At 69.0% G+C, this 57,009-nt stretch carries 49 protein-coding genes and 1 tRNA gene (1 of these 50 only partly in view); 18 read left to right on the top strand and 32 right to left on the bottom strand.

Annotated features, from left to right (window positions below):
- From JX005_RS12440 to JX005_RS12450, 3 genes are all read left to right on the top strand, one after another.
- On the top strand, positions 1–204 hold the 3' portion of the coding sequence (locus JX005_RS12440; RefSeq protein WP_214467870.1) for a hypothetical protein. 75 nt of this gene lie to the left of the window's left edge; 204 of the gene's 279 nt are visible here — the last part of the coding sequence; the start codon falls outside the window, past its left edge; the stop codon is at positions 202–204.
- A 34-nt stretch (positions 205–238) separates the two neighbouring features.
- Positions 239–1,126 carry a metalloregulator ArsR/SmtB family transcription factor gene (locus tag JX005_RS12445; protein ID WP_214467871.1) on the top strand — a complete coding sequence of 296 codons (888 nt, stop codon included), beginning with the start codon at positions 239–241 and terminating at the stop codon, positions 1,124–1,126.
- A 67-nt stretch (positions 1,127–1,193) separates the two neighbouring features.
- On the top strand, positions 1,194–1,607 hold the full coding sequence (locus tag JX005_RS12450) for an arsenate reductase ArsC (protein ID WP_214467872.1): 414 nt from the start codon (positions 1,194–1,196) through the stop codon (positions 1,605–1,607).
- A gap of 273 nt (positions 1,608–1,880) precedes the next feature.
- Here the strand turns inward: JX005_RS12450 and JX005_RS12455 are convergent, their stop codons facing one another.
- A complete protein-coding gene (locus JX005_RS12455) occupies positions 1,881–2,282 on the bottom strand; it encodes a VOC family protein (RefSeq protein ID WP_214467873.1) in 402 nt (133 codons plus the stop codon).
- A 33-nt stretch (positions 2,283–2,315) separates the two neighbouring features.
- A complete protein-coding gene (locus JX005_RS12460) occupies positions 2,316–3,053 on the bottom strand; it encodes a TetR/AcrR family transcriptional regulator C-terminal domain-containing protein (RefSeq protein WP_281422073.1) in 738 nt (245 codons plus the stop codon).
- 14 nt (positions 3,054–3,067) lie between these two features.
- Here JX005_RS12460 and JX005_RS12465 point away from each other — a divergent pair, with 14 nt between their 5' ends.
- From JX005_RS12465 to JX005_RS12475, 3 genes are read left to right on the top strand one after another with little or no spacing between them, the layout of a single operon-like run.
- Positions 3,068–3,538, top strand: a complete 471-nt coding sequence (locus JX005_RS12465) for a GNAT family N-acetyltransferase (protein ID WP_214467875.1) — start codon at positions 3,068–3,070, stop codon at positions 3,536–3,538.
- A gap of 19 nt (positions 3,539–3,557) precedes the next feature.
- Positions 3,558–4,310 (top strand): ABC transporter ATP-binding protein, encoded by a 753-nt coding sequence (locus JX005_RS12470; protein ID WP_214467876.1) that lies wholly within the window; start codon positions 3,558–3,560, stop codon positions 4,308–4,310.
- Entirely contained in the window at positions 4,307–6,820 is a 2,514-nt protein-coding gene (locus tag JX005_RS12475) for an ABC transporter permease (RefSeq protein ID WP_214467877.1), read from the top strand. Before JX005_RS12470 ends, JX005_RS12475 begins: the two co-directional genes overlap by 4 nt.
- Positions 6,821–7,730: 910 nt before the next feature.
- Here the strand turns inward: JX005_RS12475 and JX005_RS12480 are convergent.
- Positions 7,731–14,792: a DUF5979 domain-containing protein gene (locus tag JX005_RS12480; protein WP_214467878.1), complete on the bottom strand. Its 7,062-nt coding sequence runs from the start codon at positions 14,790–14,792 to the stop codon at positions 7,731–7,733.
- 143 nt (positions 14,793–14,935) lie between these two features.
- Here JX005_RS12480 and JX005_RS12485 point away from each other — a divergent pair, with 143 nt between their 5' ends.
- Together JX005_RS12485 and JX005_RS12490 are read left to right on the top strand one after the other, a co-directional pair.
- Entirely contained in the window at positions 14,936–16,804 is a 1,869-nt protein-coding gene (locus JX005_RS12485; RefSeq protein ID WP_214467879.1) for an alkyl/aryl-sulfatase, read from the top strand.
- Positions 16,805–16,835: 31 nt separating this feature from the next.
- Positions 16,836–18,506: a SulP family inorganic anion transporter gene (locus JX005_RS12490; RefSeq protein WP_246533935.1), complete on the top strand. Its 1,671-nt coding sequence runs from the start codon at positions 16,836–16,838 to the stop codon at positions 18,504–18,506.
- A gap of 37 nt (positions 18,507–18,543) precedes the next feature.
- Here JX005_RS12490 and JX005_RS12495 read toward each other — a convergent pair whose 3' ends face one another.
- Positions 18,544–19,107, bottom strand: a complete 564-nt coding sequence (locus JX005_RS12495; protein ID WP_307858578.1) for a hypothetical protein — start codon at positions 19,105–19,107, stop codon at positions 18,544–18,546.
- Between the two features lie 368 nt (positions 19,108–19,475).
- Positions 19,476–19,566 (bottom strand) — tRNA-Ser (locus JX005_RS12500).
- 115 nt (positions 19,567–19,681) lie between these two features.
- Between JX005_RS12500 and JX005_RS12505 the strand changes: the two genes are divergently transcribed.
- Genes JX005_RS12505 through JX005_RS12520 form a run of 4 tightly spaced genes read left to right on the top strand, consistent with a single transcriptional unit; the run spans position 19,682 to position 23,487 of the window.
- Positions 19,682–21,076, top strand: a complete 1,395-nt coding sequence (locus JX005_RS12505; RefSeq protein WP_214467881.1) for an MFS transporter — start codon at positions 19,682–19,684, stop codon at positions 21,074–21,076.
- Between the two features lie 47 nt (positions 21,077–21,123).
- The gene (locus JX005_RS12510) at positions 21,124–21,708 is read left to right on the top strand and encodes a hypothetical protein (protein ID WP_214467882.1); all 585 of its coding nucleotides are present in this window, start codon (positions 21,124–21,126) and stop codon (positions 21,706–21,708) included.
- Between the two features lie 49 nt (positions 21,709–21,757).
- Positions 21,758–22,711: an L-lactate dehydrogenase gene (locus tag JX005_RS12515; RefSeq protein ID WP_214467883.1), complete on the top strand. Its 954-nt coding sequence runs from the start codon at positions 21,758–21,760 to the stop codon at positions 22,709–22,711.
- Between the two features lie 5 nt (positions 22,712–22,716).
- Positions 22,717–23,487: a hypothetical protein gene (locus JX005_RS12520; RefSeq protein WP_214467884.1), complete on the top strand. Its 771-nt coding sequence runs from the start codon at positions 22,717–22,719 to the stop codon at positions 23,485–23,487.
- 20 nt (positions 23,488–23,507) lie between these two features.
- Here JX005_RS12520 and JX005_RS12525 read toward each other — a convergent pair whose 3' ends face one another.
- Positions 23,508–23,978, bottom strand: coding sequence for an SRPBCC domain-containing protein (locus tag JX005_RS12525; protein ID WP_214467885.1), 471 nt, complete (start codon positions 23,976–23,978; stop codon positions 23,508–23,510).
- Between the two features lie 59 nt (positions 23,979–24,037).
- Here JX005_RS12525 and radA point away from each other — a divergent pair, with 59 nt between their 5' ends.
- Positions 24,038–25,408: a DNA repair protein RadA gene (gene radA / locus JX005_RS12530; RefSeq protein ID WP_214467886.1), complete on the top strand. Its 1,371-nt coding sequence runs from the start codon at positions 24,038–24,040 to the stop codon at positions 25,406–25,408.
- Here the strand turns inward: radA and JX005_RS12535 are convergent.
- The 6 genes from JX005_RS12535 to JX005_RS12560 form a co-directional block, all read right to left on the bottom strand.
- On the bottom strand, positions 25,405–25,812 hold the full coding sequence (locus JX005_RS12535; protein WP_214467887.1) for a dehydrogenase: 408 nt from the start codon (positions 25,810–25,812) through the stop codon (positions 25,405–25,407). The genes radA and JX005_RS12535 overlap by 4 nt on opposite strands.
- A 194-nt stretch (positions 25,813–26,006) precedes the next feature.
- Entirely contained in the window at positions 26,007–26,723 is a 717-nt protein-coding gene (locus JX005_RS12540) for a FadR/GntR family transcriptional regulator (RefSeq protein ID WP_214467888.1), read from the bottom strand.
- A 124-nt stretch (positions 26,724–26,847) separates the two neighbouring features.
- Positions 26,848–27,627: a 3-oxoacyl-ACP reductase gene (locus tag JX005_RS12545; protein ID WP_214467889.1), complete on the bottom strand. Its 780-nt coding sequence runs from the start codon at positions 27,625–27,627 to the stop codon at positions 26,848–26,850.
- Positions 27,628–27,688: 61 nt separating this feature from the next.
- Positions 27,689–29,053 (bottom strand): aldehyde dehydrogenase family protein, encoded by a 1,365-nt coding sequence (locus tag JX005_RS12550; RefSeq protein ID WP_214467890.1) that lies wholly within the window; start codon positions 29,051–29,053, stop codon positions 27,689–27,691.
- A complete protein-coding gene (locus JX005_RS12555) occupies positions 29,050–29,775 on the bottom strand; it encodes a gamma-glutamyl-gamma-aminobutyrate hydrolase family protein (RefSeq protein ID WP_307858592.1) in 726 nt (241 codons plus the stop codon). The genes JX005_RS12550 and JX005_RS12555 overlap by 4 nt, the downstream gene beginning before the upstream one ends.
- A 142-nt stretch (positions 29,776–29,917) precedes the next feature.
- Complete coding sequence (locus tag JX005_RS12560) at positions 29,918–31,273, bottom strand: glutamine synthetase family protein (protein WP_214467891.1); 1,356 nt, start codon at positions 31,271–31,273, stop codon at positions 29,918–29,920.
- A gap of 165 nt (positions 31,274–31,438) precedes the next feature.
- Between JX005_RS12560 and JX005_RS12565 the strand changes: the two genes are divergently transcribed.
- Positions 31,439–32,986: an amino acid permease gene (locus tag JX005_RS12565; RefSeq protein WP_214467892.1), complete on the top strand. Its 1,548-nt coding sequence runs from the start codon at positions 31,439–31,441 to the stop codon at positions 32,984–32,986.
- Positions 32,987–33,555: 569 nt separating this feature from the next.
- On the opposite strand, the gene JX005_RS12570 is transcribed toward JX005_RS12565, so the two are convergent.
- The 3 genes from JX005_RS12570 to JX005_RS12580 form a co-directional block, all read right to left on the bottom strand.
- A complete protein-coding gene (locus JX005_RS12570) occupies positions 33,556–34,269 on the bottom strand; it encodes a hypothetical protein (RefSeq protein WP_214467893.1) in 714 nt (237 codons plus the stop codon).
- Between the two features lie 108 nt (positions 34,270–34,377).
- Entirely contained in the window at positions 34,378–34,881 is a 504-nt protein-coding gene (locus JX005_RS12575) for an amino-acid N-acetyltransferase (RefSeq protein ID WP_214467894.1), read from the bottom strand.
- Between the two features lie 164 nt (positions 34,882–35,045).
- Positions 35,046–37,568: an ATP-dependent Clp protease ATP-binding subunit gene (locus tag JX005_RS12580; RefSeq protein ID WP_214467895.1), complete on the bottom strand. Its 2,523-nt coding sequence runs from the start codon at positions 37,566–37,568 to the stop codon at positions 35,046–35,048.
- Between the two features lie 219 nt (positions 37,569–37,787).
- On the opposite strand from JX005_RS12580, the gene JX005_RS12585 reads away from it, so the two are divergent.
- Genes JX005_RS12585 through JX005_RS12595 form a run of 3 tightly spaced genes read left to right on the top strand, consistent with a single transcriptional unit; the run spans position 37,788 to position 39,512 of the window.
- On the top strand, positions 37,788–38,525 hold the full coding sequence (locus JX005_RS12585; protein ID WP_214467896.1) for a hypothetical protein: 738 nt from the start codon (positions 37,788–37,790) through the stop codon (positions 38,523–38,525).
- Positions 38,526–38,550: 25 nt separating this feature from the next.
- A complete protein-coding gene (locus JX005_RS12590) occupies positions 38,551–39,285 on the top strand; it encodes a hypothetical protein (RefSeq protein WP_214467897.1) in 735 nt (244 codons plus the stop codon).
- Positions 39,282–39,512 carry a helix-turn-helix domain-containing protein gene (locus JX005_RS12595; protein ID WP_214467898.1) on the top strand — a complete coding sequence of 77 codons (231 nt, stop codon included), beginning with the start codon at positions 39,282–39,284 and terminating at the stop codon, positions 39,510–39,512. Before JX005_RS12590 ends, JX005_RS12595 begins: the two co-directional genes overlap by 4 nt.
- A 112-nt stretch (positions 39,513–39,624) precedes the next feature.
- Here the strand turns inward: JX005_RS12595 and JX005_RS12600 are convergent, their stop codons facing one another.
- From JX005_RS12600 to JX005_RS12615, 4 genes are all read right to left on the bottom strand, one after another.
- Positions 39,625–40,590, bottom strand: coding sequence for an endonuclease domain-containing protein (locus JX005_RS12600; RefSeq protein WP_214467899.1), 966 nt, complete (start codon positions 40,588–40,590; stop codon positions 39,625–39,627).
- Between the two features lie 256 nt (positions 40,591–40,846).
- A complete protein-coding gene (locus tag JX005_RS12605) occupies positions 40,847–41,587 on the bottom strand; it encodes a hypothetical protein (RefSeq protein WP_214467900.1) in 741 nt (246 codons plus the stop codon).
- Between the two features lie 129 nt (positions 41,588–41,716).
- Entirely contained in the window at positions 41,717–43,183 is a 1,467-nt protein-coding gene (gene cls / locus JX005_RS12610) for a cardiolipin synthase (protein ID WP_214467901.1), read from the bottom strand.
- Positions 43,184–43,237: 54 nt separating this feature from the next.
- The gene (locus JX005_RS12615; RefSeq protein WP_214467902.1) at positions 43,238–43,444 is read right to left on the bottom strand and encodes a hypothetical protein; all 207 of its coding nucleotides are present in this window, start codon (positions 43,442–43,444) and stop codon (positions 43,238–43,240) included.
- A 130-nt stretch (positions 43,445–43,574) separates the two neighbouring features.
- Between JX005_RS12615 and JX005_RS12620 the strand changes: the two genes are divergently transcribed.
- Positions 43,575–44,771, top strand: coding sequence for a DUF4192 family protein (locus JX005_RS12620; RefSeq protein WP_214467903.1), 1,197 nt, complete (start codon positions 43,575–43,577; stop codon positions 44,769–44,771).
- A gap of 52 nt (positions 44,772–44,823) precedes the next feature.
- Here the strand turns inward: JX005_RS12620 and lysS are convergent, their stop codons facing one another.
- The 13 genes from lysS to tilS form a co-directional block, all read right to left on the bottom strand.
- Positions 44,824–46,353, bottom strand: a complete 1,530-nt coding sequence (gene lysS, locus JX005_RS12625) for a lysine--tRNA ligase (protein ID WP_214467904.1) — start codon at positions 46,351–46,353, stop codon at positions 44,824–44,826.
- 144 nt (positions 46,354–46,497) lie between these two features.
- Positions 46,498–47,346, bottom strand: a complete 849-nt coding sequence (gene panC, locus JX005_RS12630) for a pantoate--beta-alanine ligase (protein ID WP_214467905.1) — start codon at positions 47,344–47,346, stop codon at positions 46,498–46,500.
- Positions 47,343–48,056, bottom strand: coding sequence for a DUF2520 domain-containing protein (locus JX005_RS12635; RefSeq protein WP_214467906.1), 714 nt, complete (start codon positions 48,054–48,056; stop codon positions 47,343–47,345). The genes panC and JX005_RS12635 overlap by 4 nt, the downstream gene beginning before the upstream one ends.
- Positions 48,046–49,704 (bottom strand): PH domain-containing protein, encoded by a 1,659-nt coding sequence (locus JX005_RS12640; RefSeq protein WP_214467907.1) that lies wholly within the window; start codon positions 49,702–49,704, stop codon positions 48,046–48,048. The genes JX005_RS12635 and JX005_RS12640 overlap by 11 nt, the downstream gene beginning before the upstream one ends.
- Complete coding sequence (locus JX005_RS12645; RefSeq protein WP_214467908.1) at positions 49,701–50,282, bottom strand: PH domain-containing protein; 582 nt, start codon at positions 50,280–50,282, stop codon at positions 49,701–49,703. Before JX005_RS12645 ends, JX005_RS12640 begins: the two co-directional genes overlap by 4 nt.
- Entirely contained in the window at positions 50,227–50,721 is a 495-nt protein-coding gene (locus JX005_RS12650; RefSeq protein WP_214467909.1) for a DUF3180 domain-containing protein, read from the bottom strand. The genes JX005_RS12645 and JX005_RS12650 overlap by 56 nt, the downstream gene beginning before the upstream one ends.
- Entirely contained in the window at positions 50,718–51,251 is a 534-nt protein-coding gene (gene folK, locus JX005_RS12655) for a 2-amino-4-hydroxy-6-hydroxymethyldihydropteridine diphosphokinase (RefSeq protein WP_214467910.1), read from the bottom strand. The genes JX005_RS12650 and folK overlap by 4 nt, the downstream gene beginning before the upstream one ends.
- A complete protein-coding gene (folB, locus tag JX005_RS12660) occupies positions 51,248–51,622 on the bottom strand; it encodes a dihydroneopterin aldolase (protein ID WP_214467911.1) in 375 nt (124 codons plus the stop codon). The genes folK and folB overlap by 4 nt, the downstream gene beginning before the upstream one ends.
- Positions 51,595–52,437 (bottom strand): dihydropteroate synthase, encoded by an 843-nt coding sequence (gene folP, locus JX005_RS12665; RefSeq protein ID WP_214467912.1) that lies wholly within the window; start codon positions 52,435–52,437, stop codon positions 51,595–51,597. Before folP ends, folB begins: the two co-directional genes overlap by 28 nt.
- Positions 52,434–53,021, bottom strand: coding sequence for a GTP cyclohydrolase I (folE, locus tag JX005_RS12670; protein WP_214467913.1), 588 nt, complete (start codon positions 53,019–53,021; stop codon positions 52,434–52,436). The genes folP and folE overlap by 4 nt, the downstream gene beginning before the upstream one ends.
- Before the next feature lie 9 nt (positions 53,022–53,030).
- The gene (ftsH, locus tag JX005_RS12675) at positions 53,031–55,037 is read right to left on the bottom strand and encodes an ATP-dependent zinc metalloprotease FtsH (RefSeq protein ID WP_214467914.1); all 2,007 of its coding nucleotides are present in this window, start codon (positions 55,035–55,037) and stop codon (positions 53,031–53,033) included.
- Between the two features lie 324 nt (positions 55,038–55,361).
- Positions 55,362–55,913, bottom strand: a complete 552-nt coding sequence (gene hpt, locus JX005_RS12680; protein ID WP_214467915.1) for a hypoxanthine phosphoribosyltransferase — start codon at positions 55,911–55,913, stop codon at positions 55,362–55,364.
- A 9-nt stretch (positions 55,914–55,922) separates the two neighbouring features.
- Positions 55,923–56,924 (bottom strand): tRNA lysidine(34) synthetase TilS, encoded by a 1,002-nt coding sequence (tilS, locus tag JX005_RS12685; protein ID WP_214467916.1) that lies wholly within the window; start codon positions 56,922–56,924, stop codon positions 55,923–55,925.
- Positions 56,925–57,009: the final 85 nt, after the last annotated feature.

Below are 57,009 nucleotides of genomic sequence, written 5' to 3' on the forward strand. Positions count from 1 at the left end.
ACACCCGATCGCGAGCAGCTCGTTCTGCGCTGGCTGAAGAGGCGACCGGCGGTGTCGGAGCGCGTCGCTGCTCGCGTCCCACAGATGATCGATCAGCTGCTGTGGGAGGTGGAGAACCTCGAATGGGTGAAACGCGTCGGAGCGCGGTACAGCCTGACTGCCTTGGGTGAGCGAGCGCGAGGATTCGCACGCGCCGATCGCTGACCCGACGGTCTCGCGCATAGATAGGCTGGTATCTATGAATCGGCCCACGGATGCCGGAGACCTCACCACACTCGGGGATCCGACGCGTGCGCGCATTCTCCGGCTCATCCGAGAGTCGGAGGACGGCCGAGCACTCGTCGGGCGACTGGCTGAATCGCTGAACCTCCGCCAACCGACCGTCAGCCATCACATGAAGGCGCTGCATCAGGACGGCGTCGTCGTGCGCGAGCCCGATGGCCGACGCGTCTGGTACTCGGTCGCCTCCGAGCACGCAGATCGCGTCGACGCCCTCCTCGGCGACGGACCGCGATCATCCCCACCGCCAGACCTGGACCGCATCACGAGCAACCTCGCCAGTCGGTTCCGCGGTGTCTTCAGCCCCGAGACGGTCCGGGCCACCGTCATGGAGAGCTACGAGCTCCTGGCCCGCGGTTCGAAGTCTCCGCTGCTCGCAAGCCGCACGGCCGCCTTCGCTGCGACGCGGCTGGAAGCGCTGAGCCGAGCGCAGTCCGCCATCTCGGCTGTGCCCACCGTTCTTTTCGTCTGCGTGCAGAACGCAGGACGCTCTCAGCTCGCCGCCGGCATTCTTCGACAGCTCGCCGGCGACGAGGTCGTCGTCCACACGGCGGGATCCGCTCCGGCATCGGATGTGCGCCAGACCGTGGTCACCGCGCTCGACGAGATCGGCGTGCCTCTGGGTGGCGAATTTCCCAAACCGCTCACTGATGAGGCTGTGCGCGCCGCCGATGTCGTCGTCACCATGGGCTGCGGTGACGCTTGTCCGGTGTATCCCGGTCGTCGGTACCTCGACTGGGACATCGAGGATCCAGTAGGCAAACCCCTCGACCAGGTGCGAGCGATCCGGAACGACATCGAAGAGCGGGTGCGCGCCCTCCTGGCCGAGCTGCTCCCGGCGACGTAGAAGACGGTCTCAGTAATTCAATAGATCGTGGTCTATGCTTTCGTTGGAGAGAGAAAGCGAGACCGCCATGGCTGACAAGCCCACCGTTCTTTTCGTCTGCGTCCACAACGCCGGCCGTTCGCAGATGGCGGCCGGATACCTTCGAGCATTGGGCGGCGACGATGTCGAGGTGCTGTCTGCCGGCTCGGCGCCGAAGGACACGATCAACCCGGTCGCCGTCGAGGCGATGGCCGAAGAGGGCATCGACATCAGTCAGAACACTCCCAAGATCCTGACGGTCGACGCGGTCCGCGAGTCCGATGTCGTCATCACCATGGGCTGCGGCGACGCGTGCCCTATCTTCCCGGGCAAGCGCTACGAGGATTGGGAGCTCGACGACCCGGCCGGCCAGGGAATCGACGCGGTGCGCTCGATCCGAGACGACATCCGCACCCGCATCGAGACGCTCCTCGCGGAGCTCGTCCCGACCCGAGGGGCGTGATGGCGCCTCCGTCGGCGGGAACAAGGCACATCGTCGCCATCGGCGGCAGCGACGCGGGGATCTCGGCAGCGCTTCGCGCTCGCGAACTGGACCCCTCGGTCGACGTCACGGTGGTCGTCGCCGACAGCTACCCGAACTATTCGATCTGCGGCATCCCGTACTACTGGCTCTGTCCGCGATCTTTCCCGCGAGCCTGCGGATCGACACTCCTGTTCCGACGGCTGTCCCAGCCGGCTCATGGGGTGCTTCATCGAGCCGCTGTTGATGACCCCGCTACTCGTGAGCCGGAGGGTTGTGCATGAACTCGATGCGGATGCCGTTCTCGTCCTCAACGAAGGCGGCGTAATACCGATCGCTGAAACGCGGGTAGGGTTTCGGCTCGCGCACGACAGTCCAGCCCGCAGCAACAGCGACGCGATGTAAGCGGTCAACGTCGTCGCGTGATTCCGTCGAAAACGCGAGATGTTGCCATCCGACGTGTCCGTGCCGATGTGGCCCCGTTTTCTCTTGGCGGGCGGGGTAGAGGATGACTTCCGTCTCGCCAGGAGCGAGCCACGCGACGGAGTCGGCCGAATCGTAGCGGCGCATTCCGAGTGCGGTCAGCACCGGATCGAACTGCGCGGCTGCTCTGTGCGGGTCTTCGACGGTGATACCGATGTGGTCGAAAAGGGGCATGTGCGTCTTCCGGATCTCCCAGCCTGGCGGGGCTCAGGCTGTCCGGCCGGCCCGGGACATCGCGTCAGCGAAGCCGTCGAGCAGGAGTTCGAGGCCGTACTCGAACTCCGCTGCGTCGTCCTGCGCTAGGAGCGTTGGGGTGATCTCGGTGACAAGCGGAAGGATCTTGGCCGCCGTGGGTGTATCCATGCCGTCTCGGATGTCGGATGTAATGGTGCGCGTCTCGGGCGAGAAGTATCCGCCCAGCTCGATATCGAGTGTTCCGAGTGAGTACGCGGCCAGGGCGCGGTAGCAGCGCGCAGTGCTGAGTTCGTCGAAGCCCGCACGGCGAAAGCTGCGGAACCCCGCCTCGACGAACGCGAGAGCGTCGGGAGTGTGAGGCGGGAAGCGGTTGATGAGCCGTGAGGCGTTTGCATGGCGCATGGCCACCTGCCGTACAGATCGCATGATGAATCGCATGGCGTCACGCCAGTGGATGTCTTCCGGCGGCGTGTCGACTTCGGCGAGCAGGAGTTGAGCGACCCCGTCCAGTAGCGCGTCCTTGTCCGGGAAGTACGTGTACACCGACATGGGCGAGGATCCGAGGCTCTGCGCGAGTTTCCGCATGCTGAGTCCCTCGATGCCTTCGGCGTCGATAGCCGCGAGAGCCGCTTCTGCGATCCCTCGCTGTGTGAGCTTTTCTGCCAATTCGGAACCTCCTGCTTGACAGTGTACATCGTACGGTGCAATATGTACGCCGTATCCGTACACTGTACAGAGATATCTCGACATCGTAAGGAGAAGTCATGGTACACATTCGACAGGCCACTACCGCCGACGCTGCGGCACTCGACGACATGGTGCGAGAGCTCGCCGCTCACGAGGGAGATCTCGACCACGTCCTCGTTGACGCAAACAGGTGGGGACAACTGCTCGCCCGGCCAGACGTGCGGGTCCTGATTGCCCAGGACGAATCCGGTCCCATCGGCTTCACGAGCATCGTTCGCCGGATCCACCTGTGGACCGGCGGCGACCTGCTCGCTCTCGACGACCTCTACGTTCGACCCGGCCACCGCGACAAGGGAATCGGCAGCCAGCTGATGACTGCCGTGGCCCGGCTCGCCGCCGAGGACAACCTGCTCGTGCAGTGGGGCGTCCGCCTGGACAACCACGCCGGCCAGCGCTTCTACGCCCGTCTCGGCGCCTCTCTCAACACCAAGATGACCGCCTCGTGGGCCCCGGCGCAGTACCGCCGTCACCTCGCCGCGGTCCGCTGATCAACCGAAGGACACACTCATGAGCACCACGTTCGCCATCGAAGCGACTGACCTGATCAAGACCTACGGCACCGGCGACACCGCCGTGCGTGCCCTAAACCACGCCAGCCTCAACATCCGTCGCGGCCGATTCACCGCGATCATGGGGCCGTCCGGATCCGGCAAGTCCACGCTGATGCACGCGATGGCAGGGCTGGATACCGTCGACTCGGGCAGCATCCTGCTCGGCGGTGCCGAACTGGTCGGTTTGAGCGAGAAGCAGCGCACCCTCCTGCGTCGGACGAAGGTCGGGTTCATCTTCCAGCAGTACAACCTGGTTCCTGCCCTTACCGCAGAGGAGAACATTGCACTGCCCCTCCGGCTGGCGGGGCAGAAAGTCGAAAGGGACTGGATGCTGGAGCTCGCCGCGACGCTCGGCATCGTCGACCGGCTCACACACCGGCCCGCGGAACTCTCCGGTGGCCAGCAGCAGCGTGTCGCTGTCGCCCGTGCCCTCATCTCTCGCCCCGAGGTCGTCTTCGCCGACGAGCCCACCGGCGCACTCGACTCACGCTCCAGCCAAGCCCTCCTGGCCTTCCTCGGCCGCGCCGCGAGTGAGCTCTGGCAGACCATCGTGATGGTCACCCACGACCCGTCTGCGGCCGCCTATGCCGACAGGGTCGAGTTCCTCGCCGACGGCGAGGTCATCGACGGTCACGACGACCCGACCGCCGCAACCGTCCTGGCTCGCATGGAACGCTTCGACGCTGACCGTACGGAGGTGGCGGCATGATCCGGTTCGCCTTCGCGCAAGTCATCGCTCACCGGCTGCGCCTGGCCTTGACGGTCGCCGCCGTCACGCTCGGAGTCGCGTTCGTCTCCGGCAGCCTTGTGCTCAACGACACCGCACAGAAGCTGTTCGACGACCAGTTCGCCACTGCTGCCGCCGGCGCCGACCTCACCGTCCGCACCGCCACCGCCTTCGACTCCGGAATGGGTGTCGAGGTGGAGCGCGACCCGCTTCCCGCTGGGACCCTCGACACCGTCCGCGACGTGGCTGCGGTCACCAAAGCGGTCCCGGTCGCGAAGGGCGCGGCACACCTCGAGCAGGGTGCCACTGACCTGGGTAGCGTGCAGCTGAGCACGTGGGTCGACCAGCCCATCGGAGCGTACCCGCTCCTTGACGGCGTGTCGCCCACCCGGGCCGGTGAGGTCGTCCTCGACAAGAACGCCGCTGAGGAGCTGGGCATCGGCATCGGTGACTCGGTCACTCTCGTCGCAGACGCAACAGTTGAGCTGCGCGTCGTCGGCCTGGTCGGGTTCGGCGAGAGCGACGGTCCTCCCGTCGGGTCGGTCGCGCTGACCAGTCTCGCCACCGCTCAGAGCACGCTCGACCTCGGCGACGGGCTCTCCGAGATCCTCGTCACATCCGACCTGACCGCAGCGGAACTCCAACCGCTCGTCGCTGACGCCCTCGACGAAAGCGTTCAGGTCGCCACTGCTCAGGACCTCGCGGCGGCCGGCGCCGAGCAGGCCGCGTCGAACCTCGAGATGCTCCAGGTCGTGCTCGTCGTGATGAGCGTTGCCGCCCTCATCATCGGTGCATTCCTCATCGCCAACACGTTCAGCATCGTCATCTCGCAACGAACCCGCGAACTCGCGGTGATCCGCGCGACCGGAGCCACCGGACAACAGGTCCTCGCCTCCGTCCTCATCGAAGCGTTGCTCGTCGGCGTGACTGCCTCGGCAGCCGGTGTATTGATCGGCATCGCCAGCGCCTACGGACTTCGCGCGCTGGCACAGGTGTTCGGTGTCAGCATCCCGTCCGGTGACCTCATTATCGAAGCCCGAACCGTCGTCGTCGCCGTGATTGTTGGGGTCGTCGTCACGCTCATCTCGGCTGTTGGACCCGCCCGTCGTGCCGCGGCCGTGTCACCGCTCGCGGCGATGCGCGCCAGCGCAGCGGAGACGCGGAATCTCGGGCGCGGTCGCCTCATCACCGGGAGCGTGCTGGTGATCGTCGGCGCGGCAGTGGCCGCTCTGCCGGCGGTCGGCGGACCGACGCTCCTCCTCGGGGTGGGGCTGGTTTCAGCGCTAGTCGGTATCGTCATGGTCGCGCCGATCGCACTGCGACCCCTCGTCGTGCTTGTCAGCGCCAGCGCGAGGGCGAGCGTGCCCGGACAGCTTGCGGGTGAAGCCGCGCTGCGCGCACCGCGCCGAACAGCGGCGACAGTGATGGCACTGGCGTTCGGGCTCGCCCTCATGAGCTTCGTTTCGGTGGTCGGCGCGTCTGTCAAGACCGCCACCGGCGAGCAGTACCGGGAGGTCATCGCCGCAGACGTCGTCATCGAAAGCGCCGGCCAGGAGATGCTCGGCGGCGTCCATGCAGCCGTCTACGACGAAGTGCGCGAAGTCGCAGAGGTCGGTGCGGCAACCCGGCTGAAGTACGGCCATTGGAAGGACGGTGAGAGCACCAGCGCGCTTACCGGCTTCGACCCCGTCGCCATCAGTGAGGTCGCAAGCGTCCGCATGGTCGAAGGCAAACTCGTCGCTCTACAAGACGGTGGCGTCGTCATCGCAGAACGCGTCGCCGTCGAGAGAGAGCTCACCGTCGGAGATGAATTGCCGATGACCTTCGCCCGCACTGGCGAGATGACGCTCCCCATCGTGGGAGTCATCGCGGACGGGTCAGCCCAGGCGCTGCAGACCGACTTCTTCGTCTCCCTTGGGACTTACGCTGACCTCTACACGGAGGACATGGACGCGAGCATCTTCGTCCTGGCAGCCGACGGGACAACGCCTTCGAAGCTCACCTCGGCGCTCAAGGCCGCACTCGAGGACCACCCCACCGTTCAAGTGCGCGATCAGGCGGCTGTCATCGCCGGTCGCACGCAATCGGTGGACCAGATCTTCGGGCTGGTCACCGTCCTCCTCGCCTTCGCCATGGTCATTGCCGTGCTCGGAATCGCTAACACCCTGGCGCTGTCCATCACAGAGCGCACCCGTGAGATCGGGATGCTCCGTGCCGTCGGCATGTCCCTCCGCTCCGTCGCCTTCATGGTGCAGGCCGAAGCGGCCATCGTCTCGGTTGCCGCCGTTGCCTCCGGGCTGCTGCTGGGCACCGCAGCTAGCTTTGCGGCTGTAGGCGCCCTGTCAACCATCGCGCCGCTGGCCATCGAATTCCCTGTACTGCAGTTGGCGACCCTCGCAGGCATCGTCGCCGTCGCGGGTCTTCTTGCCGGTATCGCGCCCGCGATCCGTGCGGCGAAGCTTCCCGTACTGGAGGCGATAGCCCATGCGTGAGCGCAACATGCCGCCTGCGCTCCCCATGGTGGCCGCGCAACCCGTGGTGATGCTCGACCCCTACATTCCGTCGATCGCGGAGGACCTCGACCTCACATCGCCAGCCTCGCACCGAGGCGCTCCACCACGCCGAGGCCTCCACCACGGAAGCGCTTAGCGGCGGGTTCTCGGTCCCGTTCCTCGCAATCGTCGCCACCGTCTCACTGACCGTAGCCGTCGTGGCGGGGTCCGCCCGAAGTGGAATCGGCACGGCCGATGTCACTATAAACGGACGGCCAACGAGCCGCAGCGTCCGGACCGAGAGGTCCGGACGCTGGGGCGTTCGTGGCGATGTCCGCACAACCACTTCGCGGGCGCAGGCTGCATCGCATTGAGTGGCGAACCCCCACTGACATTGGGATTGATCCCACGGTAGGTAGCCCGGGCGAACCGCGGAATCACGCGGATGCCGCGGTCATTCCAGAGTCGCGAGCGTCGTTGTGGGAAAGAATTGGGCAACCGACACCCCGGCCGGTCATTCCCAAATCGGTGCCCAAACGCAGATCAGCGCCACAAAATGTGACGCTGATCTGGGATGAAAGTGGCGGTGACGGTGGGATTTGAACCCTTATCCGACCACCTTTCATGGATGCGCGAGGGGGGACTTTCCGCGTCATTCCGCGGAACCCGATCTTTCGAGGCTGTGTAGCGATGCGCCACTTCTTTCACCGGCTTTTCCCACGAGCACTTGCCGATGCGGCTCACCTGTTCGAGCACAACCGCGCGTCGGCACCCGAGCGGAGCAACTCGGACCAACCCGAGTGGATCGCAGCCCCGACAATGGCAGCCCGGGTCGGTCCGTGGCCCGGTTGATCTTCGCAGAGCCTCGCTCACGAGGATCCCGCTGGGCGTCGCACACAGGTGACGCCGCTCAGCTACGCCGCCTCCGCCTCACGTTCAGCGCGATCATCCCTGCGGCGAAGAGGAGAACCGCGACCAAGGTCAGCAGCGTGAAGCGTCCTCCGTCCACTCCCGTCGGCGGCAGGTCCGGATCGAATCGATTGTCGATCGAGACGGATGCCGCGGCCCCGGCGCTCACCGTGACCACGGCGGCATCGGTGCCGTCGGCTGCGGCGGGGCTGTATGTCACAACCGACGCATCGCCGTCATCGGTCTCCCGGATCGTGCACTCCGCCCCGACGGGAAGATCGCGATATGTCACCGGCTGCGCCGGAGCGAGAACGCGGACGCCCCCGCTGGGGACGTCGATCTCCGATCCGTTCCACGCGCACGTCGTCGTGACTTCGAACGCGTCATCGGCGTGGTCTGCCGCAGCATCCCCCGACAGCGTCTTCGACACGACGAGCTGACCGAGTTCGAAGATGTTCGTGACGACCAGATCTGTCGCGCTCTCGGTGACCTCCACGAGCTCGACGGGTTCACCCGTCTCGGCGTCGGTGATCGTCGTTGATGTGGCTCCGCCCGCGTCGGTCTCTGTGAGCGTGCATTGCAGTCCGACGAGCAGCGGCTCGTAGGTCGTGGTGTAGTCGTTGTCGACGGACAGCTCGCGAGTGGCCCCGCCCGGAATCCCGACGGCGTCACCGATGCCGTCGACGCACTCGAGCGTGACCTCGAACGGTCCCGCGCCCCAGAGCTCGGCACCGTCGCCGTCGATCTGCTTCGTCACCGTGAGGGAGCCGGCGGCGAACGTGTTCGTGACGACCACTTCCACGGTGGTGCCGTCGCCGATGGTGACCGAGCCTGGCTCGACGGCGACGCTGGTCGCTCCGCCGGTCGACACCTCGGTGACCGTGCAGGTCGCGCCGGTCGCGATGTCGTCGATCTCGGCCTCCCATCCGTCGTCGGCGCCGAGCGTCACGAAACCGGCCCAGACGCGCGCGGGCCCGCTCCCGGTGTCCAGTACGCAATCGACGGCGAGACGGAACGGTCCTTGGCCGAAGTCCTCGGCGGCGGGGCCGGTCACCTCCTTCTCGAGAAGCAGCGCCCCCGCGGCGAAGGTGTTGACCGCGGCCACCTCGACCACCGTGCCCTCGACCACCGTCACAGCGACCTCGGTCCCGTCGACCGGCTCCTGCGGTTCGCCGGCCACGCTCACGACGAAGGAGGTGGAGGTCGCGTCGAGCGTGTCATCCTCGGTTACCGTGCACTCGGTTCCGACGGGCAGCCCGCCGAGCGCCCACGTCTCATCGGTCGTGAGCGACTCCGCCATGGGATTCTCGGCGTCGTAGCCGTCGGCCCAGACCTCGGCCCCTTCGAACGTGCACGAGACGCTGAAGGGGAAGGGGCCGTACTCGACGGGGTTCCCGCGTGCGTTGACGCCGGCGGCGTCGACGATCTTGCGGATGGTGAGCGCTGCGACGTCGTAGACGTTCTCGATCGTGACCAGACCGATCTCGTCGTCCGGTCCGCCGACGGTGGCGGTTCCGATGACGGTCGTCGTCTGCCCGAACTGGCCCTCGGTGGCGGCGCACTCGGCGCCCCACGGCACCCTGTCCACCTCGACGGGGTCGGCGCCGGGGACCAGGATCAGCTCGGGAAGCGAGAGCACTTCGATGCCGCCGCTGACGCAGGTCAACTGCACGGGAAATGTGTCCGGGGCGAACTCGGCCGCCGGTCCCGAGACGATCTTCTGTAGCTGGATGGGCCCGGTCGGGTGGCTGACGCCCACCCGCCGGCCCTCGGTGGCGGGCACGACCGTCGGCGTGGCGCCGATCGCCGAGCCGCCTGTCGACACCGTGTTGTAGGCGATGGGGAAGTCCGACGCGGCGCGCGCGTCGGGTGTGGTCCGGGTCTGGAATTGGATGTCGAGGGTCTCGGCCGGTTGGAGCGGATCGGCGTCGGGGAACTCAACGACGAACTTCAGGCTGCGCACGACCGCCGGGTCGACGGAACCGTCGAGCGGCATCCACGCTCCCGCCCCGCACGGCGTGCCGAGCGGGTTGAGATCGGCCGTGCACGGGACGGATGCGGTCGAGTAGTAGGTCGTGAGCACCGCACCCGCGGGGGTCGTCGCCGTGGGAACCAGCACGACGCCGCCGACGAACGTCGGCTCCCACTCGCTCTCGCGGGGCAGCTGCACGATGAGTCCCTGGTCGCCCGGGGTGGGGAGGTTGTCGATCGAGACCACCTGGTCGAGCGGAAGCGTGCCGGCGTTGACGACGCGGAACCGCCAGGTCTCAGTGCCGCCCGGGAGCGTGACGGGGATGCAGGGGGCGCGGTAGAAGCGGCCGGCGACGGCGGTGCCCTCGCACTCGAAGCCCTCGACCGTCGAGAACACCTCCGGGATGCCGGGCTGGTTGTGATCGACATCCGACCGGACGTACTTGATGGTGCTGAGCGCGGGCACCGCGAGCGGCGAGACGATCGCGTCATCCATGCACTCGCCGTTCGGCCCGAGGGTGGGCACGCAGTCGTCGAGCGGCTCATCGACGCTCACGACGGCCCAGTTCTGCACCTGGGTCCCCGCGGGAAGTCCCGGCCGCAGCATGAGCTGGATCGTGATCGTGTACGTCTGGCCCGGCTCGAGGACGCTGCCCCCGGGCATCCGGAAGAAGATCATGTCGTCGAGGACATCGACGTCGACGACATCCGGATCGGTGGGAAGCGCCGTGCCGTTCGGCGGATCAGGCGCCGTGCCGGTCAGTGCGAACGTGTACGGCGAGACAGTCGGGTCACGGTCGGGATCGAGCACGAGCATGATGCCGTCCGCGTCCGTGGGAAGCCGGTCTTCGAACAGCGGGTTGTGCAGCGGCGCCTCGCCGGTGTTCGTGAAGGACAGCGTGAACGGGACGACCGCGCCGGGTCGAATGTCGCCGTTCGGCGACTTCGTCACCGAGATCGCCGCCTCGAGATGGAGGTAGCGGTACTCCGCTTCAGCGGTGTCGCTGTCTGTCAGCGGACCCGAGCCGACGTTGGCCGACTCGCCGTCCACCTCGACGGTGTTCCAGAAGGTGCCCGCGTCCGCTTCGCCGGGTGAGGGAACCTGATCGGCGCGGGTCGTGGGCACGGGGCCGCCGGTGCGAAGGTCTGCGCGTCGCTCGAGGAGGACGGGCACGTTGACGACCGGGTTGGATGGGTTCTGCCAGCCGAGGTCGTTGGCCTGCGCGAAGGTGAACCGCAGGCCGTGGAGGTCGTCGGGTGCGGCGTCGAGGAACGCGCTCGCGGTCGCGACCGTCATCGAGCCCGGGGTGATCGGCTGGCACGTCCACGTGCCGCCGACGGTGTCGGCCACGACGTTCGCCGCGCTGAAGTCACCGCCCGAGAGGTAGCACGCACGCACCTGGCCGACCGGCACCGGCAGCGCCCACGACGGAGACATCCCCGCGAAGTCCATCGCGTTCCAGAACGTCGGATCGTCGTCCGTGATCGTCAGGAACCGGGCCCGGGCCGACCCGCCGGGCTGGCCCGCGAGGGTCATGGTGATCTGACCGGTGTCTCCGTCCTTCTGGGACGCCGGAGAGAACGACTTGCCCGCCGTGACGGAGAAGGTCGGCTCCTCGAGCTGGATGAAGGCGGTCTGCTGGTCGCACGCGTAGCGGGAGTCCGCCGGCGGGGGGCAGGGGCCGGTCGGCTCGATGTCGGCCACGACGCCCTGGGCGGTGTTCGCGATCGGCGAGTCGGCAACCGAGACGCGTTCGGTCGTGCCTCGCCAGTACGGGCGCAGCCGCACGTCGAACGCGACCACACCGGCGCCGTTTGCGGCGATCCGGCCGTCGAAGCTCACCTGGATGCCCGTCACGTCGCACGGGAGCGCGGCCGGGACGAGCGCGAGTGCCTGGGCGACGGTGTAGTCCTCGGGCGCCTGTCCGCCCGGGCAGAAGAGTCGCACCACCGTCGACGTGGTGCCGGACGGAACCGTGATCGCCGAGAAGTTGTTGAAGGTGAAGGCCTGGAACGGATCCTGGCGGCGGTCGACGATCGTCGTCGGCGCGGGGTCGGCGATGACGAGCTGATCGACGCGCGCCGGCGTCGTGTTGCGGGTCGTCACGGTGAGGCGGCTCAGCGGATACTGGCCGATCGGGATGTCCGCGTCGGTGGGAACGGCGAGCGGACCGCCCTGCCAGTTCTTGTCGGTCGTCGTCGTGATCGGGACGTCGATGATGAGGACGTCATCGGATGCGTCGGAGCTGAGCGGCGTCCCGCCGTCGGCGGGGAAGCCCGCGGCGCGAGCCGTGTTGCGGACGACGCCCGGGTCATCGAGGTTGTAGAGGATGTCACCGAGTGCGGGGACCCCGTCGGAGCGGCGTTCATCGCGAACCTGCCACACCAGCGTGACCGGGCGGGTGTTGCCGAACGAGCGGGCGACACCGGAGCCGACGGGGGGCGCGTCCGGCACGCCCGCCGATGCCTCCGCACGGTCGGGACTCTCGGCGAGCACCAGCCGAACGCCGGTGGTGCTCGCCTGCTCCGCCGCGGTGAGGCTCATGCCGGGGAACTGGCCGATACAGGCCGCGGGACAGGGATCGTTGGCTGCGCCGACCCACGCCGTGCCGTTCCAGAGGAGCACTTCGACCACCTGGTCGTAGGCGATCAGCGGGTCCGTCGCCGTCGAGATGGGCTGCACGCGCGTCAGGTTGAACGCGTCGAACATGCTGAACGCGACCGCGATGTCGTCCGGGGCCGCCACGTCGGTGATCTGCACGGTCTCCAGGCCGGAGTAGCCGCCGGTCGACCAGGACAGCGTCGAGGGAATGGTGTCACCCGACCGCGCGATGACCGTCTTCACCCCGCCGGAGCTCGAGGTGCCGAAGGTCTTGTCGATGAGGTCCGCGGTGCCGGGGTCGGCGGGGATCAGCTCGACTTCGGGGCACTCGTCTGCCGGCATCGTCGCCGAGCCGTCGGGCACTCCATCGGTGGATGCCTCGGCCGACGACTGCGCACAGTTGGGGACGAAGGTGGACTCGACGTCGGAGAACGGCGGAGTTCCGGTGTAACGCCCGTCAGCTCGGAGTTCGCTCGTGAAGTTCGGTGCGAGATCTGTTCCGGGCGGGAATCCGAGGCCGTCGTCGCCCGTGTAGGTATACGTGAAGCGGATGCCTCCCGCCACGGCGGAGATCGCGGGGTCGATCGGTGCGGAGTAGATCTGCGCACCCTCGATGTCTGCGGTGAGGACCTTCCACTGCCCGTCCGTCGTGTCGTAGTACTCGATCGTCAGCGAGGACTGCCCCGGAACAGGCGTCTGGGTGATCGCGGTGATGTCGAACGCGTTCCACCATGCGTCGCCGTCGATCGGGTCCTGCGGATCCTGGATGACGATGACGTCCGCGTTGCCGGTGGACCCCGTCGGGGTGTCCGGCGGACTCGGCCGGTCGGTGAGACCGCCCTCGAGCGAGACCGTGACGATCTGACCGGGGACGGCGAGGATCTGCGATGGCCGGACCTGCTTGGTGATGTAGGGTTCGACGACTTCGTCGTAGATGTAGAGGTCGGCCGGGGCATCCGCGTCACCGGTGACTCCCTGGTTGTGGCCCTCGACGCCGACCACGTTCGTCACCAAGAGAGGAAGCCCCGTGAGGTCGGGATCGGTGTCGACCTCGAGGACGACGGATGTCTCGGCACCTGGCTGGATCGGGCCTTCGAAGACGACTTCGAACCATCCGACGAGCGCCGGGTCTCCTTCGGTGGCGGGCGGCACCGCACCGTCCGCGAAGGGCTCGGACTGTTCGCCGCCGCCGATGAGGTGGTAGATCACGGTGCCGGATGTCGCGCCCGCGGGGTACTCGATCGGCTCAGTGATCCCGGCGAACGTGTACTCGGCGGGAAACTCCCCCGCCGAGGGTTCGCGGATCGTGAGCTGCTCGAGCGGGATGGTCGACGCGTTGGTTGCGCCGAGCGTCACGGTGCTGGGCTCGCCCGCGATCACGAGGCTCGGGTCGAAGGACTTCGTCGCGGTGACCTGCACATCGTTGGCGAGGATTGTGAAGTCGGCGCTCGTCGGGGTTGTGACCGTCTCGTCGCCGAGCGCGACCTCCGACGACACCGTGTTCTCGACGACCGTGCCGTCGGGCTGAGTCGCTGCGAGGTCGGTCGTGGCGAGGTCGAGTTCGACGGATGCGGTGGCTCCCGCGGGAATCGCGCCGGTGAAGGTGACGCGTGTGCCGCGGACGTCTTCGGCGGCCACGCCTGCGGGCAGCGCCCCGCCGGGGGCTTCCACCCATGTGGGCGGGACATAGACCTCATACGTCGTGGCCGTGGATCCCGCAGGCGCGGTGACGCTGCCGAAGCCCGTGAACCCGAGCATCTCGAACGGGTTCGGAGCGGCGGTCTCGTCGGCCGGATCCTGGATGATGAGCGTATCGACGGTCGCGTTCGAGTCGTTGCGCCCGCCGAGAGCTGCGGTGACCGAGGTACCCGGCACCGCGATGGCCGATGCCGGCGTGATCGACTTCGTCGGCGTCGTGGCCAGTTCGAGCGGAATGACCGGGGTCACTCCCGCCGAGCCGGGTTCGTCGACGAAGTTCGAGCCTTCGATATATGCCTCGTTGAACACCTCGACGTCGTTGGTGTCATACGAGGCGTCCTCGGGGAGACGCGCGGTGATCTCGACCACGCCGGTGGTTGCATCCAGGATGCCGACGGCGTCGCCGGCATCGCCGTCGAGATCGGTCACCCACGTGACGGTGACGGTATTGCCGGAGATGGTCGGCTCGAGGGCGGAGTTCACTCCGGCGCCGACCACGGCATCGATGACTTCGAACGGCGCGGGGACCACGTCGGTGAGGACGGCGTCGCGGCAGCCCAGGTCGGTGATCGACGAGCAGCCGACGGTCAACGTGTACGTGAAGGTCTGGTCCGGCCCCACCTCGGCTACGCTCGCCTCCTTTGTGAGGGAGGCGACGGCGGTGACATCGACCGGAGCTGGATCGGGGATGACCGGCGCGGCCGCTGCGGTCGGAGCGGCGATGAGAGATATCGCAAGGGCAAGGACGGCGGTCGCGGCTCCCGCTCGCGAACGGGTGGCGGACAGTGACACGTCTTTTCCCCCGAATCGGTGTGGCGCCGGCCGAGTCGGTGCGTGGTGGTGAGAGGCCGCCGCGGGGTCAGCCTAGCCATAGGGACCGTTTCGCCGACAGTATGGGCTGGAGAAAAGATCGAGTCGATCGGAGTGGCACGCCCATGGATCACAAGCCCGCCTCGTCGTTCATCCGCGCACAGCAGCAGTCGGCGTTGTCCGCATTGCCGTTCGACGACACCCGAGATTTCGACGACACATCGCGCGGCCTGATCGCCGAGCTGAGCCCGAACCGTCTCCACAACGGCGAGGGCGTCGTCGTCTGGGATAACGACAGTTATGCGTTCCTCGAGGGCGTGGCACCCGACACGGTCAATCCGAGCCTGTGGCGTCAGTCGACACTCGCTGCACGGGCGGGACTGTTCGAGGTGGTCGAGGGCATCTACCAACTGCGGGGGATCGACCTGTCGAACATGACGATCGTCGAAGGCGACACCGGGATCATCGTCATCGACACGCTGCTGTCGACCGAGCCCGCCGCAGCAGCGCTCGCCCTGTACCGCCAGCACCGTGGCGACCGCAAAGTCGTCGCGGTCATCCATACCCACAGCCATGCCGATCACTTCGGCGGCATCTTCGGCGTGACCTCTCAGGCGGAGGTCGACGCCGGAGACGTCCAGATCATCGCGCCATCCGGCTTCCTGGAGCACGCCGTTTCAGAGAACGTCTATGCCGGCGTGGCCATGAACCGGCGTGCCGCCTACATGTACGGTGCGGCACTGGAGAGGGGTCCGCAGGGACAGGTCGGCGCGGGCCTCGGACAGACGATCTCGACCGGTGAGGTGGGGCTCATCGCGCCGACGCTCCTGATCGAGTCGACCGGAGAGACACACACCATCGACGGTGTGGAGATCGAATTCCAGATGGCGCCGGGTACTGAGGCGCCCTCCGAGATGCACTTCTACTTCCCGGGTTTCCGCGCGCTGTGCATGGCCGAGAATGCCACCCACACTCTGCACAACCTGCTCACGCTCCGCGGCGCGATCGTCCGCGACCCGCACGGATGGTCGCAGTATCTCACCGAGGCGATCGCCCGCTACGGCGACAGAACGGACGTGGTGTTCGCGTCGCATCACTGGCCGACGTGGGGCCGAGAGCAGATCGTCGAGTTCCTCTCGACTCAGCGTGATCTCTACGCGTATCTGCACGATCAGACTCTCCGCCTCATCAATCGCGGCTACACGGGCGTCGAAGCGGCGGAGGTGTTCGTCCTGCCGCCGGCGCTGGAGCGAGCGTGGCATGCCCGTGGCTATTACGGGTCGGTCAGTCATAACGTGAAAGCGATCGTGCAGCGCTACCTCGGGTGGTTCGACGGCAACCCGGCACGGTTGTGGCCACACCCGCCGACCGAGCTCGCACAGCGCTACGTCGATGCCCTCGGCGGCGTCGACCGTACAGTCCAGATCGCGCAGCAGGCCTTCGACGCGGGCGACTACCGGTGGGCGGCGACACTGCTGGACCACGCGGTGTTCGTCGACGAGAGTCACGCCGCCGCCAGGGCGCTCCTGGCCGACACATTCGAGCAGCTCGCATATGGATCTGAGAACGGGACTTGGCGCAACTTCTTCCTCTCAGGCGCGACCGAACTCCGCGGCAGTAATTTCGGCACACCGACGAAGACGAACGCGCCCTCGCTGCTCGCACAGCTCACCCCGGAGATGCTGTTCGACGCGATCGCCATCAAGGTGGACGGGCCGGCAGCGTGGGATCTCGATCTCGCGCTGGTCATCGAACTCACCGACCTCCAACGCCGGTTCCTGCTCACGCTCCGCAACGGCGTGCTCATCTACCTCGAGGACGGTGAAGGTGATGTCGAACTGACACTGAAGCTGACGAAGATGCGCCTCCTCGCCCTCCTGGGCGGCGACCTGGAGTCCGATGACATCGAAACCGACGGCGACCCTGCGGTGCTCTCCAGCCTGCTGGGCGTCCTCGATCCCGGTGATGAGGCATTCCCGATCGTTACTCCATGACGTCACCGCTGAGAACCCTGCTCTGGAACGGATGACGATGGCTCGGCCGCTGTCCGGGTTGACCCGTCGCAACGTGATGACGGAGCTGTTGGCGGGTGTCACGCTGCTCGCCATCGCGATCCCGTTGAACATCGGCTACGCGCAGATCGCCGGGCTGCCGGCCACCGCCGGCCTGTACGCGTTGATCGTGCCGACGGTCGTGTACGTCCTGGTGGTGTCCTCCCGGCAAGTGGTGGCGTCGCCGGATGCCGCAGCCGCCGCCCTCGTCGCGTCGTCGATCGGCGGGCTCGCGGCGGCCGGGAGGGCCGACTACGCGACGCTCGCGCTGGCTCAGGCGATCATCTGCGGAGTGATGTTCGTGCTGCTGTCGGTCTTCAAGCTGGGCTTTCTCGCGAACTTCCTCTCCAAGCCGATCCTCGTCGGATTCGTGGGAGGGCTCGCGTTCGACATCCTGATCAGCCAGATCGCCAAGATGCTCGGTGTGAGCATCGACTCGGGCAGCGAATTCGTCGACAAGACGATCGGTCTGGTCACCGGGCTCGGCACCGCCAACGTGTGGTCGCTGCTCATCTCGGTGGGATCGATTGTCATCCTGCTCGTCGGTCGACGCTGGCTTCCGGCCGTGCCGTGGGCGCTCGTCGTGCTGATCGTCAGCACGATCCTCGTGATGGTCGTCCACCTGGACGAGTTCGGCGTCGCGGTGCTCGGAGCGGTGCCCGCCGGCCCGCCCGTCTTCACGTGGCCGATCATCGACTGGACGCTGTGGCTCGCACTCATTCCGTCGGCGATCGCCCTCACGCTCGTGACCACGGCCGAGGGTCTTCTCGTGTCCCGCTCATACTCTGAGCGCCGCCGCTACCCGTTCCGCGCCAATCGCGACCTCTTCGCCTTCGGCGTCGCCAACATCGCCGCGGGCGCACAGGGCAGCTTCGCCGTCGGAGCATCGACCTCCCGGACGGCCGCCATGGACCAGGCGGGCTCGCGCACACAGCTGCCCTCACTCGTCCTGGCCGTCGGCACCCTGCTGCTCCTGCTGTTCGGCACGGCTCTCCTCGCCGACATCCCCTCGCCCGCCATCGGCGCTGTCGTGGCCGTCGCGATCATCCCGCTACTCGGCATCCGCGATTTCATCGAGCTGTGGAAGAAGGACCGGTTCGAGTGCGCCGTGGGCGCCACGTGCTTCCTCGTCACGCTGTTCTTCGGCGCCATCCCCGGCATCGTCGTCGCATTCGTGCTCGCCCTCATCAACCTCGCCAAGCGTGCCGCGAACCCCGCCATCGACGTCCTGCAGTCCGACGGCGACCCGGGCGAATCGCTCCTCGAAGAGGCTCCCGCGGGAACGACGACCGCACCCGGAGTGGTCGTGATCCGTCTGGCAGCGCCGTTGTTCTTCGCGAATGCGAGCGTCTTCACCGCCGCCGTGCAGAGCGCCATCACGTCGGTCGACGGCCCGCCCGTGCGTCACCTCGTCCTCGACATGGAGGCGGTGACCGACATCGACGTCACCGGCGCCGAATCCTTCGAGACCCTGCAGCACTGGCTCATCGACAATGATGTCGCGCTCGCGTTCAGCCGCATGCGACCTGCGGTCCGCAGCCGGCTCGCCGAGCTCGGACTGCTCGACCGGCAACCCATCTTCGACACCAACCGCACCGCCCTGGCCGCACTCGTCGAGGCAGCCGGCCGAGAGGACCAGCCGTGACCGAAGTCGTCGGGGATCACGATCTTCACCCTGCCGGTCAGAGTTTGATGGGGAAGGTCAGCATGACGATGACACAGGTCACTCCGACAGCGATTCCCATCCCGAGGAGCACGCGCCGCATCCACGGTGTGAGTTCCCGTTGGGACATCGCGGTCAGGAACAGCACCAGTGCGAAGAGCACGGTGAGAAGTGAGTAGTTGTCACCGCGCTGATTGTTGTCCAACGCTTCCTGGAACTTCGCATCCGCGCGTTCGCTGAAGTCGGCCGCTTCCACGGTGCCGGGCGGCACATACTCGGGCATCGCCAACGGTCCCTGCTCGACACGGCCACCGGCATCCCAGGCATCAAAAGCAGTGCGGAACTCCGGGGAGAAACGTTCCTCGATGAAAGAGACGAGCTCGTCTCGCCCGTCGGCCTCGGCAAGAACCCACTCGGTGTAGATGCTGAGGTCGTACAGTCGCGCGTCGCGTGCCCTCCCCTCCGCCGACTCCCCCTGAATTCTCGCGCTCGATGCCTGGCTGAACGCGATCGACATCTCGCCGCCCCACTTGGATGCCTCGAACCCGCACCACGCCGTCAGCACCGCCGTGATCGAGAGCACGAACACGGTCATGATGTCGAGGACTCGCCGCTCCCCACTTCCGCTCCGGCTGTCGTTCATCTGTATCCCCTCATCGCGGTCACCCTCGACCTATCATCCGGCGTCGATCTTGCGACTCCTAGGGGTCGACGGGACGCGCTCTACGCGGTACCTGGCCTGCGTCACCGGGGGCTACTGACCGTGAGTCACATTCCCACCGCAAGTAGCCGCCGGATCCGCGGAATCACGCGGATGCGGCGGTCATTCCAGGGTGGCTAGCGCCGTTGTGGGAAAGAAGGGGGGTAACCGACACGCCGACCGGCCTTTCCCAGATCCTTTCCCAAACGCAGATCAGCGCCACGAAATGTGACGCTGATCTGGGATAAAAGTGGCGGTGACGGTGGGATTTGAACCCACGGTAGGGGGTTACCCTACACAACTTTTCGAGAGTTGCACCTTCGGCCGCTCGGACACGTCACCGCCGACGAGTTTACGTCACGCGGCGCTGAGCCGCCAATCGGCGCAGAACCGCCCCCGCACGCCCGATCCCACCGCCTCAGCCCCGCACGTCCGCCCCCGGGGATAGGTTGGCCGCATGCCTCAGACCATGACCGGCCGCGAGCGCGCCATCCTCGCGATCGCGGTGCTGGCGTCGTTCGTCGCCTTCCTCGACGGCACCGTGGTCAACGTTGCGCTGCCCGCCATCAGCGACGAACTCGGAGGCGGGCTCACCACGCAGCAGTGGGTCGTCGACGCCTACCTAATCACGCTCGGCGCCCTCATCCTCGTGGCCGGCTCGGTCAGCGACGCCTACGGCCGCGCCTTCGTCATGCGCATCGGCCTGATCGGCTTCGGCATCACCAGCGTCGCGATCGCCTTCGCGCCGACCGCCGAGTTCCTCATCATCGCCCGGGCGCTGCAGGGGGCTGCGGGTGCCTTCCTCGTCCCGAGCTCGCTCGCCCTCATCACGTCGACGTTCCGCGGCGCCGCGCAGGGCCGCGCCATCGGCATCTGGACGGCGATGACCACGACTGCGATGATCGCCGGCCCCATCCTCGGCGGGCTCTTCGTCGACTTCCTCTCGTGGCGTCTCGTGTTCCTCATCAACGTCGTCCCCATCGCAGTCACCCTGTGGCTGCTCACGCGGGCTGGCGTGAAAGACACCAGACGAGCGGATGCCTCGATCGACTGGCTCAGCGCAGCCCTGTGCACCTTCGGCCTGGGCCTCATGGTGTTCGCGCTCATCGAGCAGCCCAGGCTGGGGTGGACCTCTCCGGCCATCTGGCTGCCGCTCGTCGTCGGCGCCGGACTCTTCGCGACCTTCATCATCCGGCAGCGCTTCACGAGGCATCCGGTGCTTCCCCTCGATCTCTTCCGCGTGCGCAACTTCTGGACCGGCAACGTCGCGACCACCTTCATCTACGGTGCGCTCGCGCTGAACGGCTTCGTCGTCGTGGTCTACCTGCAGCAGGGCGCCGGCCTTCCGGCCACGCTCGCCGGGCTCGCGAGCCTGCCGGTGACGATCCTGCTGATCCTGCTCAGCTCGCGGGTCGGCGGGCTCGCCGGCAAATGGGGTCCGCGCATCTTCATGACCGTCGGTCCCATCACCATGGGCGCCGGCGCGCTGCTGCTGCTCACGGTGACGGAGGCCTTCGACTACTGGTGGCAGGTGCTGCCCAGCATGATCCTGATGGGCCTCGGGCTCGCGCTCACGGTCTCGCCGCTCACCACGGCGATCCTCGGTGCAATCGACACCGATCGCTCCGGTATCGCCTCGGCGGTGAACAACGCCGTCGCCCGCGTCGCCGGTCTCGTGACCATCGCCATGCTCGCCGCGATCGTCGGCGGCGAGCTCGACCTCGAAGGCTTCCATCGGGCAGCCATCGTGACCGCGGCCATGATGATCGCGGGCGGCCTGGTGTCATGGGCGGGAATCCGCAACCCCGAAATCGTCGCCGAAGACGATCAGGCGGCCACGAACGCCACCTGACGGCCGAGCATCTTCCCTTCGCTACCGGGCGGTGCCATGCTGTGCGCATGAACCGCCCGATTGCACGGCGGCTCGCACTCGCGATGCTTCTGGGGACGTCGCTCCTGGTTGCCGGCTGCAGTGCCGGCGCCTCGGCTGAACCCGACACCGCGCAGACCGAGTCGAGTCCCTCGACGCCCTCCACGCCGGCCGCGGACTGCCTCGCGCCTCCGGCCGACGCCCCCACCGGTGCCGTCGACGATCCCTTCTCGCTGGGCGATCCCGTCGTGGTGGAGTGCTTCACCGTCGTGGTGGATGCGGTGAGCAAAGACGCGACGGATGCCGTCATGGCCGCGAATCCCGACGCCGTGCCGGCGGCGGGCAACGTCTACATGACCGCGACCGTGACCATCACCCGCTCGGCGGGAGGCCCGGGCGAGGCATCCGATGTGCACGTCGTTCTCGGCGGCTCGCAGACGACCAACGGAGACCCCTCTCCCGAACTGGGCGTCGACCCGGCCCCTCCGACCGGCGCGCTCGACGAGGGTGAGAGCATCACCGGCACGTACGTGTACGAGATGTCGGGAGGTGCGTCGACGTCCGTCGAGATCGCCGTCGGCCAGATGACGCCGCTCAACGTGCTGCCGTATTGACACGGCCGGCGGCTGGTACGCGGCATCCCGCCCCTGCAAGACTGGCGGCATGGCCGTCATCGAGAACTCGAAAGTCACCATCGTCGGCGCCGGCAGCGTCGGCTCGAGCGCCGCGTATGCGGCGCTCATCCGCGGATCGGCGCGGCACGTCGCGCTCTACGACATCGCGACGGAGAAGGCGGAAGCCGAGGTACTCGATCTCGCCCACGGCACCCAGTTCACCGGATCGAGCGACATCATCGGCGGAAGCGACCTCTCGGTCGTCGAGGGCTCCCATGTCGTCGTGATCACCGCCGGCGCGAAGCAGAACCCCGGCCAGACGCGCATCGAGCTCGCGGGGGTCAACGCCCGGATCATGAAGTCGATGATGCCGCAGCTGCTCGAGGCGGCCCCCGAGGCGATCTACGTCATCGTCACCAATCCGTGCGACGTGCTCACCGTCCTCGCACAGGAGCAGACCGGGCTGCCGCCCGAGCGCATCTTCGCCTCCGGAACGGTACTCGACACCTCGCGCCTGCGCTGGAAGCTTGCCGAGCGCGCCGGCGTCTCGACCGGCAGCGTGCACGCCTACATCGTCGGCGAGCACGGCGACACGGAGTTCCCGCTGTGGTCGCGGGCGACCATCGGCACCGTCCCGATCCTCGACTGGGTCACGCCGGCGGGCGACCGCATGACCGCCGAGGAGCTCGACCAGATCGCCGTCGACGTGCGCGACGCGGCCTACAAGGTCATCCAGGGCAAGGGCGCGACCAACTACGCCATCGGCCTGTCGAGCGCGCGGATCATCGAGGCGATCCTCCACGACGAGCACGCGGTCATGCCGGTCTCACCGGTTCTGCAGGACTTCCACGGCGTCGACGGCGTCGCGCTCTCCGTGCCGTCCGTCGTCAGCGCGGCGGGGGCCGTGCCGGTGCGCGAGACGCAGTTCGCACCGAACGAGCTCGACCTGTTCCACCGCTCCGCCGCCGCACTGCGCGAGGTGGCCGACTCGCTTCGGAGCTGAGGCCGATGATCGACCACATCACCGTTCCGGCTCTCGACGAGACCGGCTTCGTCGTGCTCGACCCCTACGACCAGTCGCGCGACCCCGAGGAGTGGCTCGACCTCGAGTACACCGTCTGGCGCTCATCGGGCGTCACCCGCTTCGCACCCCTCACGAGCTACGCCGGCGAGATCGAGTGCAACGGCTTCTGGAATCACACGCCGCCGCGTCCAGACAAGGACGGTGTGTGGATCGCCTCGCAGGTCGAGCGGGCTGCGCACCTCGTGCGTCGCGCACAGGAGCCCGGCGCCGGAGTGGGGCGCTGCCGGGTGGTCGAGCTGCAGCGCAACGAGTACGCCGATGCCGTGTACAACCTCCATCAGGACGACAACAACCGCCTCAACCCCGAAGGCACCGGGTGGGTCGTGCGCGCGTTCTTCAATCTGACCGACGACTCCGACTCACTGCTGCTCCTGCGCCGCGACCGCTTCGATCCGTCGACCGAGCTGCGGATCCCGCTGCCCGCCGGCTCGCGCGTGATCGTCGACACGCAGCGCTTCTGGCACGCCGTGTGGCACCGCGGCGATGCCCCGCGCTACAGCCTCATCACGTCGTGGGAGTCGGGTCCCGCGCTCGAGGCGTACATCCGCGACCACCACGGCGTCCCGCACACCGCTCGCGTGCCCCTGGATGCGGCCATGGTGGAGCATGCACAGCGCGAGCTCCACCGCCGGCTCGAGGAGCGCCGGCAGACGATGGCCGCCCTCGGTGCGGCATTCGTGTCACCCGAGCGCTGAGTCGGGCGATTTCGCCAAGATCAGCGGATGCCGCGGCCCCCGCCCTCGACGAGCCGCGCCAGGTTGCTCAGCGACGATGCCAGGCCGACGGCGTGGTCGTCGGGGTCGATCCCGGACGGCGCGCCGGACGCCTCGACCTGGACGTGGGTTCCGCCGTCGCCCTCGGTGAAGGTCCACGTCATGGTCATGGTGCCGCGATACGCCGGATCGTCGGAGGGGAAGTCGATCTCCTCGACGATGAGCGCGCAGGCGTCGACGGCGATGCGGCGCACGTCCGCGACATCCGACTCCTCCGTCGCCTTGCCGCCGCCCTCGGGCGGCTCGTCGTACGTCAGCACCATCCGGTAGCCGGTCTGCGCGTCGAAGTGCTCGAACCTTCCGGTCATGCCGTCCGGCGGCAGCCACGCGAGCATGGCGCCGGGGTCGACGAACGCACGGAAGACGTCGTCGGGCTCGGCCGCGATGAACCGGGATGCCGCATCCACCCGCATGCGGTCACCCTACGCCGCGCCTGGGAGCGATGTCGCGACCCCGACGTACGCTGAAGCCCATGGCCGCCACCCGACGACCCACGCAGACCGCGCCGTATCGCTGCACCGAGTGCGGGTGGACGACGATCAAGTGGGTCGGCCGCTGCGGCGAGTGCCAGCAGTGGGGCACCGTGGTCGAGGCATCCGAGCCCACCGGACTCCTGCGCTCGGTCACGCCGGTCGCGCCCGGTGCAGGCCGGGCGGCGCGGCCCATCACGCACATCGACACCGCCGACGCCCCCCGGCGCACGAGCGGAGTCGGCGAGTTCGACCGCGTCCTCGGCGGCGGGGTCGTGCCCGGCGCGGCCATCCTGCTGTCGGGCGAGCCCGGTGTCGGCAAGTCCACGCTGCTGCTCGAGGTCGCGGCGCAGTCGGCGAAGGCCGGGCGCCGGGTGCTCTACGCCTCGGCGGAAGAGTCCACGGCGCAGGTGCGGCTGCGGGCCGAGCGCACCGGCGCGCTGCACGACGAGCTCTACCTCGCGAGCGAGACCGATCTCGCCACGATCCTCGGACACGTCGACGAGGTGCGTCCCGAGCTCCTGATCGTCGACTCGGTGCAGACTGTCGCGTCGTCGCTGTCCGAAGGCATGGCCGGCCACCCCTCGCAGGTGCGCGAGGTCGCGTCGACGCTCATCCGCGTCGCCAAAGAGCGCGGGCTGCCGGTGATCATCGTCGGGCACGTGACGAAAGACGGGTCCATCGCGGGTCCGCGCATCCTCGAGCACCTGGTCGACGTCGTGTGCCACTTCGAGGGCGATCGGCAGACTTCCCTGCGGTTCGTGCGGGCGCTCAAGAACCGCTTCGGGCCGACGGACGAGGTCGGATGCTTCGACATGACCGGCGCTGGCATCGCCGAGGTGCCCGACCCGAGCGCGCTGTTCCTCGGCCACGGCTCGCCCGAGCCCGGCACGTGCGTCGCGATCGCCCTTGAGGGGCGCCGCGCGATGCCCGTCGAGGTGCAGGCGCTGACGATCACCGCGACGAGCCCCAACCCGCGGCGCATCGTGAACGGCGTCGACGCCGCCCGCGTGGCGATGGTGCTCGCCGTCCTCGAGAAGCGGGGCGGCGTCAAGACGAGCGACAAGGACGTGTACGTCTCCACCGTCGGCGGCGTGCGCTTCACCGAGCCGGCGGCCGACCTCGCGATCGCGGTCGCCGTCGCGGGCGCCGTGAACAACGAGTCCGCGCCGAAGACGCTCGCCGCCGTCGGCGAGCTCAGCCTCGCGGGCGAGGTGCGTCCCGTGACCCAGGCCGCGCAGCGGCGGTCCGAGGCCGCACGACTCGGCTACACCGACGTCATCGACAACCGGTCCGGCACGCTGCGCGGTGCTCTGAACGACGTCCGCACCCGGCTGCGCCCGGTGCGCGGGGCGGACGTCCCCGAGTTCTAGGCGTCGAGCGCGGCGAGGAGGTCCGTCGGCGATGCCTGAAGCGGGTGCGGCCCCGCGATGTCGAAGAACACCGTGGTGATCTCCGCCTCGTACGTGCCGAGGAAGGCGCGCAGCCAGGCGGGGGACTGCAGCGCGACATTCGGCGGCAGGGTCTCGGGCTTGTTCGCCGCGTCGCTGAAGAGCAGGAGCGCGATGTCGCCGGTCCGCGGGTCGCGGTAGGTCCAGACCTCGCCGACGTCGAGCGGGTTGTCGCGCTGGCCCGGACGCATGAGCGGCACCACCGTGGGCCCGTGCCGCAGCGCGAAGGCGACGGCGGCCATGTCCTGGGTCTGCAGCGCGTCGCTCAGCTGGGTGTTCCGGAACTCGAGGGGCTCCGTCTTCTTCGCGCGCTTCTTTCCTGCCACCCGTCCAGCGTAGACGGCGCCATGCGCGCCCTCCTTCCCCGCTCCCCTGTCACGAAACGTCGATGCGACCCACCTAATACGACAGGGGAACCCTGTGGCCTGACCCCGCACCGGGCACCGCAACCCCGCTCGCCTGTCACGAAACGTCGATGCGACCCACCGAATGCGACAGGCGAGCCCCGCACGAGACCGGCTCAGGCGAGGAAGCCGCGCAGCAGGGCCTCGGTGCCGGCGAGATGGTCGAGGACTGCGGCCTCCGCGGCATCCGCTCGCCCTGCCAGGATCGCGGTGACGATGTGCTCGTGCTGGGCGTTGGCGTGCTCGATGTTGCGCGGCAGGAGCGGGAACGTGTCGAGCCAGCCGTTCACCTGGGCCCGGTTCTCAGCGGCGAGCGCCACGAGCGACGGGATGCCGGCGACTTCGGCGATCACCAGATGAAGCAGCGTGTCGAGCCGACGGTAGTCGGTGGCGGATGCGCCCGAGACCGCCTCGTACCGCGCCCACAGCTCGTCGCGCTGCGCGGCATCGAGGGAGCGGGATGCCGCGGCCCGCGCCGCGCCCGCCTCGAGAACGCGCCGGAGCCCGAGCACGTCGTCGAGCTGTGCGGGGTCGACGACTCCGGGATGCGGCGGCTGGGGCAGGGGGTCGGCGACGAAGGTGCCGCCGTAGCGCCCGCGACGCCGGACGAGGTATCCGGTGTCGGCGAGCTCGCGGATGGCCTCGCGCACGGTGTCGCGGCTCACCGCATACAGCGTCGCGAGCTCGCGTTCGGCCGGGAGTGACTCACCCGGCGCGACGACGCCGAGACGGATGGTCTGCACCAGGCGCGCGACGGTGTCCTCGAGGGCGTTGCCCTCGCGCACCGGCCGGTAGACGGCCCGTCGCACCTCCCGCAGCGGCGTCTCGGTCATGGCCGGCCCCACCCCGTTGCCCGTTCGTTGAGCGAGGGAGCGCAGTGACCGAGACGAAAGTCCCCGGCCCGACGAGGAAGCCGGGGGCGTCTCGTCTCGCTGCGCTCGCTCAACGACCTCTCCCTCACAGCGGCGTCACGTACGCGTTGGTGATGCCCCCGTCGACGACGAAGGCAGTGGCGGTGATGAAGGACGCGTCGTCCGAGGCGAGGAAGGCGACCGAGGCCGCGAGTTCCTCGGGCTCGGCGAACCGGCCCATGGGCACGTGCACGAGCCGGCGCTGCGCGCGCTCGGGATCCTTGGCGAAGAGCTCCTGCAGCAAAGGCGTGTTCACCGGCCCGGGGCACAGGGCGTTCACGCGCACGCCCTGCCGCGCGAACTGCACGCCGAGCTCGCGCGTCATCGCGAGCACGCCGCCCTTCGACGCGGTGTACGAGATCTGCGAGGTCGCCGACCCGAGCAGCGCGACGAACGACGCGGTGTTGATGATCGAGCCCTTCCCCGCGGGCACCATGTGCCGCAGCGCCGCCCGCGAGCAGAGGTACACGCTCTTGAGGTTGACGTCCTGCACGCGATCCCACGCCGGCAGCTCCGTCGTCTCGATCGAGTCGTCGTCGGCGGGCGAGATCCCGGCGTTGTTGAAGGCGATGTCGAGCCTGCCGAAGTCGGCCGCGACGCCGTCGAAAAGCTCGTTGACGGATGCCTCGTCCGCCACATTCACGTGTCGATACGCGCCCCCGACCTCGGCCGCCGCGGCCTCGCCCGACGCCGCATCGAGGTCCGCGATGACCACGCGCGCGCCTTCGGCGGCGAAGCGGCGCGCCGTCGCGAGCCCGATCCCGGACGCGCCCCCGGTGATGATCGCGACCCGGTCCTTCAGGCGCTGGGTGAGATCGATGGTCATGGGTTCTCCGTTCGTGCGGGGCGTTTCGTCGCGGTCAGCTCGCTCGATGGCCTGGTGCCGGTCACGAGGCATCCGTCGCGAAGAAGACGTTCTTCGTCTCGGTGAAGTGCTCGGCGGCGTCGGGCCCGAGCTCGCGGCCGAGCCCCGAGGCCTTCATGCCCCCGAAGGGCGTCGAGTACCGCACCGAGGAGTGGGAGTTCACCGACAGCACGCCGCTCTTCACGGCGCGCGAGACCCTCACGGCGCGGCCGAGGTTCTCGGTCCAGATCGATCCCGCAAGACCGTACGCGGTGTCGTTGGCGAGGCGGATGCCGTCAGCCTCGTCGTCGAACGGCAGCACCGCGACGACCGGACCGAAGACCTCCTCCTGCGCGAGGCGATCGCTCGGCTGGGCGAGCACGACCGTCGGCGCGAACCAGAATCCGTCGCCCTCGGGAGCCGAGCCGCGGAACGCGACATCCGCGTCGTCGAGGAACGACGCGACGGTGGAACGGTGGGATGCCGAGATCAGCGGCCCCATCTGCGTGGACTCGAGCGCCGGATCGCCGACCTTCCACTCGGCCACGGCGGGCTCGAGCAGCTCGAGGAACCGGTCGTAGACCGACCGCTGCACGAGGATCCGGCTGCGTGCGCAGCAGTCCTGCCCGGCGTTGTCGAACACCGCACCGGGCGCCGACGCGGCGGCGAGCTCGAGGTCGGCGTCGTCGAACACGATGTTGGCGCTCTTGCCGCCGAGCTCGAGCGTGACGGGCTTGAGGTTGCGGGCGCATCCGGCCGCGACATCCGTCCCCACCTCCGTCGAGCCGGTGAACACGACCTTCCGCACATCCGGATGCGAGACGAACCGCTGGCCGACCACCGATCCCGACCCGGTCACCACCGTGAACAGACCGTCGGGCAGCCCGGCCTCGAGCGCGAGATCGCCGAGGCGCATCGCCGTCAGCGGGGTCAGCTCGGCGGGCTTGATCACGACGGCGTTGCCCGCGGCGAGCGCCGGCGCGAACCCCCACGACGCGATGGTCATCGGGAAGTTCCACGGCACGATGATCCCGACCACGCCGTACGGCTCGTGGAAGGTCACGTCGAGCCCGCCCGCGACCGGAATCTGCAGGCCGCTCAGCCGTTCCGGCGCCCCCGAGGAGAAGTTGAGCACCTGGGCGACGTGCGACGCCTCCCAGCGAGCGGATTCGATCGGATGCCCCGAATTGAGCACCTCGAGCTGCGCGAGCTCCTCGACGTGGTCTTCGACGACCCGCGCGAACCGGCGCAGCGCGTCGGCACGGGCGACCGGCGCGAGGCCTGCCCACGTCCGCTGTGCCCGGACGGCCCGCGCCACAACGGCGTCGACATCCTCGACGGTGGCGCGGCCGATCTCGCGGATCGGCTGGGCCGTCGCCGGGTTGATGACGGTGAACGTGCCGCTCATGCCGACACCCCCTGAGAAGCTGCGCGATATTCGGATGCCTCGGCCACGAGCCCCGCGAACAGTCGGCGATCCTCGGCGTTCTCCTCGGGGTGCCACTGCACGCCCACGAGGTACTGCTCGCCCTCCGACTCGAACGCCTGCACGAGGCCGTCGTCGGTGCGCGCGGTGACGACGAGCCCGTCGCCCAGCCGGTCGACGCCCTGATGGTGGTAGCTGTGCACGTCGAGCGCGCCGGCCCCGACGAGCGCGGCGAGCCGCGAGTCGGCGTCGACCGTCACCTCGTTCGTGGCGAAGACGCCGCCCCCGATGCGGTAGCGCTCGGTGCCGATCGCCTCGGGAAGGTGCTGGTGCAGGGTGCCGCCTCGCGCGACGTTGACGAGCTGCAGGCCCCGGCAGATCGCGAGGACGGGCATCCGCCGCTCCTCCGCGCCGCGGAAGAGCGCCAGCTCCCATTCGTCGCGCTCCGGCCGCGCGGGATCGGTGAGCGGATGCCGCTCCGCGCCGTACAGCTCGGGCTGCACGTCCATGCCGCCGGTCAGGATGAGTCCGTCCAGGCCGTCGAGCACGGCCTCGGCCGCGGCATCCGGACCCGGCTGCGGCGGGAGCAGCACCGCGATCCCGCCGGAGTCGGTGACCGCATCGAAGTACTGCTGCGGGAGGAATGCGGCGCGCACGTCCCACACGCCCTGCTTCGCCTGCTCCAGGTAGGTCGTCAGGCCGATGACCGGCCGTCGCGTCTCGGCGAGGTCCGCCGGATCGAGTGCCGCCGCAGGCGGTGTATCGAGATCCGCCGGATCGAGTGCCACCGGAGGCGGTGTATCGAGATCCGCCGGATCGAGTGCCACCGGAGGCGGTGTATCGAGATCAGAGCCGCTCAAAGCCACGCACCCTTTCCCAATCGGTCACGGCGGCGTCGAAGGCCTCCACCTCGATGCGCGCCTGGTTCAGATAGTGATCGACCACGTCGTCGCCGAACGCGGCACGGGCGATGGCGGACTCGTCGAAGAGCTGGGCCGCCTCGCGCAGGGTGGTCGGCAGGTGGTCCACGCCGGCAGCGTAAGCGTTGCCGGTGAGCGCGTCGGGCAGCGGCAGCTCGTGCACGACGCCGTGCAGACCGCCCGCGATGATCGCCGCGATCGCGAGGTACGGGTTGACGTCTCCGCCCGGCACGCGGTTCTCGACCCGCAGCGAGGAGCCGTGGCCCACGACCCGCAGTGCGCACGTGCGGTTGTCGACTCCCCATGCGATCCCCGTCGGGGCGAACGAGCCGGGCGCGAACCGCTTGTACGAGTTGATCGTCGGCGCGTACAGGAACGTGAACTCGCGGAGCGTGGCGAGCACGCCGGCGATCCAGTGCTCCATCAGCGGGCTGAAGCCGTGGGCGCCGTCGCCCGCCATGACCGGCTCGCCGTCGTCGGAGCGCAGCGACAGGTGGATGTGACAGCTGTTGCCCTCGCGCTCATTGAACTTGGCCATGAACGTGATCGACTTGCCGTGCGCGTCGGCGATGGACTTGGCGCCGTATTTGTAGATGGTGTGCTGGTCGGCGGTCTCGAGCACTTCGGCGTAGCGGAACGCGATCTCCTGCTGGCCCAGGTTGCACTCGCCCTTCACGCCCTCCGTGTAGAGGCCCGCGCCGTCCATGCTCAGGCGGATGTCTCGCAGCAGCGGCTCCAGGCGCCCGGACGCGAGCAGGTCGTAGTCGACGTTGTAGTCGGTGGACGTCTTGAGGTCGCGATAGCCCTTGGCCCAGGCATCCCGATATGAGTCGTCGAAGACGATGAACTCGAGCTCGGTGCCCGAGAAGGCGACGAGCCCCCGGTCGGCGAGGCGCGCACGCTGGCGCTTGAGGATCTCCCGCGGCGACTGCACAACCGGGTCGCCGTTCTCCCAGCCGAGGTCCGCCATCACCAGCGCGCTCCCCGGCACCCACGGCACGTGCCGCAGCGTGTCCGTGTCGCTCAGCAGCATCATGTCGCCGTAGCCCGTGTCCCAGCTCGACATCGCGTAGCCGTCGACCGTGTTCATGTCGACGTCGACCGAGAGCAGGTAGTTGCAGGCCTCCGCGCCGTGCGGGAGCACTTCCTCCTGGAACAGCCGCGCCGATACCCGCTTGCCGATCAGGCGGCCCTGCGCGTCGGCGAACCCGACGATGACGGTGTCGATCTCGCCCGCCGAGATCGCGGCGTTCAGGTCGTCGACGCTGAGGTTGCCCGGCATACGTCCATCCTTCCAGTTCCGACCTTTGCGGCGGCACGAGCCCGGTCGGGGTTCGCCAACAGTAACGATGAATCTGGGTCCAAAGGTAGACACAACCCGCCAATAGGCACCACAATCATGCCCAAGACGCACCCCCCGCGTCCAACCCGAGAGCACGGAGGATCGATGTCACAGTCGAGCGATGGTCCGGCGAAGGTCGCGGGAGCGACCTACACGCGGGCCGGTCAGGACTACTTCCAGAAGCGGACGCTGAAGCGATCGGCCGGCGTGTGGGGTCTGTGGGGACTCGCCGTCGCCGCCGTCATCTCGGGCGACTTCTCCGGCTGGAACTTCGGCATCGACTTCGCCGGCTTCGGCGGCATGCTGATCGCCTTCGTGATCCTGGTGGCCATGTACTACGGCATGATCTTCTCCATCGGGGAGATGGCGTCTGCCATGCCGCATACGGGCGGCGCGTATTCGTTCGCGCGATCCGCGATGGGCCCCTGGGGCGGTCTGGTCACCGGTGCCGCTGAGACGATCGAGTACGTCGCGACCACCGCGGTCATCGTCTACTTCTCGGCGTCGTACGCCGACGCGATCACCTCGGAGCTGCTCGGCATCTCACTGCCGGCGTGGGTGTGGTGGACCGTCCTCTACCTGCTGTTCATCGGGCTCAACGCCTCGGGCGCGAACATCTCCTTCAAGTTCGCGATCGTCGTCTCGATCATCTCGATCGGCATCATCCTGGTGTTCTCGGTGATGGCGATCCTGTCGGGCGCATTCCAGTGGGCCAACCTGTGGGACATCGCTCCCGACCCGGGGCAGACCGAATTCCTGCCGCACGGCGTGCTGCCGATCCTCTTCGCACTGCCGTTCGCGATGTGGTTCTTCCTGGGCATCGAGGAGCTCCCGCTGGCTGCGGAGGAGTCGCACGACCCGGTCCGCGACATTCCGCGCGCCGGGTTCTGGGCCCGCGGGACGCTCATCGTGACCGGCCTGCTGGTGCTCTTCCTCAACACGGGCGTGATCGGAGCCGAGGCCACCGGCAAAGCAGCCGAGCCGCTCCTCGACGGCTTCCGCGCGATCGTGGGCGACGGGCTCGCTGCCGTCCTGGCGCTGTTCGCCCTGGTCGGCCTGTTCGCCTCGCTCCAGGGCATCATGTTCGCCTACGGCCGCAACATGTACTCGCTCTCGCGCGCCGGCTACTACCCGAGGTTCCTCTCGCTCACCGGCAAGCGCAAGACGCCGTGGGTGGCGCTCGTCGTCGGCGCCGTCATCGGCTTCATCGCACTCGTGGTGCTCGACACCGTGGCGGCGCTGAACGAGGGCGCCGGTGCCGTCGCGGGTGCGATCGTGCTGAACATCGCGGTGTGGGGCGCCGTGCTGGCCTACCTGCTGCAGATGATCTCGTTCATCATCCTGCGCAGGAAGTTCCCGAACGCGAGCCGGCCGTACCGCAGCCCGTGGGGCGTGACCGGTGCCGTGATCGCCGCGGTCATCGCCGCCCTGATCTTCGTCGGGTTCCTGCTCAACCCGACGTTCGTGCCGGCGATCATCGCGATCTTCGTGGTCTACGTCATCATCCTCGTCGGGTTCGCCCTGTTCTTCCGTCACCGCCTCGTGCTCTCTCCCGAGGAGGAGTACGCCCTGTCGGGCGGCACCCACGGAGATCCGCAGGCGGAGGGCTACGACGCCATGGAGGCCGAGGTCTTCGGCGGCGAGAAGCCCTAGCAAGGGGGACAGGCGGGGCCGGGGGCGATCCGGGGGGACGCGCCGGCCCCGTCACTTTGCCCGCAAGCACTCTGGTGCGCACCCCGGGAGACAATGAGCGGCCCCCTCGCGCCGTTCTCCCACGGCGGCTCGAGAGGGCCTACTGCTCACCGGCGGATCGACTGCTCGCTTGGGGGTACGAGACTTCTGCTGGGGGACAGCGTCGAGCCCGGTCACGGGAGCTGCGAACCAGGCTACTCCCGCCGGTAAAATGGGTCTGTCCCCCGTTCGGAGGACAGAAGTCGGTGAAATTCTCATGAGAAACACCCTTTTGTCCACCGAAGTGGGGACATACAAGGTACAACCAATTCCCGTACCCTAGATCACGAGGTGTCCCCAGCACCTCTGAGAGCAAGTGTCCCCAGCACTCTCTCTTCATCGTCGAGCATCGCGCGCCATGGGGTGTGCCCGAACTGCATGACGATGGCGGGCCCCCGGGAGTCCCCAACCCCGGGGGCCTTTTCCTGCCCTCCCGCCGGTGCGAAGCGTGCGCCACGAACTGCCCGTCTTCCGGGCGCATGAGTCCGGGCTCAGTAGAGCAGGAACTGCGTGGTCTCGGTCGCGGCGACGCCGCCGATCTCGACGGCCAGGTGGTACGAGGCGCCGCCGCCCGGGGCCCGGGGACGGGTCTCGTCGTCGCACGTCCCGACCGCCGATCGCGTGCGGTCCCAGGTGAGCGGCGAGGCGCTCGAGACCGTCTGCCCGGCGGTGAGCAGCACGACCATGTCGCTGGGCTCGCTCTGGCAGTCCGTCGACCGCCACCAGGTGTCGCTGCCGCTCGTCACGGTGAACACCTGGCCGCTCGTGCCGACGTTGAGCGTGCAGTCCGCGTCGCCTTCGTTGGTGAGCCGGATGGAGAACGACGGCACCTGGTCGTTGGAGTACGCGTCCTGACTCGTGACGGCCTCGACGGCGATGTCACTGCCGACGCACGGCTCCGCCGCCGGCGTGCCCGATGGCGTCGGCTTCGGCGTCGCCTTGCCGCCCGTGGTCTCGTCGGTGCTCGCCTTACCGGTCGGAGTCTTCGCCGGCGTGGCGCCGGCGGTGGGAACGGGGAGCGACCCCGCGCCTTCCTGCGTCTTCTCGGTCTGCGGCGCGGCTCCCTCCGACGCGTTGCCGCGCCAGGGCTGGGCGACGAGCAGCCAGATGAGACCTGCGACGACCAGCACCGCGATGAGCACGGCGATGCGACGGCGACGATACACCGCCGGGGAGTGCCGTCTGCGTGGGGTCTCGCCGGTCATGAGACCAGGGTAGGCGGAGGGGTCCGAGCCGCCGTGTCGGCGCGCCCGCCGCCCGGCGTTCGCTCCTGCGACGTCGCCGCCGAGCGGCGCGCAGGGCGCGGCATCCGCTCAGAGGTTCTTGATCATCCTCGTGTTGCCGAGGGTGTTGGGCTTCACGTGCGCGAGGTCGAGGAACTCGGCGACGCCCTCGTCGGGAGAGCGGATGAGCTGGGAGTAGACGTCGGGGTCGACGACCTGCTCTCCGATCGGCGAGAAGCCACGGCGGGTGAAGAAGTCGACTTCGAACGTGAGGCAGAACAGGCGCGTGAGCCCGAGCGTGCGCGCCTGGTTCTCGAGCGCCTCGACGAGCGCGCGTCCGACGCCGTGATGCAGCCACTCGTCCACGACGATGAGGGTGCGGATCTCGCCGAGGTCCTCCCACATGACGTGCAGCGCGCCGCAGCCGATGAGGTTGCCCTCGCCGTCCTCGGCGACGAGGAACTGCTGCGTCGCCTCGTACAGCACGACCAGGTCCTTGCCGAGGAGGATGCGGCGCTGCACGAACGGCTCCAGCATCGCCTGGATGCCGCGCACGTCGCGCGTGCGCGCGGGCCGCACCGTGATCTCGCTCATCCGTCCAGCGTAGAGCGCGCGCCGCCCCCCGCCTTTCGAATCGCGCACTTTGCCGCCTGCGGGCCACGGCGAGCGGTCGAGTTCGCGATTCGAAGGCGGCCGGCGGGGCCGAAACGACGAGGAGCGGATGCCTCGTGGCATCCGCTCCTCGTTCGTTCAGGCTCTTAGGCGTTGGCCGCCAGGTCGGGCGTGGCGGTGATCTCGCCGTTGTGGACGACGCCCACCGCGACCTTCTCGCCGCGCGGTCCGTGCTCGAACACGAACTCACCGTCCACCGCGTCGACCTTCACGTGGTCGCCCGGGTCGAGCTCGCCGTGCAGGATCTTCTCCGACAGGCGGTCCTCGACCTCGCGCTGCATCGCACGACGCAGCGGGCGGGCGCCGAGCGCGGGGTCGAAGCCGATCTCGATGAGCTTGTCCTTCGCGGCATCCGTCACCTCGATCGTCATGTCGCGATCGAGCAGACGCTCGCCGAGGCGCTTGGTGAACAGACCCACGATCTGGCGCAGCTCATCCTTGTCGAGCTGCGGGAAGACGATGATGTCGTCCACGCGGTTGAGGAACTCGGGCTTGAAGTTGCGCTTGAGCTCTTCGTTGACCTTGCCCTTCATCCGCTCGTAGGTCGTGCCGCTGTTGCCCTCGACCTGGAACCCGACCGGTCCGCCGGCGATGGCCGACGATCCGAGGTTGGTCGTCATGATGATGACCGTGTTCTTGAAGTCGATCATGCGACCCTGACCGTCGGTCAGGCGACCCTCTTCGAGGATCTGCAGGAGCGAGTTGAAGATGTCGGGGTGCGCCTTCTCGATCTCGTCGAAGAGCACGACGGAGAACGGCTTGCGGCGCACCTTCTCGGTGAGCTGGCCGCCCTCTTCGAACCCGACGAATCCGGGAGGGGCGCCGAACAGACGCGAGACGGTGTGCTTCTCACCGAACTCCGACATGTCGAGCGAGATCAGTGCGCCCTCGTCGTCGAAGAGGAACTCGGCGAGCGCCTTGGCGAGCTCGGTCTTTCCGACACCCGTCGGGCCGGCGAAGATGAACGAGCCCGACGGACGCTTCGGATCCTTGAGGCCGGCGCGCTGACGACGGATCGTCTTCGAGAGGGCGGCGATCGCCTCCTCCTGGCCGATGACCCGCTGGTGCAGGGCCTTCTCCATGAAGACGAGGCGGCTCGACTCCTCCTCGGTGAGCTTGAACACCGGGATGCCGGTCGCCTGGGCGAGCACCTCCGCGATCAGGCCCTCGTCGACGACCGCGTGCGACGCGACGTCGCCCGAGCGCCACTGCTTCTCGAGACGCAGGCGCTCGGCGAGGAGCGACTTCTCCTCATCGCGGAGCGAGGCTGCCTTCTCGAAGTCCTGCTCCTCGGAGGCGACTTCCTTCTGCTCGCGGACGTTCGCGATCTTCTCGTCGAACTCGCGCAGCTCGGGAGGGCTCGAGAGGATCGACAGGCGCAGGCGGGCGCCGGCCTCGTCGATCAGGTCGATCGCCTTGTCCGGCAGGAAGCGGTCCGAGATGTACCGGTCGGCGAGGTTCGCCGCGGCGACGATCGCGCCGTCGGTGATCTGCACCTTGTGGTGCGCCTCGTAGCGGTCGCGCAGCCCCTTCAGGATGTTGATCGCGTGGGGCAGGCTCGGCTCGGCGACCTGGATCGGCTGGAAGCGGCGCTCGAGCGCGGCATCCTTCTCGAAATGCTTGCGGTACTCGTCGAGCGTGGTCGCACCGATCGTCTGCAGCTCGCCACGGGCGAGGAGCGGCTTGAGGATCGACGCGGCGTCGATCGCACCCTCGGCAGCACCGGCACCCACGAGCGTGTGGATCTCGTCGATGAAGACGATGATGTCGCCGCGCGTGCGGATCTCCTTGGTGACCTTCTTCAGGCGCTCTTCGAAGTCACCGCGGTAGCGCGAGCCGGCGATCAGCGAGCCGAGGTCGAGCGAGTAGAGCTGCTTGTCCTTCAGCGTCTCGGGGACGTCGTTCTTGACGATCGCCTGCGCGAGGCCCTCCACGACGGCGGTCTTGCCGACGCCGGGCTCGCCGATGAGGACGGGGTTGTTCTTGGAGCGGCGCGACAGGATCTGCATGACGCGCTCGATCTCCTTCTCGCGCCCGATGACGGGGTCGAGCTTGTTGTCGCGCGCGGCCTGCGTGAGGTTGCGGCCGAACTGGTCGAGCACCTGCGAGCCGCCCTGCGCGGACTGCGGGTTGTCGTGCGCGGCGCCCGAGACGGCGGCCGGCTCCTTGCCCTGGTAGCCCGAGAGCAGCTGGATGACCTGCTGGCGCACCTTGTTGAGGTCGGCGCCGAGCTTGACCAGCACCTGGGCGGCGACGCCCTCGCCCTCGCGGATGAGCCCCAGCAGAATGTGCTCGGTGCCGATGTAGTTGTGGCCGAGCTGCAGCGCTTCGCGCAGCGACAGCTCGAGCACCTTCTTGGCACGGGGGGTGAAGGGAATGTGCCCGGTCGGCTGCTGCTGGCCCTGGCCGATGATGTCCTGGACCTGCTCGCGCACGGCGTCGAGCGAGATGCCGAGGGATTCGAGCGCCTTGGCGGCGACTCCCTCACCCTCGTGGATCAGCCCGAGCAGAATGTGCTCGGTGCCGATGTAGTTGTGGTTGAGCATCTTCGCCTCTTCCTGGGCGAGGACGACCACACGACGGGCACGGTCGGTGAATCTCTCGAACATCGTTCACTCCTTCGGGGCGCCGCGGGTCGGAAGGGACCTCCGCGCCTTACATCGAGGGTAACGAGAGGGTGCATCGGTTGAGCCCGTGTTCGCCAGGGGCATAGCGAGGGGTCTGGCGCACCAGATATGTCGTGCGAGAGAGAGCGGATGCCTTGACCCCGGCTCCGCATGTGCATATCGTTTGTCGATAACAACGACTATCGATATGGAGGTCCCGGCATGGGGATCGGATTCCTTGCACTGTGGGTCGGACTGCCGCTCGCCGTGGGCACGATCGTGGTGATCCTCCTGGTGCGGAGCCGGCGCACCGCGGAAGCCGGCGCGCTGTCGCGACTCGAGGAGTGGGTCGTCGCGCTCGTAGGCACCGGCGCCATGCTCGTCGCGGCAGGAAGCGCTGTGCTCCTGGTGCTGTCGGGGCTCCAGGTCTTCACCGGTGAGCCCGCTCGGGTCGGCGGCTTTCCCGTTGCGAACGCGGCCACGCCGGAGTTCGTCGAGAAGTCCGATGCGATCGTCGGGGCAGGCTACGAATCCGCCTGGCTCGAAATCGCCGGCCTCCCGGACGGGACGCGGTGGCTGCTCTATCTCGAGGGCGCGCTCCCTCTCATCGCGGCTCTCGCGATCGGCGTCGCCGTAGCGTGGCTGGCGATCGGACTCCTCCGCGGACGTCCCTTCGTGCGGTCCCTCCCGCATGTGATCGGCATCGCGGCCATCGCGGTTCTGGTGGGCGGGCTCGGTTCCCAGGTGCTGGGCAGCGTCGCGCGAGCATCCGTCGTCGCATTCCTGGGTGAGCGCACCATCACCGCCGGCGACGCGGGCGACGGGCCCTACGAGGGGCTCGCTGGGTGGAGCCTGACGCTCGAGCTGGCGCCGATCGGGTGGGCTCTGGGGCTGGCGCTCGTCGCGGCCGCATTCCAGATCGGCACCCGCATGCAGAAGGACACGGAGGCGCTCGTCTGATGTCGATGAACGTGGAGGTGCGCTCGTGAACTTCGGATGGCCGGATCTGCCCGGCGCGCTGCTCTGGATCGCCGGCGGGCTGCTGGTCACCGCCGCATTCATCGGGTTCGTGGCGTGGGATGCGCGGCGCCGACGGAGCCCCTCGGTGGTGATCGAGGTCGCCGGCGCGCTGGCCCGGATCTGGGTCGCGTTCACCGGCGTCGGCGTCGTGATCTCGGTGTGGCGGTGGTTCGGCGGCGACGTCTGGATCGCCGACATGCCGGTCGTCGTTCACGTGGCGGGATTGTCGTGCGGGGGCGTAGAGGAGCCGGTGGCTGCGACCGCGCCGACGCTGGTCTGCGGCAGCGTCTCCGGGGTGGATGTGAGCGTCGCGGGCGTCGACGCGGGCATGCGGCTGCTGCTCGCCGCGGGCGACGTGCTCTCGCTGATCGCGATCGCGGTGCCCGGCGTGGTGCTCGCGATCGCGTGCGGCCAGGCGCTGAAGGGTGTCCCGTTCTCGCGCGTCGTGAGCCACTGGCTGCTCATCGGCGCTGTCCCGGTGCTCGTCGCCGGGCTCGGCGGCGAGCTGCTCGGCAGCCTCGGGCGCACCATCCTCGCGAACGAGATCTTCCCCGCGCCGGGGGCGGACGTGGTGTCGACGGGGATCTACAGCGTCTCGGTGTCGTGGTGGCCGATCTGCGCTGCCGCCGCCCTCGGCGCGCTCGCGGCGATCTTCCGCCACGGCACCCGCCTCCAGCGCGAGACCGCGGGGCTCGTGTGAGCCCGGCAGAGGACGAGGGCCCGAGCGGCGTCCACTGCCGCCTCGACGAGCTGCTCGAGGCGCGCGGCATCACCCTCACGCGCCTGTCCGAGCTCGTCGGGGTCTCGGTCGTGAACCTGTCGATCCTCAAGAACGACCGCGCCCGGGCCATCCGGTACTCCACCCTGTCGGCGATCTGCCAGGCGCTCGACTGCGAGATCGGCGACCTGCTGGTCCGCACGGACTGAGCGGATGCCTCGGCCGAGGCATCCGCTCGGCCTCGCTCACCGGTCACGAAACGTGGATCGGTGCCACTGAACGTGACAGGCGAGCGGTGAGCGGACCTCGCGGCCTGGCGCGCTACGAAGAAGAGCGGGCGGAGATCGCTGCTCGCACCCTGCGAATCACTCGCTCGGGGTGCTGGAACAGGTCTGACTTGGTGACACGGATCACGTGCCAGCCGGCGTCGCGCAGCCGGTCATATCTCGCGATGTCGTACGCCCATTGCTCGGAATCGGTGAGGTGGTGCTCGCCCTCGTACTCGATCGCGATCCGCAGTTCGGGGTAGACGAGGTCGGAGCAGGCAAGGTGCTCGCCATCTTCGACGACGTCGTGATTCAGTTCCGGTTCGGGTAGGCCCGCCGCAACGATGACGCGGCGCAACCGCGACTCGGGTCGGGAAGCCGACCTCGTTCGAATGTGCGGTATGGCCTCGCGCAGGGCACCTATGCCCACGCGTCTCCCCCGATCGATCGCGGCTTGAAGGTCTGCGATCGATGCAAGCGGTTCGCTGCGCCAGTCCCGCACGACGGCATCACCAGCGGCGATCAGATCATCCGGATGCCGGATCACCGCACCCAGCGACGCCCACGTGGTGGCTGGATCGGTCAGGGCCACATGGAGGGAAGGGTCTCGCTCGACGGTGGTGAGCCGGGCGACCATCTGGTGGCCGCGGACGCCCTTGCTCCGCGGCAGGCGGCGCGGCGCCAACACCGCGACATCAATGTGGTCGGTCTGCGCCAGCGAGACCGGCAACGGGATGCCGAGGATCACGGCGGCGGTGACCCGGCAGAAGAACTGGTGCTCGTCCATCCGCGGCACGTAGTCCAATGCCCGACGCAGATGATCCAGCTCGAGCGCTCCCCGCGGCGACCCTCGGCGATCGACGCGGGCATCGATGTCGAGCCCGTCGCCTCGGCGTCGGACGCCCCAGAACGGCTTCTCGAGATCGTCATTGAGCAAGCGGCTGTGCGACGCACCCGCGCCCAGCGCCTCCGACACAGAGAACCGGTCGCCTAGGCCTTCCGGAAGCGGCTGCCGCAGCATCCGCTCATCATGCGCAACCGCGGCCGGCGGTGCCGCCGTTTCGTCGACGGTAGGGGATTCAGCTCGCGTGAGCCGACCTGGGGAGGAGCGCTGCTCTCACCCCCGCGCCCGCTCCCCTGTCACGAATCGCGGGTTCCATCCACAGATCGCGACAGGCAAGCGTCGGCGGGAGCACAGCACCGTAGTTCCCCTGTCACGAAACGCTGGTCACACCGACATATCGTGACAGGGGAGCATCGGCACGACCCGAACCAGGTCAGTTCGGGTAGATGGGCACCCGGACGTTGTCGAATTCGCCGCCGGTGAGGATCGCGAAGGTCTCCGCGTCGTCGTCGGCCTCGAGCACCGACGTCACCACCGCGCGCGGGGCCATGTCCATCGTGCAGACCTGGTCTTCCGGGGGCGTCGCGAAGGTCACGGTGATCTCGGTCGCACTCGTCGCCTCGGTGTTCTCGACGACGGGGGCGCACGACGACGAGCCCCACGAGAGGACGACGAACTGTCCGTCGACGTCGGTCCAGCCGGCAGACGGCAGGTAGTCGGTCTCTCCTCCGGCGGCGAGGTCGGGCACGCCGTCGAGGTCGGTGTCGCCCTGCCAGCCGTCGCCGGTCACCTCGATCTCGACGCCCTGGGCCGGATCCACGCCCTCGGGCACGCCGACGAGCGAGACGCGCGGAGCGAGGTCGGCGGTGCACGCCGTGTCGCCCTCGACGTCGACGAGCGTGACCTTCATCACGCCGTCTTCGTAGGTCGCCTCCTCGGCGGTCGGGATGCACGTGGAGCTGCCCTGGGTCACGATGCCGATCAGGCGGCCCCCGTCGAGCCAGGCGGCGCCGACCTCCTGCTCGCTCGAGTCGCCGTTCGGCGTGCCCGAGCCGGTGGGGTCGCCGCCGGTGGGCGCGGTGCCGCCGGAGGTCGTGGCGCAGGCGGTGAGGACACCCGCGAGGAGTGCAGCGAGGCCGAGTCCTGCGACAGCGGTACGAGTGCGAGGAGTCATGCGAGATCCTTCCCTGAGCAGCGCGAACGCCCGGGACCGCGGCATCCGTCAGCCTTATGGTGTCGCAGATCGGCGCGTGATCTCAGGGTCGTCGGTAACGCGCTGATCACAATCACCCGGCGCGGGTGATCACTGCAGCGCCGACGTCAGCCGCGCGAGGTTGTCGAGGACGGTCGAGCGCAGCGGCTGCTTCTCCCATTCGTCGAGCGTGAGCTCGCGGCTCAGCGCACGATAGCCGTCTTCCACGCGCCGCATCTCGCGCACGAACTCCTCGCCGCGCACGAGCATGGAGATCTCCATGTTGAGACCGAAGGACCGCATGTCCATGTTGCTCGAGCCGACGATCGCGGTCTCGTCGTCGATGGTCATCGACTTGGAGTGCAGGATGAAGGGGCGCTGGTACATCCAGATCTTCACGCCCGCGCGCAGCAACGCCTCGTAGTAGCTGCGCTGCGCGTGATACACGAGGGCCTGGTCGCCCTCCTCCGACACGAAGAGCTCCACGTGGATGCCGCGCTGGCACGCGGTCGTGATCGCCAGCAGCAGCGCCTCGTCGGGAACGAAGTACGGGCTGACGACGATGATCTGGCGCTGCGCCGCATAGAGCAGGGCCGCGAAGAGCTTGAGGTTGTTCTGGAACTCGAACCCGGGACCGGACGGGATGATCTGGCAGTCGAGGTCACCGGGTCCGGACGCGACGTCGAACAGGTCGATCTCGTCGGTGAGGATCTGGTCGGTCTCGCTGTACCAGTCCGAGAGGAAGACGGCATTGACGGATGCCACGACCGGGCCCTCGATGCGCACCATGAGGTCGACCCAGTGCAGGCCACGCTTGACGTTCTTGCGCAGGTTGTACGTCGAGTCGGTGACGTTCTGCGAGCCGGTGAACGCCACGCGCCCGTCGACGACGAGGAGCTTGCGGTGATTGCGCAGGTCGGGACGCTGGTACTTCCCCTTCAGCGGCTGGACGGGAAGCATCAGGTGCCATTGCGCCCCCATGGCATCGAGGCGCTTGAGTGTCTTCTTGTAGAACGGCTTGCCGCGGTTGGCCCAGTGGTCGAGCAGCACGCGGACGGTCACGCCTCGGGCACACGCCTCTTCGAGGGCGCGGAAGATGTTCGCCGTCGAGCTGTCGGCCTGGAAGATGTAGAACTCGATGTGCACGTAGCGCTTCGCGGCCCGGATGGTGTCGGCCATCGCGTCGAGGCTGTCCTGATAACCGCTGATGATGTGCGCGGCGTTGTCGCCGGCGAGCGGCATGGCACCGAGGTTGCGGTTGAGCGTGACCAGCGAGGTGAACCAGGACGGGGCGTGCGGGCGGAGGGTGCCGAAGTCCAGCGACGCGCTCGTGTCACGGATGTAGTCGTTGATCCGCTCCTGTTTGCGCCGCCGCTCGCGCGGCAGGCGCGGGTTGCCGATCAGGAGGAACAGGAACACGCCGATGATCGGGATGAAGTAGATCGCCAGCAGCCAGGCCATCGCGGCGGTGGGCCGTCGATTGCGCGGAACGATGATGATCGCCGCGATGCGGATGATCAGGTCGAGGACGAAGACGAGCACCAGCCACCACGTCGCATCGAACGTGATGGTGATCACGCGTGCTCCTCCCGGTCGCTGACAGCGTGAGCCCCACCTTAGTGGGGGCGGCGGTCAGCGCTCGGCGGGGCCGGTTGTGTCGACGGATGCAGCGGCCGGTGGCATCCCCAGCTTCACGCGCTCCTTCGCCTCTAAGCGGGCGTACTCACGGCGCTCGTTGCGGTCGGCGCGGATCACACTGCGCAGCACGAAGAAGAAGATGAGGCTGACGACGATGGTCGGGAGCAGCGTCCATACGACCGCGACCCAGTAATCGTCCATGACTCAAGGATACGCGGCCCGCGGGAACCGGCCGCCCGCGGCTCCTCCACACCCCTGGCAAACAATCACACCGTCCCCCGTCGGCATCCAGGCGGGCCGCGGCGACGGCACGGCCGACGACAGTCGAGCCATGACCACGATCGTCAAAGCCGCGGGAGCCGCGGAGTTCCTGTCCCTCGTCCCCCGCATGCTCGGCTACGTCCCGACGCGAAGTCTCGTGATGATCCCGTTCGACGGATCACGCAGCGTCGGCGCGATGCGATTCGATCTCCCCGGCGACGAGCCGGATGCCGTCGACCGCGTGGCGGCGACCGTCATCGGCACGGTGTGCCGGCTTCCCGACGCCGACGCCGTCGCCGCGATCACGTTCACCGACGCGGCGTTCGGAGAGGAGAATCGGATGCCGCACACCGGGCTCCTGCGCGCGTTGGAGCGTCGCGCCGACGCGTGCGGCCTGCGACTGACCGATGCCCTGTGCGTGGCGAAGGACGGATGGGGCTCACTCCTCGATGCGCACTGCCCCGCCGGCGGCCGCCCGCTCGCCGACCTCGACCTGGCTCCGGCGACCGACGTGGGCGCCGATCGCGACCAGGGCTCCGGGGCCGAGCTGCCCGAGGTCGACGTCGCTCAGAGCGAGCGGGTCGCCCGCGCACTGCTGTCGCTGGATCGGGCGATCGAAGTCCTGTGCGGGCCGGAGGAGCCGGCCGCTGAGGCATCCCGTCCGTCGGGGCCGCAACCCCCGGCCGACGCCGATGCGGACCCGGGCGACGACCTCGCTTCCGACGACGCCGACCGTATCGACCCCGCGGCACTTGCGGCGGTGTGCGCGCTCGACGACCTGCCGACCCTGTTCGAGGACGCCCTGGGCTGGAAGGCCGACGCGCTCCGGGCATACGACGCAGCGACGCTCGTCTGGTGCCTGTCGCGGCCGTCGCTGCGGGATATCGCCCTCGTGCAGTGGAGCGGAACGCTGACGACCGGCGACGAGGCGTTCGATGCGCAGCTGCGCTGGGAGTCGGGAGAGGAGTATCCGGCGCACCTCGCGATGCGGATGTGGGGCGAGGGCGAGCAGCCTGATCCCGAGCGCCTCGTGCGGGCGCTGCAGCTCTCGCGGTTCGTCGCGGCGTCGGCTCCGCGTGCATCCCGCCCCGGCCCGCTCGCGATGTGCGCGTGGCTGTCGTGGGCGCTCGGTCGCTCGACGCACGCCGACCTGTACGCCGGCAAAGCCTGCGACATCGAGCCGGAGCACGGCCTCAGCGAGATCGTGCGGTCCTTCGTGCATGCCGGGCATCTGCCCGACTGGGCGTTCCAGCGGCCCGCGCGGTGACGCAGGTGCTGTGACCGTGCGGCGGCGGCGAGGCGTACCGACCGGCCGAGCTCTACTTGACCAGGGGGAACAGGATCGTCTCGCGGATGCCGAGCCCGGTGATCGCCATGAGCAGGCGGTCGATCCCCATGCCCATGCCGCCGGTCGGGGGCATGCCGTGCTCGAGCGCGCGCAGGAACTCCTCGTCGATGCGCATCGCCTCGAGGTCGCCGCGGGCGGCGAGCTTGGCCTGCTCGATGAAGCGCTCACGCTGGATGACCGGGTCGATGAGCTCGGAATAGCCCGTGGCCAGCTCGAAGCCGCGCGTGTAGAGATCCCACTTCTCGACCACGCCCGCGACCGAGCGGTGCTCGCGCACGAGCGGGCTGGTGTCGATCGGGAAGTCCATGACGAACGTCGGCCGGTTGAGGCCGGGCTTGACGAAGTGCTCCCAGAGCTCCTCGACGAGCTTGCCGTGCGTGGCGTGGGGCGGGATGTCGACACCCACCTCGTTCGCGAAGGCGACGAGCTCGTCGAGCGGGGTCTCGGGCGTGACTTCCCTGCCCGACGCCTGCGACAGCGAGCCGTACATCGGAAGACGCTCCCACTGGCCACCGAGGTCGTACTCGGTGCCGTCTGCCCAGGTGACCAGGGTCGAGCCGGTGACCGCGATCGCCGCGTTCTGGATCAGCTCCTGGGTGAGGTCGGCGATGCCGTTGTAATCGGTGTACGCCTGGTAGGCCTCGATCATCACGAACTCAGGGCTGTGCGTGGAGTCGGCGCCTTCGTTGCGGAAGTTGCGGTTGATCTCGAAGACCCGCTCGATGCCGCCGACGACGGCTCGCTTGAGGAAGAGCTCCGGAGCAATGCGCAGGTAGAGGTCGGTGTCGAAGGCGTTCGAGTTGGTGATGAACGGGCGCGCCGACGCGCCGCCGTGCTGCACCTGCAGCATGGGCGTCTCGACCTCGAGGAATCCGTGGTTCGCGAACGTCTGCCGCACGCTCGCGTTCGTCTTCGCGCGCGCCACGACCGTCTCGCGCGCGCGGTCGCGCACGATGAGGTCGAGGTAGCGGCTGCGCACGCGGCTCTCCTCGCTGAGCTCGGTGTACATGTTGGGCAGCGGGAGAACCGCCTTGGCGGCGATCTGCCAGGTCGACACCATGATCGACAGCTCGCCGCGGCGGCTGGAGATGACCTCGCCCTCGACGAACACGTGGTCACCGAGGTCGACGAGCTCCTTCCACTGCTGGAGCGACTCCTCACCCACGACGGCGAGCGACACCATCGCCTGGATGCGGCTGCCGTCGCCCGACTGCAGCGTCGCGAAGCAGAGCTTGCCGGTGTTGCGGCTGAACACGATGCGGCCGGCGACGCCCGCCGTCACGCCGGTCTCGGCACCCGCCTCGAGGTCTCCGTACTGCTCACGCAGCGCGGGGATCGTGGCGGTGATCGGCACGGTCACCGGGTAGGCGCCGCCCGCGGCATCCGTCCGCTCCGCCATGAGGCGCTCGCGCTTGGCCAGGCGGACGGCCTTCTGCTCGAACACGTCCTCTTCGGTCGGTTCGGGCGCCTCGGCAGGCGTGTTCGCAGGCATTTCGGTCATCGACGGGCTCCTCGCAAAGTCGCCGCCAAGTCTATCGGCGCAGTCTCTGCGCTCCCTGTCGGTCTGTTTCGGGTGCGTGCTGCCTCTCGGCAAGCGCCGTCGGTTCGCCGAATGCGACTGATGCGCTTGCCGGCTTCCGCCGCCTCAGTTGATGTAGATCTGCGCGTTGTCGATGAATCGATGCCCGGCTACGCTCGCCGCGATGAGCGCGAGCGCGGGGCCGCGATGGCCCTCGTCGACCGGGAGGAACGAGCCGGGGTCGACGACGCTCAGGTACTCCAGGCGAATGCGCGACTCGCCCATGAGCGTCGACTGCGCCGCTGCGATGCACGCATCGACGCCGCGGTCGGCGTTGGACGCGGCGGCGTCGAGGGCCGCGGGCAGCAGGCCGGCCGCGGCGAGATCGCGATCTTCGAGCATCCCCACGCGGGTCGACACCGGCAGGCCGTCGTCGCCGCGCACCGTCTCGACGGTGGCGACCTCGACGTCGAAGCACAGGTCGCGGATCATGCGGCGCACGAGGAACACGCGCTGCGGGTCGCGCTCGCCGTAGACCACGACGTCGGGCTTCACCAGATTGATGAGCTTCGCCTCGACCGTGAGGAGCCCGTCGAAGTAGAACGGACGCGCCCGCCCCTCGTAGCGCAAGCCGAGATCGCCGGCGCTCACCTTCGTCGTGGCACTGCCGTGCGGCAGCAGCTCGGCGGTGTCGGGCATGAAGACGACGTCGACGCCCAGGGACTCGAGGAGCTTCGCGTCGTCCTCGGGCGTGCGCGGGTAGGCGGCGAACTCCGACGGGTTCGCGAAGCGCAGCGGGTTGACGAAGACCGACACCACGACGATGTCGGCGACCTCCCGTGCGCGATGGACGAGGTCGATGTGGCCGTCGTGGAGCGCGCCGATCGTCGAGATGAGCGCGGTCCTGGCCCCCTTCGGAGCCGCGGCTCTGGCCTCGGCCAGTCGGGTGCGCAGCTCGTCGACGGTGCTGATCATCCGTCGATCGTAGCGGCGGGGTCACCGGGCTCGCCGGAACCGGCGGCGGCGAGCGCGTGGTCGATGGTGGTGTGCACGAGCCCGGAGAGGAACGCCCCCGGGTTCGGCACGCCCGCCTCGCTCAGCATCTCGGCCGCCTGGCGCACGATCGACCGCGAGAACTCCGTCGCGGCATCGACCGCCTCGGCGTACGTCGCGCGGTCCTCCTCGGCGACGACGACGGGCTCGCATCCCAGCTCGACGGCGAGCGCCTGCGCGATCGGAAGGACCGGACCGGGCGCCGTCACGGCCGCGTATCCCGTCGAAAGTGCGCGGAGATCCATCGAGGTGCCGGCGAAGACGATCGCCGGGTGGACCGCGAGCGGGATCGCGCCCTGGGCGACCGCCGGCGCGAGCACGCCCGTCCCGTACGCGGCGTCGGTGTGCATGACGAGCTGGCCTGGCTGCCAGGCGCCGATCGCGGCGAGACCGGTCACGAGCCCCTCGAGCTGGTCATGCGGCACGGCGATGACGACGAGCTCGCTCCGGCGGACGACCTCGGTCGCCTCGAGCACCGGCACTCCCGGCAGGATCGCCTCCACCCGCTCAGGATCGGAGCCCTTCGTGATCCCCACGAGCGCGTGCCCGGCTCCGGCGAGCGCGGCGCCGACAACAGGCCCCACACGACCGGCACCGATGATCCCGACGCCGAGTCGGCCGTCACGATTCACGCGCACCGCCCTCCGGCACGTTCTCCCCCGCCGGGACCTCTGTCTCGGCCTCGGCCCACCGGTGCGTCCGGTCGCCGCCCGCAGCCGTGACCGCACCCCGGGCGACCTCGTCGAAGAGGTCGATCGCCGTGTCCCGGTCGATCGCGGCGAGATGGGCATAGACGGGGCCGGTGACCAGGTGCCCGCGCAGCGACGCGACCCTCGACGCCCGGTCGAGCGGGCCCTGGTGCAGGCCGATGCTCTGCAGACGGGCGAGCGGCAGGATCGCGAGCTTGCGCCACACGACGCCCCTCCGCAGGAGCAGCACGTCAGGTGTGAGGCGGAAGCCGTTGCGCCGGTACGAGAACGGGCGGATCCACCGGGCTCGGCGCGGCGTGTTCGTGAACGAGTCGTCGTCGCGCGGTCCGAGCACACCCTGCTGCACGATCAGCGGCCACTCCGCCTCGGCGACCTGCGGCAGCACCAGCCGCAGCACGCGCTCCACGTCGGCAGCGGTGCCCACCGGGAGCACGGTCGTGAACTGATCGGTGTTGGTGTCGGTCGCGCTGCGGCCGGTGAGCCGGTTGATGCGGATCATCCACCATCCGGCGGGGCGCCAGAGGATCGGCTGGGTGACCTCCACCGCATGGATGCGGCCCGGCGGCACGATCTCGGTGATGGTCGTGAGCAGCCCGAACGTGATCCGCACGCCATCCGGCGTCGGCGCGATCGAGTAGCGCAGCGACCGCACAATCGAGCGCACCCAGTACGCGCCGAAGCCGATGATCGCCGGAACGAATCCGAACAGCAGCCACGTCACGCCCTGCGAGACGCCCACCCCGATGGCGGCGGCGGCGAACAGGAGGCCGACCGTCGACATGCTCACGAGGTGGGATGCCACGAGCCGGCCGACCGGGATGTTCGCGACCGAGTCCGGCACGGCGACCGGCTGCTCGGGTCCTTCGATCAGCCCCGTGAGCTCGCGGCCCACGGTCTGTCCGAGCGCTGCGACGCGGCCGGCCGGGCGGCCCGGCGCGGCGTGGGCAGCAGCATCCGCAAGTCTCCTGCCGGAGGCGAGTCGCAGGATGTCCGCGCGCACCGCTTCGGCGTTAGCCGTCGACAGGTACTCGAGCTTGACGTTCGAGTCGGTGCCCGCGCCGACGACCTCGAGCTTGGCCATGCCGAGCAGGCGCGCGATCATCGGCCGCGTGAGGTTGACGCCCTGCACCCGGTCCAGCGGGGCCCGCCTCTGGGTGCGGAACAGGATGCCGCTGCGCACCTCGACGTCGTCGTCGGTGATGCGGAACGTGTGGAAGCGCCACGAGGTGTAGAACACCGCCACGATCACGAGGAGCGCCGCCAGCACCGCGAGAAGAGCCAGGACGTACAGGTTGTTCGCGATGATGAAGTCGACGGGGTCGCCGGAGCCCTCCCACTCGCGGACCTCGACCTCGAGTTCGTCACCGAGTTCCGGCGCGAGCCAGGGCAGGAAGAGGAAGACGAGCCGGTCGCGCAGGTTCGCGACCACGATGCCGATGATGACGAGCAGGAACAGCCCGCCGCGCAGGAGGGGCGTGAGCGGATGCAGGCGGTGCCACTCGCCGTCGCTGAGAGGGGAGCGCACGAGCTCCTGCGGGGGAGCGTCGGGCGACGGAGTCGGATCGGTCATAGGCCCGTGCGCCGGCTCTCGGCGACCTCGATGAGGTGATCGCGCAATGTCTCGGCCGTCTGCTGTTCGAGCCCGGGAATCACCACGCCCGTCGTCGCAGCGGCGGTGACGAACTTGAGCTGTGCGATTCCGAAGCCGCGGTCGAGCGGCCCGTGGGTGATGTCGACGAGCTGCATGCGCCCGTAGGGCACGGCGACGAACCGCTGCCACAGGATGCCTCGGCGGAACACGAGGTCGTCGTCGCGCAGCTGGTATCCGATCGAGCGCGCCTGGCGGGGCAGGATCGCGAGCGTCCAGACGAGGATGACCGTCAGGATGCCGCCCGGGATCCACGCCCAGGGCTGGTGCATCAGCAGCGTGAGCACGAGCATCGCCGCGATCACGATGAGCAGGAACGAGCCCGTCGAGATGAACTGCACCCTCACGTACTTCGGAGAGATCTGGTGCCACACACCGGAGGCCAGCACCAGCCGGTTCTCGGAACGCGGCTCGGCGAGGCTGCCGAACGTCGCACCGACCGGTTCAGTGGCCGTGGATGCGGGGCTCGAGTCCTGGCTCCCCGCCGGGGTGTTCGTCATCGTCGTCCTTCCGGATCGTGCACAAGTGCTCCGCGACGAGAGCGGCCGCCACGAGCAGCGCGCCGCAGACGGCGGTCGCGATCACCGTCGCCATCGAGCCTATCGACGGGACGACGGGCCGGGTCACGAGGAACAGCAGCAGCCCGAGCGCGACCCCGCCCATGCCCGCGCCGACGATGCTCGCCGCCTTCGCGAGCATCGCGACCCGCACGGCGCGGAAGGGGTTCACCATCTTCGACGCCGAGCCGCGTGTCGCCTGCCGGATCGGCACCGCGAGCACGACGACGACGGCGCCCAGCAGCACGAGGAGGATCGGCAGCGTCACGGCGGGCGTGAACGTGGCACGGCCCGCCGACGTCAGCAGCTGGTCGAGGAGGAACCCCGCCGCGATGCCGATGGCGGCCGCGAGGAGAAGGGTGCCGGCGCCGGTGCGCTTCATCGCTCTCCTCGGAGCCGCGCGAGCGCGGCGTCGACGCGGCCGGTGCCCGGCAGCGTCGCGTCGGGGTCGATGGACAGCCACGGCGCCAGCACGAAGTCACGCTCCGCGGCTCGGGGGTGCGGCAGCAGGAGTCCGGGATCCTCGCTGCGGAGGTCGCCGTAGGCGATGAGATCGAGATCGAGCGTGCGGTCGCCCCAGCGCTCGCGGCGCTCACGGCCGTGGCGCTCCTCGATCGCATGCAGATAGGCGAGCAGCACCGAGGGCGCCAGCCGGGTGGTGACGAGCGCCACCGCGTTGAGATATGTGGGGGCCGAGGCATCCGGCCCGTCCGGCTTGACCGCCACCGACTCGACGGGCTCCGACGCGCGCACGGCGTCGACCAGCGGCAGGCGGCGCAGCGCGTCGATCGCGGCCGACATCGTGGCGGCGCGATCGCCGAGGTTCGCACCGAGTGCCACCACGGCGTCGACCGTGGCGCGATCGGCCGGTGCCGCCTCGCCCTGGAATCCCTGGGCCAGCCGGCGGCTCATCGCGGCCCCCGCGTGCGCTCGATCGTGACCGAGACGTCGCTGAAAGAGAGGGGAATCGGTGCGTAGGGCTTGTGCACGGTGACGCGCACGCTGTCGACCAGGTCGGCGGACAGCGCCTGGTCGGCGATGCGGGCGGCCAGGGTCTCGAGCAGGTCGACGGGCTCGCCGCCGACGATCGCCGCGATCTGCTCGGCCAGCTCGCCGTAGTGCACGGTGTCGGCTACATCGTCCGTGGTCGCCGCGCGCCGCGTGTCGAGGCGCAGAGTGACGTCGACGACGAAGTCCTGACCGACGCGACGCTCCTCGTCGTAGACGCCGTGCCGGCCGAAGACCCGCAGGCCCGTCAGCGTGATCTCGTCGGCGCCGCCCATCGGCTCTCCCCCTTCCACGCCAGCGCGACCCGCAGCGCATCGCGCGTCGCGGTGACGTCGTGCACGCGCACGGCCCAGGCACCCGCCTGCGCGGCGAGCACGCTCGTGACCGCTGTCGCGAGGTCGCGTCGGCGCTCGGTCAGCTCCGCGGGCTCGTCCTCCGCCGCACCGAGCGCGTCGCCGAGGAATCGTTTGCGGCTCGTGCCGATGAGCACGCGCGGGCCCATCGCGGCGATCCGCTCGGTGCCGCGCAGCGTCGCCCAGTTCTGCTCGCCGCGCTTGCCGAACCCGATGCCGGGGTCGAGGACGACGCGCGCCGGCGGGATGCCCGCCGCTGCGGCCGCCTCCACGCGCGCGCCCAGTTCGGCGACCACCTCGACCACGACGTCGGCGTAGTCCGCACGGGCGTACATGTCGGCGGACGGCCCGCGCCAGTGACCGAGCGCGATGTCGGCTCCGGATGCCGCGACCGCCGGCAGCAGGTCGGGATCGGCCAGTCCGCCCGAGACGTCATTGACCAGACGTGCTCCGGCATCGACCGCGGCCACCGCGGTCGATGCGTTTATCGTGTCGATGCTGACGTACGCCCCCGCGTCGGCGAGCGCGCGCACGACGGGCAGCACCCGCTCCTGCTCGACGGCGGGGTCGACGCGCTCCGACCCGGGGCGCGTGGACTCGCCGCCGACGTCGAGGATGTCGGCCCCCTGCGCCCGCAGGGACAGCCCGTGCGCGATCGCGGCGTCGGCATCCAAGAACCGGCCGCCGTCGCTGAACGAGTCGGGCGTGACGTTCACGATGCCCATGACGAGCGTCATTCGCGACTCCCGAGCAGCGCGATCAGCTCGGCGCGCGCCGCGGGGTCGGCGAGCTCTCCGCGTGCGGCGATGGTCACGGTCGAGGCATCCGTCTGGCGTCCACCGCGCATCGTGACGCACTCGTGCGTCGCGTCGAGCACGACCAGCACGCCGCGCGTGTCGAGGGACCCAGCGATGACATCGGCGATCTGCTCGCCCAGGCGCTCCTGCACCTGCGGTCGCGACGACAGGATGTCGACCACCCGCGGCAGGGCACCCAGTCCGACGACCTGCTCGCCCGGGAGGTACGCGATGTGCGCGTGCCCGCGGAAGGGCAGGAGGTGGTGCTCGCAGATCGACCGGAAGAGGATGTCGCGGACCATCACCGCCCCGGACGGCAGCGTCTCCGGCGCCGGGCCGCGCGTCACCGAGATGGTGTGCGCGAGCGGGGCGGCGGCATCCTCCCCCACTCCGGCGAAGAACTCCGCGTACGCGTCGGCGACCCGCGTGGGGGTCAGCTTCAGCCCCGGGCGGTCCGGATCTTCCCCGATCGCCTCGAGCAGCTCACGCACCAGCGCGGCGACGCGCTCACGGTCGACGGCCACGGGCCGAGCCTACGCGGTCGCGGGTCGCGCCTGACCGGTCGGGCGACGCTTGGCGGCCTTCTCGGCCGACGGCTGCTCGGCCTCGGTCTGGGCCGCGGCGCCGACCGGCTGCGGCCGGACGGGCACCTCGACGGGCGGAAGAGCCGACACCGGACGCTGCTCGCTCGACAACCACTGCGGGCGCGGGGGCAGGCGCTTGACATCCGTGAAGATCTCGGCGATCTCGAGGTGGTCGAGCGTCTCCTGCTCGAGCAGCGCGAGGGCGAGCCGGTCGAGCACCTCGCGGTTCTCGTTGATCACCTGGTACGCCTCGTTGTGCGCCTGCTCGATGAGCCCGCGCACCTGCGAATCGACGCGCTCGGCGACGCGCTCGGAGAAGTCGCGGCCGTGACCCATGTCGCGGCCCATGAAGACCTCGCCCGAGGACTGGCCGAGCTTCACCGGGCCGACATCGGTGGTCATGCCGTACTCGGTCACCATCTTGCGGGCGATGTTCGTCGCCTTCTCGATGTCGTTCGAGGCGCCGGTGGTCGGGTCGTGGAAGATGATCTCCTCCGCGACGCGGCCGCCCATCGCCCACGCCAGCTGGTCCTGCAGCTCGTTGCGGGTGATGGAGTACTTGTCGTCGAGCGGCATCACCATCGTGTAGCCGAGGGCCTTGCCTCGCGGGAGGATCGTGATCTTCGTGACGGGGTCGGTGTGGTTCATCGCGGCCGCGACGAGGGCGTGCCCACCCTCGTGGTACGCGGTGATGAGCTTCTCCTTGTCCTTCATCACGCGCGTGCGGCGCTGCGGGCCGGCGATCACGCGGTCGATCGCCTCGTCGAGGGCGCGGTTGTCGATCAGCTGCGCGTTGGAGCGCGCCGTCAGCAGCGCGGCCTCGTTGAGGACGTTCGCGAGGTCGGCGCCGGTGAAGCCCGGCGTCTTGCGCGCGACGACCTCGAGGTCGACGCCGTCGGCGAGCGGCTTGCCGCGGCCGTGCACCTCGAGGATGCGCTGGCGGCCCTTGAGATCGGGGGCGTCCACGCCGATCTGACGGTCGAAGCGGCCCGGACGCAGCAGCGCCGGGTCGAGGATGTCGGGGCGGTTCGTCGCGGCGATGACGATGACGTTCGCCTTCGGGTCGAAGCCGTCCATCTCGACGAGCATCTGGTTGAGCGTCTGCTCGCGCTCGTCGTGGCCGCCGCCCATGCCTGCGCCGCGGTGGCGGCCGACAGCGTCGATCTCGTCGATGAAGATGATCGCCGGGGCAGTCTCCTTGGCCTGGTTGAACAGGTCGCGCACGCGGCTCGCGCCGACGCCGACGAACATCTCGACGAAGTCCGAGCCCGAGATCGAGTAGAACGGGACGCCCGCCTCACCCGCGACGGCGCGGGCGAGCAGCGTCTTGCCGGTTCCGGGAGGGCCGTAGAGGAGGACGCCCTTGGGGATGCGCGCGCCGACCGCCTGGAACTTGGCCGGGTCCTTGAGGAAGTCCTTGATCTCCTCGAGCTCCTCGATGGCCTCGTCGGCGCCGGCGACGTCGACGAAGGTGACCTGCGGCATCTCCTTCGTCACGAGCTTCGCGCGCGACTTCCCGAACTGCATGACCTTGCTGCCGCCGCCCTGGGCGCTGGACAGCAGGAACCAGAACAGCAGTCCGAGGAGCAGGATCGGCAGCAGCAGCGAGAGGAACCCGTCGAACCAGGAGGCGCGCGGAACGGCGTCGTTGAAGCCGTCCTTGGGGTCGGCCGCGTTGATCGCGCTGACCACCTCGTCGGCGCGCGCCGAGACGTAGTAGAACTGCACGTCGCTCGCACCCTCGTAGTCGTCGGAGAGCTTCATGTCGACCCGCTGGTCGCCGTCGGTGTTCACGACCTCGGTCACGGTGCTGCCGCCGAGCAGCTCAAGACCCTCCTGCGTGGAGATCTGCTTCGCACCGTTCAGGCTCGAGATGAGCGAGAACCCCACGATGAGGAAGACCCCGATCAGCAGGACGTAGAAGAGCGGGTTGCGGGTGATCTTCTTGAAGTCCATGGTGCGGGCGCGAACCCGATCCCTTTCGTCGACGAACCCGTCGCGCGTCTCAGACCGGCGCGCGAGCGGTGGAATCAGGGTATCGCGGGGTTCCTAGGCGCTGACTGTGCATTCGCCGACGGCGTAAGCCGCCGCCGAATCGGTTGTCGAGTAGCGAGCGAAGCGAGCGTATCGAGACACGCCGACGGCGTAAGCCGACGCCGAATCGGTTGTCGAGTGCGAGCGAAGCGAGCGTATCGAGACACGCCGACGGCGTAAGCGCTGATGGGGGACCGCTGCGCGGTGTGCCCTCGCCGGGGACGGAGACCGCAGGCGTGGTGAGGGTCAGGAGTAGACGTGGGGGGCCAGGATCGCGACGTCCCGCAGGTTGCGGTACTGCTCGGCGTAGTCCAGGCCGTAGCCGATGACGAACTCGTTCGGGATGTCGAAGCCGACGTACTTGCAGTCGACCTGCACCTTCGCGGCATCCGGCTTGCGCAGCAGTGCGAAGACCTCGATCGATGCGGCGCCGCGCGACGCGAAGTTCTCGAGCAGCCAGCTGAGGGTCAGTCCCGAGTCGATGATGTCCTCGACGATCAGCACGTGCTTGTCGTGCAGGTCGGTGTCGAGGTCCTTCCGGATCTGCACCACGCCGCTCGACTTCGTGCCGGCGCCGTACGACGAGACGGCCATCCAGTCCATGGGCACCGACGCCGGAAGGTGCCGGGAGAAGTCGGCCATCACCATGACCGCGCCCTTGAGCACGCCGACGAGCAGCAGATCCTTGCCGGCGTAGTCCTCGGCCACGCGGGCCGCGATCTCCTCGAGCTTGGCTGCGATCTCCTCCTCGGTGACGAGGATCTCGGTCAGTTCGCTCTGGATGTCGGCCGCGCGCATGCTGAGAGTCTAGGCGTCGCCGCGGGCCATGAACTCGATCCGGCCGCCGAGACGACGGGCGCGGCATCCGGGCAGATCGATCGGCCCCTGCCCCGACCAGTCGGTGACCAGTCGTGCGACCTCGAGCGTCTGCGACCGCGTGAGGCTCTGGTGGAACTCGCTCGCCACGACATGGCGGATGATCCGGCTCCGGAGTGCCGCAGGATTCGCGGCCAGTGCCGCCACCGAGACCGAGATGCCCGCTTCGGCGTGCTCGACGATGTCCTCGATCGTCTCGTCGATCATCTCGTCGAACGCCTCGGCGTCTTCGCGCAGCTGGGCGGCGGTGCGCGCGAGCGCCTCGGCGATCCCCGGGCCGAGCTCGGCCTCCAGCACCGGCAGCACCGTCTCGCGCACCCGCACGCGGGCGAACCGCGGGTCGGTGTTGTGCGGGTCGTCCCAGGCCTCGAGGCCTTCGGCCGCGCAGGCGGCGCGCGTCGTCGCCCGCCGCACGTCGAGCAGCGGCCGCAGCAGGGCGACGCCGTCGAGTTCCGTGGCCGCGGCCATGCCCTGCAGGCTTCCGCCGCCGGATCCGCGGGCGAGGCCCAGCAGCACGGTCTCGGCCTGGTCATCGAGTGTGTGGCCGACCAGCACGGCCGCCGCGCCGGCCGCACGGGCGGCCTCCACGAGCGCGCGATAGCGCGCGTCGCGCGCGGCTGCCTCGGGCCCGCCGTCGCGGGCGACCTCGACGCGCACGACCCTCGCCTCGAGTCCCAGCGCCTCGGCCTTCGCGGCAGCGGCGGACGCGGCATCCGCCGAGCCTTCCTGCAGTCCGTGGTCCACGGTCACCGCGACCGCACGCAGCCCGAGCTTCGGCGCCTCGAACGCCGTCGCCGCCGCCAGGGCCAGCGAGTCGGCGCCGCCCGAGAGCGCGACGACGACAGCTGAGCCGGAGTCGAGGCCGGCGAGCGCGCGCCGCACCGCGAGCCGCACTTCGGCGACTGCGGGATCGAGGCCCGGGCGGTGTTCCACCCGCCCACCGTACCCACCGGTCACCGCCGCGGCGCGTACCGAACGCAGGACGACCCGTCCCCTGCCGCGGCGGCGCCACGTGATT

It is taken from the genome of Microbacterium flavescens (assembly GCF_018588945.1).
In the GTDB taxonomy this organism is placed as follows: domain Bacteria; phylum Actinomycetota; class Actinomycetes; order Actinomycetales; family Microbacteriaceae; genus Microbacterium; species Microbacterium flavescens.

What these genes read in the sequence shown, in the direction of transcription:
- JX005_RS12605 (WP_214467900.1), bottom strand. Translation starts at nt 41,587, where the DNA reads ATGACTCCTCGCACTCGTACCGCTGTCGCAGGACTCGGCCTCGCTGCA.
- JX005_RS12460 (WP_281422073.1), bottom strand. Translation starts at nt 3,053, where the DNA reads ATGTCGAGATATCTCTGTACAGTGTACGGATACGGCGTACATATTGCA.
- radA (WP_214467886.1), top strand. Translation starts at nt 24,038, where the DNA reads ATGGCCGCCACCCGACGACCCACGCAGACCGCGCCGTATCGCTGCACC.
- JX005_RS12465 (WP_214467875.1), top strand. Translation starts at nt 3,068, where the DNA reads ATGGTACACATTCGACAGGCCACTACCGCCGACGCTGCGGCACTCGAC.
- JX005_RS12490 (WP_246533935.1), top strand. Translation starts at nt 16,836, where the DNA reads ATGACGATGGCTCGGCCGCTGTCCGGGTTGACCCGTCGCAACGTGATG.
- JX005_RS12645 (WP_214467908.1), bottom strand. Translation starts at nt 50,282, where the DNA reads ATGACGAACACCCCGGCGGGGAGCCAGGACTCGAGCCCCGCATCCACG.
- JX005_RS12450 (WP_214467872.1), top strand. Translation starts at nt 1,194, where the DNA reads ATGGCTGACAAGCCCACCGTTCTTTTCGTCTGCGTCCACAACGCCGGC.
- JX005_RS12550 (WP_214467890.1), bottom strand. Translation starts at nt 29,053, where the DNA reads ATGAGCGGCACGTTCACCGTCATCAACCCGGCGACGGCCCAGCCGATC.
- lysS (WP_214467904.1), bottom strand. Translation starts at nt 46,353, where the DNA reads ATGACCGAAATGCCTGCGAACACGCCTGCCGAGGCGCCCGAACCGACC.
- JX005_RS12475 (WP_214467877.1), top strand. Translation starts at nt 4,307, where the DNA reads ATGATCCGGTTCGCCTTCGCGCAAGTCATCGCTCACCGGCTGCGCCTG.
- JX005_RS12575 (WP_214467894.1), bottom strand. Translation starts at nt 34,881, where the DNA reads ATGAGCGAGATCACGGTGCGGCCCGCGCGCACGCGCGACGTGCGCGGC.
- JX005_RS12545 (WP_214467889.1), bottom strand. Translation starts at nt 27,627, where the DNA reads ATGACCATCGATCTCACCCAGCGCCTGAAGGACCGGGTCGCGATCATC.
- folP (WP_214467912.1), bottom strand. Translation starts at nt 52,437, where the DNA reads ATGACGCTCGTCATGGGCATCGTGAACGTCACGCCCGACTCGTTCAGC.
- panC (WP_214467905.1), bottom strand. Translation starts at nt 47,346, where the DNA reads ATGATCAGCACCGTCGACGAGCTGCGCACCCGACTGGCCGAGGCCAGA.
- JX005_RS12515 (WP_214467883.1), top strand. Translation starts at nt 21,758, where the DNA reads ATGGCCGTCATCGAGAACTCGAAAGTCACCATCGTCGGCGCCGGCAGC.
- JX005_RS12640 (WP_214467907.1), bottom strand. Translation starts at nt 49,704, where the DNA reads ATGACCGATCCGACTCCGTCGCCCGACGCTCCCCCGCAGGAGCTCGTG.
- JX005_RS12620 (WP_214467903.1), top strand. Translation starts at nt 43,575, where the DNA reads ATGACCACGATCGTCAAAGCCGCGGGAGCCGCGGAGTTCCTGTCCCTC.
- JX005_RS12650 (WP_214467909.1), bottom strand. Translation starts at nt 50,721, where the DNA reads ATGAAGCGCACCGGCGCCGGCACCCTTCTCCTCGCGGCCGCCATCGGC.
- hpt (WP_214467915.1), bottom strand. Translation starts at nt 55,913, where the DNA reads ATGCGCGCGGCCGACATCCAGAGCGAACTGACCGAGATCCTCGTCACC.
- folK (WP_214467910.1), bottom strand. Translation starts at nt 51,251, where the DNA reads ATGAGCCGCCGGCTGGCCCAGGGATTCCAGGGCGAGGCGGCACCGGCC.
- ftsH (WP_214467914.1), bottom strand. Translation starts at nt 55,037, where the DNA reads ATGGACTTCAAGAAGATCACCCGCAACCCGCTCTTCTACGTCCTGCTG.
- JX005_RS12470 (WP_214467876.1), top strand. Translation starts at nt 3,558, where the DNA reads ATGAGCACCACGTTCGCCATCGAAGCGACTGACCTGATCAAGACCTAC.
- JX005_RS12485 (WP_214467879.1), top strand. Translation starts at nt 14,936, where the DNA reads ATGGATCACAAGCCCGCCTCGTCGTTCATCCGCGCACAGCAGCAGTCG.
- JX005_RS12510 (WP_214467882.1), top strand. Translation starts at nt 21,124, where the DNA reads ATGAACCGCCCGATTGCACGGCGGCTCGCACTCGCGATGCTTCTGGGG.
- folB (WP_214467911.1), bottom strand. Translation starts at nt 51,622, where the DNA reads ATGGGCGGCGCCGACGAGATCACGCTGACGGGCCTGCGGGTCTTCGGC.
- JX005_RS12585 (WP_214467896.1), top strand. Translation starts at nt 37,788, where the DNA reads ATGGGGATCGGATTCCTTGCACTGTGGGTCGGACTGCCGCTCGCCGTG.
- JX005_RS12570 (WP_214467893.1), bottom strand. Translation starts at nt 34,269, where the DNA reads ATGACCGGCGAGACCCCACGCAGACGGCACTCCCCGGCGGTGTATCGT.
- JX005_RS12600 (WP_214467899.1), bottom strand. Translation starts at nt 40,590, where the DNA reads ATGCTGCGGCAGCCGCTTCCGGAAGGCCTAGGCGACCGGTTCTCTGTG.
- JX005_RS12615 (WP_214467902.1), bottom strand. Translation starts at nt 43,444, where the DNA reads ATGGACGATTACTGGGTCGCGGTCGTATGGACGCTGCTCCCGACCATC.
- JX005_RS12445 (WP_214467871.1), top strand. Translation starts at nt 239, where the DNA reads ATGAATCGGCCCACGGATGCCGGAGACCTCACCACACTCGGGGATCCG.
- JX005_RS12520 (WP_214467884.1), top strand. Translation starts at nt 22,717, where the DNA reads ATGATCGACCACATCACCGTTCCGGCTCTCGACGAGACCGGCTTCGTC.
- JX005_RS12540 (WP_214467888.1), bottom strand. Translation starts at nt 26,723, where the DNA reads ATGACCGAGACGCCGCTGCGGGAGGTGCGACGGGCCGTCTACCGGCCG.
- JX005_RS12580 (WP_214467895.1), bottom strand. Translation starts at nt 37,568, where the DNA reads ATGTTCGAGAGATTCACCGACCGTGCCCGTCGTGTGGTCGTCCTCGCC.
- JX005_RS12525 (WP_214467885.1), bottom strand. Translation starts at nt 23,978, where the DNA reads ATGCGGGTGGATGCGGCATCCCGGTTCATCGCGGCCGAGCCCGACGAC.
- JX005_RS12455 (WP_214467873.1), bottom strand. Translation starts at nt 2,282, where the DNA reads ATGCCCCTTTTCGACCACATCGGTATCACCGTCGAAGACCCGCACAGA.
- JX005_RS12565 (WP_214467892.1), top strand. Translation starts at nt 31,439, where the DNA reads ATGTCACAGTCGAGCGATGGTCCGGCGAAGGTCGCGGGAGCGACCTAC.
- JX005_RS12560 (WP_214467891.1), bottom strand. Translation starts at nt 31,273, where the DNA reads ATGCCGGGCAACCTCAGCGTCGACGACCTGAACGCCGCGATCTCGGCG.
- JX005_RS12505 (WP_214467881.1), top strand. Translation starts at nt 19,682, where the DNA reads ATGCCTCAGACCATGACCGGCCGCGAGCGCGCCATCCTCGCGATCGCG.